The following is a 57,235-nucleotide window of genomic DNA, read 5'->3' on the forward strand; positions in this document are numbered from 1 at the left end:
CGAGGCGCTCGGCCGCTCGGTGGCCGTGGTCGGTGCGCGGGCCGCCACGTCCTATGGCAATCACGTGGCGACCGAACTGGCGTACGGGCTCGCGAGTCGCGGCTGGGCGGTGGTCTCCGGCGGCGCCTTCGGCATCGACGCCGCGGCGCACCGTGGCGCCCTGGCCGGGGGCGGGATGACCGCCGCCGTCCTCGCCTGCGGCGTGGACCGCCCGTACCCGTCGGCAAACGCGAGCCTGTTCGAGCGGATCGCCGACGACGGCCTGCTGATTAGCGAGTGGCCGCCGGGCGCCGACCCTCACCGGCACCGGTTCCTGATCCGTAACCGGGTCATCGCGGCCCTGGCACGAGGCACGGTGATGGTCGAGGCGAACGCCCGCAGCGGGGCCCGGCAGACGCTGGGCCGGGCGGTGCTGCTGGGTCGGGGAGTCATGGCGGTCCCGGGGCCGGTCACGTCGGCGATGTCGGTCGGCTGCCACGAAGTGATCCGCGAGGGGGCCCGGCTGGTCACCTCATACCAGGAGGTGCTCGAGGAGGTGGGTCTGATCGGTGACGACCTTGCTCCACGGGTACGGGCTCCGGAGCGGGAACACGACCGGTTGGGTCCACAGCTGTCCCGGGTGCTCGACGCGGTGCCCCGGCGGGGCGGGGCGGACGCGGGGCAGATCGCCGCGACCGCGGGCCTGCCGCTGCGGGAGGTGCTCCGGGCAATGCCGGCTTTGGAGGAGTTGGGCCAGGTCGAGGCGAGAGAGGACGGCCGCTACGTGTCGGCGCGCAGGGTACGGACGCAGCGGCCCGCCGCCTCCCCTGAGGGCTCAGGGGAGGCATCGGCCGAAGCTCCGACGGGGGAACCGCCGGAGGCGGCGGCGAACGGCCGGGCGGACAGCGCGACCGAAGCCGCCTCGAACGGCCGGGCGGCGGGCGGGGCCGAAGCGGCCTCGGACGGCCCGGCAGGCGAAAGCGAGGCGGCCTCGGACGGCCGGGAGGCGGCCGGCGAGGCGATCGGCGAGACGGCGCGCCAGCGTGACGTGCCGTCCTGACGCGGCGCGCCGGCTTGACGAGGCGGCCGCCGGCCCGGGACCGTCGCGGTTGTGAGCAGCACTCGCGGTGTACACGAGGCCCTGCCGCCGCCGATGCGCGAGGCAGTGGACGGTTTCGCCCGCCACCTGGCCAGCGAGCGGGGGCGCTCGGAGCACACCGTCCGGGCGTACGTCACCGACATCGTGTCGCTGCTGGATCATGCCGGTCGGATGGGGTGTTCGCTGCCCGCCGAGCTCGACCTCGGGGTGCTGCGCAGCTGGCTGGCCAGGCTGCGAGGTACGGGGGCCGCCCGTACCTCGCTAGCCCGCCGGGCCGCCGCCGCGCGTACCTTCACCGCCTGGGCGCACCGGGAGGGACTCCTGGCCGGGGATGTCGGCGCCGCGCTGGCCAGCCCAAAGGCCCAACGGACGCTGCCCGGAGTGCTGCGAGCCGACCAGGCGACCGAACTGGTCACCAGCCCCGGCCCCGCCGGGCCTGACACGGAACCGGTGTCTCTGCGCGACCGCGCCATCCTCGAACTGCTGTACGCGACCGGAATCCGGGTCGGCGAGCTGTGCGGACTGGACGTTGACGACGTCGACCGCTCCCGCCGGGTGATCCGGGTGTTCGGTAAGGGCGCCAAGGAGCGCAGCGTCCCGTACGGCCTGCCCGCCGAGGCCGCGATCGATGTCTGGCTGCTCCGGGGGCGCCCCGCCCTGGCTGGCCCTCGCAGCGGGGCGGCGCTGCTGCTCGGCGCGAGAGGCGGTCGGCTGCAGCCGACCATGGCGCGCCAGGTGGTCTCGGCCTACGCGCGGGCCGCCGGGCTGCCGCACACCTCGCCGCACGGCCTGCGCCATTCGGCGGCCACCCACCTGCTGGAGGGCGGCGCCGACCTGCGGTCGGTGCAGGAGCTTCTGGGCCATGCCTCGCTGTCCAGCACCCAGATCTACACCCACGTGTCCATCGAACGTCTGCGCAATGCGTACCGGCAGGCCCACCCACGAGCATAGGATCTCCGCACGTGAACGCCCCTGAGTCACCCGAGCCCCTACCCGGCGCCCGCCTGTTGTTCTCCCTCGACCCGGCGCAGCGCCACCTCAACCACGGCGGGTTCGGCACAACCCCCATCTCCGTGCAGCGCGCGCAGCAACGCCTGCGGGACGAGATGGAGGCCGACCCGCACCGGTTCTTCACCCGCGGCCTGCACGACCGGATCAGGCACACCCGAAGGCACCTGGCCAGCTTCCTGGGTGCCGACCCGGACTCCTCGGCGTTGGTGACCAACACCACCGCCGGGGTCGCCCTGGTCCTCGGCTCGTTGGCCCTCGGCGCTGGCGACGAGGTCATCACGACGGATCACGGGTACGTCTCGGTCGCGCTGGCGATCGCCGCGACCGGAGCCCGAAACCGGGTGGTTCCCGTGGAACTCACGGCAGGCGACGACGAGATCGTTTCGGCCATCGCGTCGGCGGTCGACCCGGCCCGTACCCGGCTGGTGGTCGTCGATCTCACCAGCTCGCCGACCGCGCGCCGCATGCCGATCGAGCGAATCGCCGCGGCTCTGCGACCCACCGGCGTTCCCCTGCTGGTCGACGGCGCGCACGGCCCCGGCGCGCTGCCGCTTGCGGTTGACGCCATCGGCGCCGACTTCTTCGTCGGCAACCTGCACAAGTGGGCGTTCGCGCCGCGCGGAACGGCGATCCTGTCCGTGGCCCCGAAGTGGCGACGCGTCATGGCACCGAGGGTCGTGTCCCGAGCGCAGTCGGAGGGGTTTCCGCACAGCGTCGAGTTCATGGGAATCAGTGACTACACAGGCTGGCTGGCAGCGCCGGCCGGCGTCTTCATGCTGCGCACCCTGGGCCCTGAACGGGTCTGGGCGCACAACGCCGCCCTCGCCCGGTACGGGCAGCACGTCGTGGGTTCGGCCCTCGGTCTGGACATCGACCGCCTCCCGGATCCGGGCGCCGACTCGCCGATGCGGGTGCTGCCGCTGCCGCTACCCGCCGGCCGGAGGTACACGGAGGCGGACGCGGTTGCGCTGCGCGACCAGATCGCCGATCGGCTGAGCGTCAGCGTCGCGATCAACCACTGGCGCGGGGGCCTGCTGCTGCGGCTGTGCGCACAGGTCTACAACCGGGCCGACGACTACGACCAGCTCGCGGAGGCACTCCCCGGCGCGCTCCGCGACGTGCTGTCCGACTAGCGCCGCCGAGTCGTGCCCGGCTCCGGCCGCCCTTCCGGCGGCGATCGGGTACAGCCGGACCGGGGCGGAGTGCAGCAGCAGCAACGGGTCGAGGTACTCGGTATCCCGGCGCAGCCCCCAGTGCAGGCAGGCGGCGATGGGGCAGCCGGGATGGCCGCCGAGCAGGATCCCGATGGGCTGCCCGGCGGACACCGCCTCGCCCGCGTGAACGAGCGGCGACACGGGCTCGTAGGTGGTGCGCAGGCCGCCGGAATGGTCGACGCTGACCACCCCGGTGCCCGCCACGGAGCCGGCGAACGCGATTACGCCCGGCCCTGCGGAGCGGATCACCTCGTCGGGCGTTCCCGCGAGGTCCACGCCCCGGTGCCCGGCCAGCCAGGGCCTGGGCGGCGGAGAGAATCCCCGGGTCACCACGGGCCGGCCGGTCACCGGCCAGCGGTAGGTGGCCGAGGCGCCGGCCGGGTCCACCGGCCCAACGGGATCCACCGGCCCGACGGGATCCACCGGCCCGACGGGATCCACCGGCCCCACCGGGCGCGCCGGCTCGACGCGATCCGCCGGCGCGGCAGGATCGGCGAACCGAACCAGAACGGCACCGCCGCCCAGAACGGCACCGCCGCCCAGAACGGCAGTTCGCGCGGGTACGGTGGCCCGGCCGCGCGCGGGACGGGCCACGGCCGGAGCCGGCGGTAGGAGCAGGAGCACGACGGCGAGCACGAGCGCGCGGTACGTCATGCGGCCAGCCTGGGCACCCGGACCCGGCCGGGCAACCGCGATCATGGCCAGCTGTGGACGGTAGGGGTGGTTGGGGACGGCGAGGGTGCCTCTTGGCGAGAGCGTGGCTGTGGACGGCACCGATCATGGCCGAAGTGCCCTACCTCCGCCGCTCGGCCGCGTGATTCGGCGCCCGATGACCGGTTCGCCGAGCCTTTGCGCGAATCACTCTCGCGATCCGGGAAATCCCCCCTGTCCATGGTCGCCGCGCCGACGCACCATGGAGTCATGGCAAACGGGCACTTCTTGCGGAACGCAGTGCTGGCGGTCGGCGCGCTGGTCGTCATCGGCCTGCTCGCGGGGTGGTTGGTCAGCGCACTGCTGCATGTGATCTTCTACATCGTCGTAGGCGCGCTGGTCGTCGGCGGAGTGATGTACCTCTACGGCAAGGCGAAGCGGTCGGTGCGCGGCGGAGGCCGCCGCTCGATCAAGCGCGGGTGAGACGGGCCGCCCGGCGCGAGACGCGCCGGGCGTGAGCCGTCGCCGCCAAACTCGGGCGCTGCCCACCACGAGATCCGGACCGCCACGAGATCCGGACCGCCACGAGATCCGGACCGCCACGAGATCCGGACCGCCACGAGATCGGACCGCGAGGAGATCTCGGCAGCACCGGGATCAGCAGCAACAAGATCGGGCCCGCACCAAGATCGGGCCAGGACATCAGGCCCGCGATGAGATCGGGTCCGCGATCCGCACCAAGATCGGCCGCACCGCGATGTGGGCTGCCCAGGAGCGGGTCCCGCCGACATTCAAGGCCAACCGACACCCAGGGCCTACCGACGGCCAAGGCCAAACCGACGGCCAAGGCCAAACCGACGGGCCAAGGAGCAGCCGATCAACGCGCCGAGGGTCAATGAGGCACGCCGCGAACGGAAAATTGGGTCGGGATCGGGATGCCGGGACGCAATCGAGGCGTACTGCGCCAAATCAAGGCGGGACAAGTCCAATCGGGACACAACAGGCACAGCCCGGGCCAAGTTCAGGCCCGGAGCGGACCCATCAGGCGCCGAAGGTGGAGTCCGGCAGTGAGATGTCCGGCTTCTCCAACTCCTCGACGTTGACATCCTTGAACGTCATGACCCTGACATTCTTGACGAACCGGGCGGGACGGTACATGTCCCACACCCAGGCGTCGTGCATCTCAACCTCGAAGTAGACCTCGCCGTCCGAATTGCGTACGTGCAGGTCAACCTGGTTGGCGAGGTAGAAGCGGCGCTCCGTCTCGACCACGTAGGAGAACTGGCGCACGATGTCGCGGTACTCCCGGTAGAGCTGAAGCTCCATCTCGGTTTCGTACTTCTCGAGATCTTCGGCGCTCATGCCGCCCCGCCCTCCATGCCGCCATTGTTGCCCAAGGGCGCCTGTCGCGGCACGCGCTCCGGGGACGCCACGCCGACCGTACCGCGCCCGGACACCCGGCCGGCAACCGCCGCCACATTCACGTACGAGAAGCGGTGCTCGGAGCACGGCCCGTGCTCACGCAGCGCTGCCGAGTGCTCCGGCGTCACGTACCCCTTGTGCTCCGCGAAGCCGTATTCGGGGTGAACCTCGTCGAGTTCCCTCATGATCCGATCCCGGGTGACCTTGGCGATCACGCTCGCCGCGGCCACGCACGCGGCCACCTGGTCGCCCTTCCAGACCGCCAGGCCGGGGCCGCCCAGCCCGTCGACCGCGAAGCCGTCGGTCAGCACGTACGCCGGCCGCACCGACAGCCCGGCCAGCGCCCGGCGCATCGCGGCGAGGTTGCACACGTGCAGGCCGCGCCGGTCCACCTCGTCCGGCGGAATGATCACCACCGACCAGGCCACCGCCACCCTGACCACCTCGGCGTAGATCCGCTCGCGGGCCAGCGGGGTGAGCAGCTTGGAGTCGGTCAGTCCGTCGATCTCGCCACGCCGGCCCTCCGGCAGGATGACCGCGCCCGCCACCAGCGGCCCGGCGCAGGCGCCCCGACCCGCCTCGTCAGCGCCGGCCACGTGGGCGAAGCCACGCCGCTGCAGCGCCCGCTCCAGGGCGTAGATGCCACCGGAGCGGTGAACGACGGTACGGCCGGGTGGCAGCATCACACCTCCAGGTAGCCGCGCAGCAACTCGGGCAGGTTTTCCGGGTAGTACCGCTGATCCGTGGCAGCCAGCTCACCGAGCGTCCACCAGCGGTGCCCATCGACCGAGTTGCGCTCGACCTCGTCGAAGCCGCTCGTGTCGACCTGCCACGAATCGACCCGCACCACGAAGAATTCCTGATCCTGACGGTACCGGAGGCCTCCGAACGGAAACTCGGTGACTTGGCGCCAGACCGGTGCCCCGATCCGCGCCGCGTCGACCCGCAGCCCGGTCTCCTCGTACAGCTCCCGGGCCGCGGCCTCCAGCATGGTCTCGCCCTCGTCCAGCCCGCCGCCTGGGGTGAACCAGTAGGTGTGGTCGGGCCGGCCGGGATCGAACGCATGGAAGAGGAGCAGCCGTTGTTGGGCGTCAAGCAGCAGCACCCGGGCGGCGCGCCGGGGAATCGGCTCCGTCACCCCGCCAAGCCTAGGGGCTGGGCACCGTGTTGTAGGTACCCGGCACTGTCAGCCAGTCGGCCCGGTTGAACGGCCAGAACACCACGAAGGCTCGGCCGATCACCGAGTCAGTGGTGATGGTGGCCTTGTCGATGTCGTGGAAGCGCAGGTACTGCTCTCGGGAGTCGCCGGAGTGGAACCGGTTGTCGCCCATCACCCACAGCCGTCCCTTGGGCACGACGATGTCGAACGGGTCCGGGCTGGCCGCGAGGTTGTCGCCATCGTCGGAGTCCAGGTACGTCTCGTTCAGCGGCTTGCCGTTGACGGTGATCCGGTGCTGGGCGTCGCAGCAGACCACATGGTCACCGCCCACGCCGATCACGCGCTTGATGAAGTCGGTCTCGCTCGGGTCGCTGCGCCACTCCGGGGGCGAGTTGAAAACGATCACCTCGCCGCGGTGCGGGTCCCGGAAGTCGTAGACCAGCTTGTTGACGAGCACCCGGTCGTTGATGTTGAGGGTGTGCTCCATCGACTCCGACGGGATGTAGAACGTCTGCAGCACGAAGGCGCGCACCAGGATGGCCACCACGATGGCCACCCCGAGAAGGATCGGGAGCTCGCGCCAGAAGGTGTTCTTCCGCTGCGGCGGCTGGGTTTGCTGCTCGTCAATCACGGGCGAAGCCTACGTCGTCTGCTTGGTCTGAAGAGTCTGGAACGCGCAGGAAAGAGCAAAGACGCGAGTAGTGGGGTAACCAACGGTGCATCCGGCGCCTCCGGCTTCCCCCCTGACGTACCAACGGAGCGCAGGTCGGGAGTGACCGCGCGGTACGGTCCGGCAGAGGACGGTTTGGGGATGTTGCTGAACGTCGAGGGGGTGCCCAGAGTGCGCCATTGGCTCTGCGGCCACACCACGACGAACGCCTTGCCGATCAGGTTGGCGATCGGGACCGGACCCTGACATCGGGAATCCTGGGAGACCAACCGGTGGTCTCCCATCACCCACATCTGCCCGGGGGCCAGCACCACCGGCGCGAACTTGCGCGGGCCGCACCGGCCCGGCGTGGGGTCGATGTCCAGCGGAGAGTTGTCGGTGACGTACGGCTCGTTGAGCGGCTGGCCGTTGACGGTCACCCTGCCCTTGGCGTCACAGCAGGCCACCGTGTCCCCGGGCAGGCCGATCACTCGCTTGATGAAGTCCTGCTCGCTCGGCTGGCTGACACCGACGAGGTCACCCATCGCGCGACCGACCCTGCCCAGCAGTCCGCCGCCGGGCGGCGGCGCCTCGGGCGCCCAGGCCTGGGTACCCCGGAACACGACGATGTCGCCCCGGCGCGGCTGGCGGACGTCGTAGACGACCTTGTTGACCAGCACCCGGTCGCCGATCAGGAGGGTGTTCTCCATCGACCCGGAGGGGATGTAGAACGCCTGGAACAGGAAGGTCCGGATCAGTACAGCCAGGCAGAACGCGACGATCAGCAGCAGCGGCACTTCCTGCCACAGCGGCATGTTCTTGCGTGCGCGATAGACCCGACGGCGCCACGACAAATCCTCGTCGTCGACCACGGCCTCCGCGCGACCCTGCACCCGCTACTCCCCGCAATGCGCGACAACCGCCCAGGGCGGCGTGCTCCGAGCGGTAGCGACAATATAGCCGGCCGACCTCAAAGTTTCGTGGTCGTCTTTTCTACCGTTCCCGGAGCCCGCTGTGGAGGGGTGGGGTCCGGACGAGCCTCAGCTCGCCGGACGCTCGCGGAGCTCCTTGATCTTGGCGGCCTTACCGCGCAGCCCACGCAGGTAGTAGAGCTTCGCCCGGCGCACGTCGCCACGCGTGACGACCTCGATCCGGTCCAGCGAGGGGCTGTTGATCGGGTAGGTGCGCTCGACACCAACGCCGAAGCTGACCTTCCGGATGGTGAAGGTCTCGCGCAGTCCAGCTCCCTGGCGGCGGATAACCACGCCCTGGAAGATCTGAATTCGGGACCGGTTGCCCTCGACCACCCGGGCGTGCACCTTGAGCGTGTCGCCGGCACGGAAGTCCGGGATATCGGTCCGCTGCGACTGGGCGTCCAGAGCGTCCAGCGTGTTCATCGCTGCTGCTTCCTTGGGCTCAAGGCGCGCCGGATCACGGATGTGATCGCGGACGCGCGGGTGGGTTCTGACATCGTGAGGCCGCAAACTGACGCGGCAACCCCACTACTCTGCCACATCGGGGCTGGAGAACTGAAATCCGGCCCCCTCCAGGGCGGCCCGATCATGCCTATCCAGGGCCTGCGGCGGCAGGGCCGGCAACAGATCGGGGCGCCGCCGCGCGGTACGCAGCAGGGACTGGTCGCGCCTCCAGCGGGCGATCCGGCCGTGATCGCCCGAGCGCAGCACCTCCGGCACGGGCAGGTCCCGCCACTGCGCCGGCTTGGTGTACACCGGCGCCTCCAGCAACCCGTCGGCGTGCGACTCCTCGATCAGGGAGTCCGCGTTGCCCAGCACCCCGGGCAGGAGCCTGACCACCGCCTCGAGGACCACCAGCACGGCGACCTCACCGCCGAACAGCACGTAGTCGCCGAGTGAGACCTCGGTCACCGGCATCCGCTCGGCCGCGTGATCGAGTACCCGCTGGTCGATGCCCTCGTACCGGCCGCAGGCGAAGATCAACCGCGGCTCTCCGGCCAGCGCGTGCGCCAGCGGCTGGGTGAACCGGACGCCGGCCGGGGAGGGCACGATGAGGTGCCCGGGGCCGAGTTCGTCCAGCGCTTCGCCCCAGGGCTCGGGGCGCATGACCATGCCGGGGCCGCCCCCGTACGGGGTGTCGTCGACCGTGCGGTGCACGTCGCTGGTCCACGTCCGCAGGTCGTGTACGGCGACATCGAGGATGCCCGTGGCGCGCGCCTTTCCGATCAGGGAAAGCTCCAGCGGCGCCAGGTACTCCGGAAAGATCGTGACGACGTCGACCCTCATCCGGCCGCGTCTCTCATATGTCGAACAGCCCCTCGGGCGGGGTCAACACCACCTGGCCGCCCTTCACGTCAACGGTGGGGACAATCGCCCGGACGAACGGGACCAGCACGTCGCGCCCCTCCGTCAGCCGCACGACGAGCAGGTCGGCGGCCGGGCCGTGCTCGATGCGGACCACCTCGCCCAGCCGCTGCCCGGCGGTGTCGACCGCGTACAGCCCGATCAGCTGGAAGTCGTTGAACTCATCCGGGTCGTCCGGTTCGGCGATGTCCGCGGAGTCCACCCAGAGCCGTACTCCGCGCAGCGCCTCGGCGGTGTTGCGGTCCAGGACGCCCTCGAACGCCACGATCAGCCGGCCCTGGTGTGGGCGCAGCGCCTCGATGAGCAGGCCGCCGGACAGGGCCCGGCCGTTGCCGTTACCGGTGACCGGGGCGGTCGGGACCGGCCCCGTCGGGTCGGCGGCAAGCACCGACCCGACGACGAACCTGTCCCCCGGCGCGTCGGTGGTCACCTCGACCACGACCTCGCCACGGATGCCGTGCGGCCGGACGATCTGCCCGACGACAAGCCGCATGGCGTCAGTACGCGTCGACGATGTCGACCCGTACCCCACGACCGCCGATCGAGGTGATCACCTGGCGCAGCGCCTTGGCGGTGCGCCCGCCCCGGCCGATGACCGTACCGAGGTCCTCCGGATGCACGCGCACCTCCAGCCGCTGTCCGCGACGGGAGTCGACCATCCGGACACGCACATCCTCCGGATGGTCCACGATGCCCTTGACCAGGTGCTCCAGCGCCGGCCGGAGCGACCCGTCAGGCTTGCGTACCGCTGTCGGCACCGGCCGACTCCTCGGTCTGCGCGGGTGCCGCGGCGGCCTCCGCCGGGGCGGTCGTCCCCTCAGCCGTGGCGGCCTTCTTCGCCGCCTTCTTGGTGGCCTTGGCCGGCTCGGCGGGCGTGAGCCCGGCCGCCGCCTGCGACTCCGCCTCGTAGCGGGCCTTGCGGTCCGCCTGCACCGCCGGGACCTTCAGCGGCTCCGGCGCGGGCAGACCCTTGAACTTCTGCCAGTCACCGGTCTTTTCCAGGATCCGCAGCACAGGCTCGCTCGGCTGGGCGCCGACGGACAGCCAGTACTGCGCTCGCTCGGAGTTGACCTCGATCAACGAGGGGTCCTCCTTGGGGTGGTAGACCCCGATGTACTCAATCGCCCGACCGTCCCGCTTGGTGCGGGAGTCGGCGACGACGATGCGGTACTGCGGGTTGCGGATCTTGCCCATCCGAAGAAGCCGGATCTTTACGGCCACTGACGCTCGCTCCTGTTGTGATCCTGATCGCCCAGCCCGCATCGTGGGGTTGATGTTGGCAGGGCTCTCGTGGACTGGCGGCGCGCCCGAGGTAGAGGGCATCGGACGCGTGCCGGATACCAGCCGACCATTGTGCCAGATAACGGCGGCTCAGCCGTAATCAGGTAGCCATGATCAGGTATAGGCCGCCGCGCCACGCACTCGGAGGGGCGGCCGGGGCAGCACCGGCGGCCGGTCCCAGCCGGGCGGCAGTTCGGTCGGCGTGATCCAACTGGGGTCCGGGACGAAGTCGCACCAGGTGCCGTCGAACGGGAACCGGGCCGCCTCGATGTCCCGGATCACCCGCTCCCCCTCGGCCCGGACCGCGGCGGCGTCGGGCACCCAGTAGTGGTCGGGGAAGCCCAGCCGCTCGGTGAACTCCCCCTCGTCCTTCCACCGCCAGTTCAGGTTGGGCTCCACCCAGACGTCCAGGTCCTGGTCGACGATGTCCACGCCGGCCAGGTCGCCGTCCTCCCACCGGATGGCGGGCTCCTCAAGGTTCACGTACCAGCCGGAGAAGCGGCCGGCCTCGTCGCGGAACCACCACACCGAATGGGCCGCGTCCGGGCGCACCAGCTTGAGTACGCCCGGACCGTTCCAGGACAGCTGCGCCAACTGGTAGCTCTGCCGGATCCAATCCCCGAACGGCATGTCCCGCAGGGTCAGTCCGTCCTGATCGACCTCGTGCGCTACCCGGCTACCCGGCGCGACCCACAGCAACAGCCCGCGCTCATCGTCACTGATCACTCGCGCTGGTCGGACCCAACCGATCCGATCGTGGCGGGTGTTGCGGTGCAAGATTATCTTGCCCGACCGAAAAGACATGAATTTTAGTATGCCCTGGCGAGGTACGCGACGAGGTCCGTTTCCTCCTCAGAGTCCGGCACGCCGCCATCCGCGCGGGTCAGGCAGCGCACGGTAACGCCCGAGGCATTGGCCTGCGCCTCCCCGTGCGCACCGACGGCCGACCACGGCACCTTGGCCCAGCCGGTGGCGGACGCCTCGATCGCTTCCTCCACAGTGGACACCTCGACCGTGCGCTCCAGGCGGCTGGCCAGCGCGGAGTCGTACAGCGCCTGCTGGTCTTCCTCCATCGCGGCGGTCACCGCGCGGGTGAGGTCGGCGATCGGGATCGGGGTCTTGGTGCCCGGAATCCGCCGCACCAGCACCACGTTGCCGGCCGCGAGGTCGCGGGGGCCGATCTCCACGCGTACCGGATAGCCCTTGAGCTCGGCGTCCACGGCCCGGCGGCCGAAGGCGGTGTCCACCCGGTCGTCGAGGGCCACCCGGACCCCGGCCTGCGCCAGCTCGTCACGCAGCTTCGCGGCGGTGGCGGCCACGCCGTCGCCGTCCTTGACCACCATCAGGTCGACCTGCACCGGCGCCAGGGCGGGCGGCACGCGCAGCCCGTTGTCGTCGCCGTGGCACATGATCAGCCCGCCGAGCATCCGGGTCGAGGTGCCCCAGGAGGTGGTCCAGGCCAGCTCCCGCGCACCGGAGACGCCCGTGAAGGCGATGTCGAAGGCCCGGGCGAAGTTCTGGCCCAGCTCGTGGCTGGTGCCCATCTGCAGCGCCTTGCCGTCGCGCATCATGCCCTCGAGGGTGTACGTGCTGGTGGCGCCGGCGAACCGCTCACGAGCGGTCTTGCGCCCGACCAGCACCGGCATGGCCAGCAATTTGACCATGAGGTCCTCGTAGACCTCGTGCAGGATGCGCCGCGCGTAGTCGTGGGCGTCGGCCTCGTCGACGTGCGCGGTGTGTCCCTCCTGCCAGAGGAACTCGGTGGTCCGCAGGAGGATCCGCGGGCGCAGCTCCCAACGCACCACGTTGGCCCACTGGTTGAGCAGCAGCGGCAGGTCCCGGTACGAGTCGACCCACTTGGCCATGAACTCGCCGATCACCGTCTCGCTGGTCGGCCGGACCACCACGGGCTCGGCCAGCTCCTTACCGCCGCCGTGGGTGACCACCGCGAGTTCGGGAGCGAAGCCCTCGACATGCTGCGCCTCGCGCCGCAGGTAGGACTCGGGGATGAACAGCGGGAAATAGGCGTTCTGGGCGCCGGCGGCCTTGATCCGCGCGTCCATGCCGGCCTGCATACGCTCCCAGATGGCATAGCCAGCCGGCCTGATCACCATGGTGCCGCGCACCGGCCCGTTGTCGGCCAGTTCGGCCTTGGCTACCAGATCCTGGTACCACCGCGGGAAGTCGTCCGCCTGAGAAGTCAGCACTCGTGCCATAACCCGCACATCCTAGTCAGCCCCCGGCCGCGCCGGGTGCACCACCCGGCTCCGCGGCTCGGCGGGTGCCGCCGGCGGGCGGGTCCGGGCCGGCGATCCCGGCGACGACCCGGGCCGCGACGGTCTCGCCAGACGCCTCCGGCCCGGCCCGGCCGAGCCCGTCCCCGCCGGCCAACGGCCCAGTCGTGCCCTCGGCCGATCCCGCGCCGACCGCCCCCGCGAGCCCGTCCCCGGCCGCCGTCGTCGTCGTCGCGCGGCTGGCCTCCTCGTCCGGCGGCACCGGGGATGCCACGACCGCCGTGGTCATCGCTGGCATCCTGATCCTCGCCGGCGGCGTGGGCGGCGGGCTGCTGGTGCGCCGCCGTCGAGGGTCCCGGTCCGGCCCGGCGTGAGCCGCCGCCCGGGCCGGGGCGGGCTCAGTCGCCGGGCCGTCCGGGGCTGACAACCCGGCCGCGAAGGATGATCCGGCGCGGGTGCAGCAGCGCCCGAAGGTCGGCGCGCGGGTCCTCGTCGTACACGACCAGGTCGGCCAGGCCGCCCTCGACCAGGCCCGGGAAGCCCAACCACTGCCGGGCTCCCCAGGAGCCGGCCCGTAGCACGTCCAGCGGCGGCATCCCGGCCTGCTCGTGCAGCAGCAGCATCTCCCGGGCGGCCAGGCCGTGGTCGATGCCGCCGCCCGCGTCCGAGCCCACGTAAATCGGCACGCCGGCCTCCGCCGCCGCCCGCACCACGGCCGGGAACCCGGCGCCGAGGGCGCGCATGTGCCCGGCGTACCCGGGGAACTTGGCGTCCGCCCGGGCCGCGATGTCGCCGAAGGTCTGGATGTTGATCATCGTGGGTACCAGCGCGGTGCCCTGCGCCGCCATGAGATCAATCAGGTCCGGCGACAGCCCGGTGCCGTGCTCGACCGAGTCGATCCCGGCGCGGACCAGCGTGGCCACCGCCTCCTCGCCGAACACGTGCGCGGCGATCCGGGCCCCGGCGTCGTGCGCGGCGGCGACCGCCGAACGCAGGGTCCGCTCGTCCCAGGCCGGCGCGAGGTCGCCGACGTTCCGGTCGATCCAGTCGCCGACCAGCTTCACCCAGCCGTTGCCGGCCTTGGCCTGCGCGGCGACCGTGGTCGCGACCTCGTCCGCGCCCACCTCGACGCCGATGTCCCGTAGGTATCGGCGGGGCGGGGCGACGTGACGGCCGGCGCGGGCCAGCCGTGGCACGTCGGGGTCGTCGTCCAATTCCGGGTACGGGTATGGCGAGCCGGCGTCCCGGATCGCCAGCACGCCGGCGTCCCGGTCGATGGCGGCCAGCCGCCTGGCCTCGGCCGGGCCGCCCACCGGCAGGCTGCCGGAGGCGATGCCGATGTGACAGTGGGCGTCGACGAGCCCGGGCAGGATGAAGCCCCCGGACGAGACGGTCTCGGCACCCGGTACCGGTTCGGTGGTGACCCGATCGCCGACCAGCCACAGGTCGCGTACCTCGTCGTCGGGCAGGAGCACTCCGCGCACGTGTAACGCCATCGGCCCAGTCAACCCGATCACGTACCGGCGTCACCGTGCGGGTGCCGCCGCGCCGGCGCCATCGCGCCGGGGCGGTCAGCCGTCCTTGCGCTTGGTCAGCTTGTTGAAGTCCAGCTTCGGCGCCTTGAAGCCCGCGCTCGGGTCCAGCGCGCTCGGGTCCAGTCCCGGAGGCAGGGCCGGCATCCCGCCCGGGAAGCCCCCCGGCAGGCCGCCGGACATCCTGGGCCGGCCGCCGCCCTTGGTGCCCTTGCGCTTGTTCTTCGGCGACTTGGTCGCCTTGCGGCGCCCGGGCAGGCCCATCATCCCGCCCATCTGCTTCATCATCTTCTGCGCCTCGGCGAACCGGTTGAGTAGCTGGTTCACGTCCATCACGGTCACCCCGGAGCCGCGAGCGATGCGGGCTCGGCGGGAGCCATTAATGATCTTGGGGTTGACCCGCTCGCCGGGGGTCATCGACCGGATGATCGCCGTGATCCGGTCGAAGTGGCTGTCGTCGAGCTCGGCCAGCTGGTCCTTGACCTGGCCCATGCCGGGCATCATGCCGAGGATGTTGGCGATCGGGCCCATCCGGCGCAGCGCGGTCATCTGCTCCAGGAAGTCCTCGAGCGTGAACGCCTCGCCGCCGGTGACCTTGGCGGCCATCCGCTGCTTCTGGTCCTCGTCGAAGGCCTGCTCGGCATGCTCGATGAGGGTCATCACGTCGCCCATGCCGAGGATGCGCGAGGCCATCCGGTCGGGGTGGAAGACGTCGAAATCCTCGAGCTTCTCGCCGGTGGACGCGAAGAGGATCGCCTGGCCGGTCACGTACCGCACGGACAGGGCGGCACCACCCCGGGCGTCACCGTCCAGCTTGGACAGCACGACACCGGTGATGCCCACCCCGTCGCGGAACGCCTCCGCGGTCGCCACCGCGTCCTGGCCGACCATCGCGTCGATCACGAAGATCGTCTCGTCCGGGCTGACCGCGTCACGGATGGCGGCGGCCTGCGCCATCATCTCGGCGTCGATGCCCAGCCGGCCGGCGGTGTCCACGATGACGATGTCGCGCATGGACCGCCGGGCGTGGTCGATCGAGTCGTTGGCCACCCGCACCGGGTCGCCGACGCCGTTGCCCGGCTCGGGCGCGTACACCTCGACCCCGGCCCGCTGCCCGAGCACCTGCAGCTGGTTGACCGCGTTGGGCCGCTGAAGGTCGGCGGCGACCAGCAGCGGCTGGTGCCCCTGAGCCTTGAGCCAGCGCGCGAGCTTGCCGGCCAGCGTGGTCTTGCCGGAGCCCTGGAGGCCGGCCAGCATGATCACGGTGGGTGGCTGCTTGGCGAACTGCAGCCGGCGGGTCTCGCCGCCCAGGACCGCCACCAGTTCCTCGTGCACGATCTTGATGACCTGCTGGGCCGGGTTGAGCGCCCCGTGCACCTCGGCCCCGCGTGCCCGCTCCTTGATCGAGGCGATGAATGCCTTCACCACCGGCAGCGCCACGTCGGCCTCGAGCAGGGCAAGCCGGATCTCCCGCGCGGTGGCGTCAATGTCGGCGTCGGTCAGCCGGCCTTTGCCACGCAGCTTGGTGAAGATCCCGTTGAGCCGGTCGCTCAGCGTGTCAAACACGGTGCTTCATCCTTGATGTCGGATCCGGTGGGCGGGACCTGCGGCCCCCGACAAGGGTAACCGGCCCGGGCTGGTGGCTTCTGCCGTGGACGTGGCCGGCCCGCGTGCGACGACGCCTCGGCGGGCTCCCGTGGCCACCAATAATGACAAATAGTACCAAAATTCCCAATGCCCGTTAGGTCGCTTCCCCCGAAAGGCGGGACAGGAGGTCGCGGGGCCGGACGAGCCCGCGCGGCACGGTCATTCGGCGGCGGCCAGGACCGCCCTCTCCACCTCGGACCGCGCCGCCGGATCGGACCACTGGCCGAGCAGGTAGAAGGCGTCCACGACGTCCCCGCCGAGCGTGGAGATGCGGGCCGCGCGCACCTCCGCGCCCGCCCCCTCCAGGGCGCGGGCGATCCGGTACAGCAGCCCGGACGCGTCCGCCGCGCGCAGTTCCAGCACCGCGGCGTCGGTCGCCGCGTCCCGGTGCCAGACCACCCTCGCCGCCGCCCCGTCGGCCCGGACCGGTTTCCGCCGGTTCAGCCGCTCGGGCAGCTGCCCCAGCGCCGCCCGGCGCAGATCCGCCTGCAGCGCCTCGGCATCGGGCAGGGCGCCGAACCGGGCCTGCACCGCGCACTGCACCAGCGTCCGGCCCTCGACCGAGGACACGTCGGCGGTGACCACGTCGAGCCGGTGCAGATCGAGGCACCCGGCCACCGCCGCGAGCAGTCCTCGCCGGTCGGTGGCGGCCACCGCGACCCGCTCCCCGTCGATGTGTACCGCCGGCAGCGGCCCGGCGACCAGCCCGCGGTCCGGGCTCGGCGCGGGCGGCACCTCGCCGGTGTCCAGAGTGGACCTGACCCGGTCCACGAGGGACGCGACCAGCCGGCCCTTCCACCGTGACCACGCACCCGGCCCGGTCGCGGCGGCGTCGGCCCGGGTCAACCCGTACAACAGGTCCAGGGTGGTGACGTCGCCGACCGCCTCGGCGACCCGCCGGATGGTGACCGGGTCGGCCAGATCCCGGCGGGTGGCCACATCGGGCAGCAGCAGGTGCAGCCGGACCAGCTTCTCCACCATGGCGGCGTCCCCGGGCGGCAGCCCGAGTTCGGCGGTGATCCGGGCCGCCACGGGCGCGCCCAGCACGCTGTGGTCGGGCGGCGTTCCGGGCCGTGGGGAGGGCAGACCCTTGCCGATGTCGTGCAGGAACGCGGCCAGTACCAGAAGATCCGGCCGGGCCACCTCGCGGGCGAACGCCGTCGCCTCGGCCGCGGCCTGCACCAGGTGGCGATCCACCGTGTACAGGTGCACCGGGTTGTGCTGCGGCAGGCCGCGCAGCCGGCTCCACTCCGGTAGCCAGCCCACCACCAGCCCGTACCGGTCGCACGCCTCCCAGGTGGGCACCAGGCCGGCGCCCGAGCCGAGCAGCGTCAGCAGCGCCTCCCGGGCGGTCGCCGGCCACGGGGTGGGTGGCGGCGGGCAGAACGCGGCCAGCCACTCCAGCGTGGCGCGTGCGATCGGCAGCCGTGCGTTCGCCGCCGCGGCGGCCACCCGCAGCGCCAGGCCGGGCTCCGGGCGGGGCCCGACCGCGGTCCGGGCGAGCACCGCCTCGCCGTCCTGCTCCACAACGTCCCGGCCGATCGGCCGGCGGCTCGGCGACCGGGAGGGCCGGTTCCACCGGTCCATCGCGCGCCACGCGTCGTCGACCGCGTACGCGACGGCCCGCGCGTCCTGCGCGACGCGGCGCAGCAGCGCGTCCCCGTCGGCCAGGTCGAGCAGGTGCGCGACCGCCTCGCGGTCCTGGGCGAGCAGCCGGTCGACCCGGCGCCCGGCGGTCACGTGCAGGGCGTCGCGGACGTCGAGCAGCCGGGTGTGCGCCGCCCGGACCGCGGGCCGGGCCGCGTCCGCCACCCCGGCCATGCCCACGCCGCGCAGGATCGACACGTCACGCAGGCCGCCCCGGGCCTCCTTGACGTCGCCCTCCAGCAGGAAGGCCAGCTCGCCGTGGGTCTGCCAGCGGCCGGTGGTCACCTCGCGCAGCGCCGGCAGTACCTGCGCCGCGGTGCGCCGCCACTGCTGGGCCGCCTGGCCGCGCAGGGCGAGCGCCAGCTCCCGGTCGCCGGCGAGGTAGCGCAGGTCGAGCAGGCCGAGCGCGACCTTGACGTCCTGCCGGGCCACGGCCAGGGCCTCGGGCACGGTACGCACCGAATGGTCGAGGCCGACCCGGGCGTCCCAGATCGGGTACCACAGCGCGTCGGCCAGCTCCCGGATCTCCGGCCCGCCCCGGTGCAGCAGCATCAGGTCGACGTCCCCGTGCGGTGCGCACTCCCGCCGGCCCAGGCCACCGACCGCCACCAGCGCCACCTGGGGGCTGGTCTCCGGCAGCAGGGCGGCCAGCCAAGAGTCGAGCGCCGCCGCACGCGCCTCGCGTGCGGCGGCGCCCACCGTCGTGCGATCGATCACCCGCGCCGGCTCAGAGCGCGTCGAGACCACGCTCACCGGTCCGCACCCGGATCACCTCTTCGACCGGGGTGACCCAGACCTTGCCGTCGCCGATCTTGCCGGTACGGGCGGCGGCGACGATAGCGTCGACCACCTTGTCCAGGTCGATCTCGTCGGTCACCACCTCGACCCGGATCTTGGGCAGGAACTCCACGGTGTACTCGGCGCCCCGGTACACCTCGGTGTGCCCCTTCTGCCGGCCATAGCCCTGCACCTCGCTGACGGTCAAGCCGGCCACGCCCAGGGCGTGCAGCGCCTCCTTGACCGCGTCGAGCTGGTACGGCTTGATGACCGCGGTCACCAGCTTCATGCTCAGTCCCTCCATCACCAAGACGTTAACCGGCTACCTTTTCGGACTCCGGATCCGGCTCCGCCGCCGGGCCGGGCACCGCGGGCTTCGGCGCGCCGGACTTCGGCGCCTCGGACTTCGGCGCGCCGACCCCGGCCAGGGCGAACGCGCCGGCGCCGCCGCCGCCGGCCGCCGGCGAGAACTCGTACGCGCTCTCCGCGTGCTCGGCCACGTCGATGCCCTCCACCTCGACCTCACGGCTGGTACGCAGCCCGATGGTCTTATTGATCAAGGTGCCGAGCAGGTACGCGACGCCGAACGAGAACACCGAGACGATGGCGCTCGCCAGGGCCTGGCGCCACAGGGCACCCACGCCGCCACCGTAGAACAGGCCGTTGTGCTTAACGTAGCTGCTGATCGCGCCGCTGCCGAACAGGCCGATCCAGAGGGAACCGATCCACCCGCCGGTGAAGTGCACGCCGACGACGTCGAGCGAGTCGTCGAAGCCCAGCTTGTACTTGACGCTCACGGCCATCGCGCAGACCCCGCCGGCGACCAGCCCGAGCAGGACCGCGGCGTACGGGGCGATGTAGGCACAGGCCGGGGTGATCGCGACCAGGCCGGCCACCGCGCCCGAGGAGCCACCGACCATGGTGGGCCGGCCGTTCTTGCGTACCCACTCCACGATGATCCAGCCGAGGAACCCGGCGGCGGTCGCCACCTGGGTGTTCACGAACGCCAGCGCGGTCAGGTTGTCGGCGGTCAGCTCGGAGCCCGCGTTGAATCCGAACCAGCCGAACCACAGCAACCCCGCGCCCAGCGCCACGAACGGGACGTTGTGCGGCTTGAAGCTCTCCTTCGGCCAGCCGACCCGCCTGCCGAGCACCAGCGCGAGGCCGAGCGCCGCCGAGCCGGCGTTGATGTGCACCGCGGTTCCACCGGCGAAGTCCAGTGCGCCGATCTTGGTGGCGATGAAGCCGCCGCCCCAGACCCAGTGCGCCACGGGGACGTAGACGATGGTGAACCAGCCGAACGCGAACACCAGCCAACCGCTGAACTTCGTCCGGTCGGAGATCGAGCCGCTGATCAGGGCGACCGTGATGACCGCGAACATCATCTGGAACGCCAGCACGACGTAGGTGGGAATGCCCGTGGACAGCCACATCTCGCCAACGAACGTCTTGTTGCCGAGGTACTGGGTGAAGCTACCGATGATTTCGTTGGCACCGGAGCTGGAGTTGGTGCCGAATGCGAACGAGAAGCCGTAAATAAGCCACAGGACGGAGACGAGCCCGATGCACGAGAAGCTCATCATCATCATGTTGAGCACGCTCTTGGAGCGGTTCAGGCCGCCGTAGAAGAACGCCAGACCCGGAGTCATAAGCAGTACGAGCGCGGACGAGACCAGCAACCACGTGGTGTTGCCGGTATCGAGCGCCGATGGATCAGCGAGCAGCACGCCGCCCTCCTCGGTGTGAGTTCCTCCCTCCGGCGGTGGCAGCGTCGCCCGATCGCCGGTTGCGCGGAACTCTCGCGCCCCGCTGTTTCGCGCGAGGTCGCTGCCCGGTTACCGACGCGTGACGTGATGTTTCGTACGTGTGAAGAAACGCTCACGAGGCGCCGAACCCGCGCTCGACCGGCCGAACGGACTAACGGAGGGCGTACTCCAGGGCATTGCGCTCGTAGTCGATCAGCCGAAGATCCCGCATCGGGCGGCGGAGGTGCCCCTTGTGCACGATCCGCACGAAGGCCGGGTCGCCGGCGGCGGCCATCCGCCGGATGCCCTCGACGTGATCCACGATCCGCTTACGGATCGTGCGCACCAGGCGGTGACGGTCCCGGTCGCTCAGCCCGTACGCGTCGGCGAACAGCCTCAACCGGCGCGGCCGGTCCGGGCGCCGCCAGCCCAGCGTGTAGGAGTCCCGGTCGGAGAACAGCGGTACCCACGTCCACGCCGCGTACGCCACATCGTAGATGCGCGCGCCGGGCGAGCAGAGGTCGAAGTCGATCATCGCGAGGGTGCCGTCCGGGCGCCAGACCACGTTGTGCGGCGCCACGTCGTGGTGACAGATCACCTCGGTGTCCGGCGGGGGCGGCCCAAACGAGCGCCACACCGCACCCGGCTGCGGACGGAATCCGTACTGCGCGTCGTGGAACATGCGCAGCATCCGGGCCACGGCCACCAGCGCCTCGTCGGTCACCCAGTCGGGGCCCAGCGGGTACGACCCGCACTCCCCCTCCAGGTACGACAGCACCTCACGGCCGCGCTCGTCGATGCCGAGGACACGCGGGGAACCGGTGAACCCGACGTACTCCAGATGCCGCAGCAGCGCGTGTACCGCCGGGGTCCACGGACCGCAGCCTCTCCGTACCGTGTCTCCCACCCGCACCACCGTGCTGGTATTGCCACCCAGCAGCGGGATCTCCTGTTGCGTCACTCCCCACCCATCGCCGACGGCACTGATTACTCCGGCACCGTGACCGTTCCCCGAGGCTACGCGTTAACGCCGAGCAACGCGTCGACGAACGCCTCCGGTTCGAACGGCGCCAGATCGTCCGGTCCCTCGCCCAGTCCGACCAACTTCACGGGAATGCCCAGGTTGCGCTGTACCGCGATGACGATCCCGCCCTTCGCGGTCCCGTCGAGCTTGGTCAGCACCACCCCGGTGACGTCCACCACTTCGGTGAAGACGCGGGCCTGGGTCAGCCCGTTTTGCCCGGTGGTGGCGTCGAGTACCAGCAGCGTCTCGTCGACCGGCCCGTGCCGCTCCACCACGCGCTTGACCTTGCCCAGTTCGTCCATCAAACCGACCTTGTTCTGCAGCCGCCCCGCGGTGTCGATCAGCACCGTATCGGTGCCCGCCTCGATCCCCCGGCGTACCGCGTCGAACGCGACCGCCGCCGGGTCCCCGGCCTCCCGACCCCGGACCACCTCGGCCCCGACCCGCCCGGCCCAGGTGGCCAGTTGGTCGGCGGCGGCGGCGCGGAAGGTGTCCGCGGCGCCGAGCACCACGGTGTGACCGTCCGCGACCAGTACTCGCGCGATCTTTCCGCAGGTGGTCGTCTTGCCGGAGCCGTTGACCCCGACCACCAGCAGGACGGCGGGCCGGCCGTCGTGCGGGGTGGCCGCGAGGCTGCGGTCCGCCTTCGGGTCCAGCGCGCCGACGAGCTCCTCGCGCAGCAGCGACCGCAACTCGTCCGGGGTACGGGTGCCCAGCACCCGGGTGCGCTCGCGCAGCCGCTCCACGATCTCCCGGGTCGGCTCCACGCCGACGTCGGCGGTGATCAGGCTGTCCTCCAGGTCCTCCCACGCCTCGTCGTCCAGCCGGTCCCTGGACAGCACCGCGAGCAGGCCACGGCCCAGCGCGTTCTGCGAGCGGGACAGCCGGGAGCGCAGCCGCACCAGCCGGCCGGCGGTCGGCGCGGGCGCCTCGACGGTGGGCGGCGCCTCCACCTCGATCTCCGGCTGCACGGCCACCGGCGGCACGACCTCGACCGTCGGCGGCACGACCTCGACCGTCGGCGGCGCGGCCTCGACCGTCGGCGGCGCGGCGGCGCTCGGCGGCGGGGCGGTCTGTACCGGAGGCGCCTGCGGCGCGCCCGCGGTCGGCTCCTCCGGCGGAGCCGGGGGCCGCCGTGACGACTGCCGAACCACGAGGCCAAGGCCGACGACGAGGAACACGCCGAGCACGATGAGGACGTAGACGTACCACTGCATGACAGAATCCTGGCAGACATCGCGCCCGGAGGCGCGGCGGCCCGCCCACCCGGCCGTGGATGCCGTCTATCGCGAGCTCAGGAGTGGAGTCGCCCCGGACGAGCCAGCCGGGCGCGCAGCCCCTGGACGATCGTCTCCAGCCCGGACTCGAAGGCCGCGTCGCCCTGTCGCTCGATCGAGGTGAACTAGTTCCCGTTCTCGCGACTCGCCGGGCTTTCCGCTACTCGGGCGAGGACGTTGCCGTGGCCAGGCCCAGCGCCGCCCGCACGTACGGCAGGTCGACGGGGCCGGACCAGCGCAGCGCCGAGAGGCCGGCAGCCCGGGCACCGTTGACGTACCGCTCCGAGTCGTCCACGAACAGGCACTGGCGCGGCGGTATCCCGAGCTGGGCGCAGGCCGCCTGAAAGTAGCCGGGCGCGGGCTTGGCCACCCGGATCACCGAGGAATTGATCACCACGTCCAGCTCGTCGACCAGGTCGAGCAGGGCCAGGTCGGCGTCGAGCCGGTCGGTGGCGTTGGTGGCCAGGCCGGTGCGGATACCGGCCGCCCGGGCCTCCCGGACGAGCCCGAGCACGTCCGGGTCCACCTCACCCCGGTACAGCTCCCACTCGACGACCGCCTCCGGCTCACCGAGCGCCTCGGCGACGCTGCTCATCCAGTCGGCGTGGCTGGCCTCACCGGTGATCGCCGGTATCACCCGGGACGGCGTGAACGCGGTGCGCGCCAAGGTACCGGGCGGCAGCTCGTACCGCTGCTCGACGGTGAGGGACACCTGGGGGTCCCAGCGGCGCAGCACGCCGTCCATGTCGACCAGCAGGCCGGTGGCGATGGGCCTCGAGGTCACCCGAGCACCGCCCCGTCGATCGCGTCCTCGTCGCGGCCGAGGCGCTGGCTGATCACCTGGGTGACGCCGTTGCGCATGGTCACGCCGTACAGCGCGTCGGCGATCTCCATGGTGCGCTTCTGGTGCGTGATGATGATCAATTGGCTGCGGTCCCGTAGCTGCTGAAGCAGCGTGAGCAGCCGGCCGAGGTTGACGTCGTCGAGCGCGGCCTCGACCTCGTCCATGATGTAGAACGGGCTGGGCCGCGCGCGGAAGATCGCGCACAGCAACGCGACGGCGGTCAGCGAGCGCTCGCCTCCGGACAGCAGCGACAGGCGCTTGATCTTCTTGCCCGGCGGCCTGGCCTCGACCTCGATGCCGGTGGTGAGCATGTCGTCCGGCTCGGTGAGCACCAGCCGGCCCTCGCCGCCGGGGAACAGCACCCGGAACACCTCTTCGAACTCGCGTGCGGTGTCGTGGTAGGCGGAGGTGAAGACCTCCAGGATCCGGTCGTCCACGTCCTTGACCACGGTGAGCAGGTCGCGACGGGTGTTCTTGAGGTCCTCCAGCTGGTCGGAGAGGAACTTGTAGCGCTCCTCCAGCGCCGCGAACTCCTCCAGGGCCAGCGGGTTCACCTTGCCCAGCAGGGTCAGCTCGCGCTCGGCCTTGGCCGCACGCTTCTCCTGGGTCGCGCGGTCGAACGGCACCGGCGAGGGCTCGGGCTTGCCGGCCGCCTCGGCGGCCAACAGGTCGGCCGCGGTCGGCGGCACATCGATGGACGGCCCGTACTCGGCGAGCAGCGTCTCCACGTCGATGCCGAAGTCCTCGCCGGCCTTGGCCTCCAGCTGCTCGATGCGCAGCCGCTGCTCGGCGCGGGCCACCTCGTCCCGGTGCACCTCCGAGGTCAGCCGCTCCAGGTCGCCGGCCAGCCGGCCGGCGCTGCCACGCACCTCGGACAGTTCGGCCTCGCGTGCCGAACGGGCCGCGGCGATCTCGTCGCGCTGCTGCGCGGCGGCGGCCAGTGATCCGGCGATGCGCTCCAGCGCGATCCGGGCGCCCGCGGCCACCGCCTCGGAGATCCGGGCGCCCCGGGCCCGGGCGGCCCGGCGGGCCGCGGCACGCTCCCGTGCGGCACGCTCCGCAGCGGCCTGCCGCGCCAGCGCGTCCGCCCGGCCGGACAGGGCACCGACCCGCTCCTCGGCGGTACGCACGGCCAGGCGTACCTCCATCTCGTTCTGCCGGGCCTGCGGCACCAGCGCGCCGAGCTGGTCGCGCTCCGCGCTGGACGGATCGTCCTCGATCGGTGTGGACTCGGCCAGCCGCAGCCGCTCCTCCAGCTCGGCCAGCGCGGACAGGCCCTGCTCCCGGGCCGCCTCGGCCTTGGTCCGCGCGGCGCCGAGCCGGTCGGCCTCGGCCCGGGCGGACCTGGCCGCGGCGCCCAGCTCGGCCAGTCGGCGGGAGAACGCGTTGCGCTGGCCCTCCGCCTCCCGGCGCAAAGCCGCCGCCGCGGTCTCCGCCTCCTTGCGCTCGGCGACCTCGGCCCTGGCCCCGTCGAGCTGCGCGCGTAGCAGCTCCAGCCCGGCATTCGCCTCGGAGCGGCGCTGCCGCGCCTCGTCGACCGCCGCCTGCACCTCGATGTAGCTCTGCGCCTTGGCCGAGCCGCCGGCCGCGACCCAGGCCCCGACCACGTCACCGTCCGGGGTAACCCCGCGCAGATTCGGGTGGGCCGCCACCAGATCACGAGCCGCGTCGAGATTCGGCACCAGCACCACGTCGCCCAGCGCGTGCGTCAGCGCGGGGCGTAGCTCTTCGGCGCAGCGCACGACGTCCAGTGCCCAGACCGAGCCGTCCGGCAGGGCCGGTCGGCCGGCGGTGGGATCGGCGCCCGCAGGTCCGGGCGAGCCGACGAACAGCGTCGCGCGGCCGGCGTCCTGCTCCTTGAGCAGCCCCATGGCGGCGGTCACGTCGTCCACGCCGGAAACCGCCACCGCGTCGGCCAGCGCACCGAGCGCCGCGGCGAGCGCGGCCTCGTGGCCGGGTTCGACCGCGAGTAGCGCCGCCACGCTGCCCAGCACTCCCGGAATCCGATCGGTCGCGGCGAGCAGCGCGCCAGCGCCATCCTTGCGCCGCAGTCCCAGGGCGAGAGCCTCCTCGCGGGCCTTCCACTCGGACGCCTCGCGCTCGGCCTTGCGCTCCGCCTCGCCCAGCTCGCGGGCCCGGGCCCGGGCCGTCTCGTGCGCCTGGGTCACCGCGGCGTGCCTGGCCACCAGGTCGGCGTCCTCGTCCTCCAGGCCGTCGGACTCCTCCTGGGCGGCGCCGAGCTGCCCCTCGGCCAGTTCGGCCCGCTCGCGCGCCTCGGCCCAGGCGGTCGCGTGCCGGGCCATCTCCTCCTCGGCGGCGGTGGTCCGGGTCCGGGCGGCGTCGACCTGGCCGGTCAGCTTGGCCAGCCCCTCGCGCCGGTCGGCGATCGCCTTCACCGCCGCCACCAGCGCCCGCTCGGCCTCGGCCAGCTGCCGCTCCAGCCCCTGCCGGCGCTCCACCGCCTCGGACAGCCGGTCCTCGTCCGCTTCCAGGGCGGCGCGCAGCTCGCTCTCCTGGGCGCGCACCTTCTCCGCCTCGGCCGCCAACTGGTCGGGGTCGCGGCCGGGACGCTCGTCCTCGGGGGTGGCCGACAGGTGGCGCAGCCGCTCGGTGGCCAGCTGCTCGGACGACCTGAACCGCTCCTGAAGCGCGGAGAGCTGATACCAGGTCTCCTGGGCACGGGCGAGAATCGGGGCATCCGCGGCGTGTTCAGTCTCCAATGCCGCCAATCGGGCCTGTACCGAGCTCAGCCCGGCCTCGGTCTCCTCCCGCCGCTGGCGCAGCGCCGACTCGTCGGCGATCTCCTTCTCCAGCGTCTCGCGCAGCGTGGCCAGGTCATCGGCGAGTAGCCGCAGCCGCGCGTCGCGCAGGTCGGTCTGGATTCCCACCGCCCGCCGGGCGATCTCGGCCTGCTTGCCCAACGGCTTGAGCTGGCGGCGCAGTTCGGCGGTCAGGTCGGTCAGCCGGTTCAGGTTGGCCTGCATCGCGTCCAGCTTGCGCAGCGCCTTCTCCTTGCGCTTGCGATGCTTCAGGACGCCGGCCGCCTCCTCGATGAACGCCCGCCGGTCCTCCGGCTTGGCGTGCAGCACCGCGTCGAGCTGCCCCTGCCCGACGATGACGTGCATCTCCCGGCCGATGCCGGAGTCGGACAATAGCTCCTGAATGTCCAGCAACCGGCACGAGTCGCCGTTGATCTCGTACTCGCTCTCGCCCGAGCGGTACATCCGGCGAGTGATCGACACCTCTGTGTAGTCGATTGGTAGCGCGTTGTCGGCGTTGTCGATGGTCAGGGTGACCTCGGCGCGACCCAACGGCGCCCGGCCGGTGGTACCGGCGAAGATCACGTCTTCCATCTTGCCGCCGCGCAGCGCCTTGGCGCCCTGTTCGCCGAGGACCCAGGCGATCGCATCGACCACGTTGGACTTGCCGGAGCCGTTGGGGCCCACCACGCAGGTGATCCCAGGTTCCAACTTCATCGCCGTGGCCGAAGCGAAGGATTTAAATCCCTTGACCGTCAGGCTCTTGAGGTGCACGTGTCTCCGGGTCTCTACAGATCAGAAGCTCGCCATTCCTGGCGAGGGTACCCCGGACAGGGTCCTGGTACGCGGAGCATGCCGCGCCGGTAACAAAGTGATGCGCGCCGAACCCTGCAGGAGGGTATCGGCGCGCCAGATGTGCGGTTGTCCGCGGGCGGATGGGTCGAAAGATGCCGATTCGGGGGGAACCGGCACCCCGGTGTTCAGGTCAGCGCCGGCTCGGACAGGCGCAGCAGTTCGGCGGCTTCGGCTGCCGCCAAACGATCATTCTCGGCACGCAGCCGAGTAACCTCGAACTCCAGGGCCCGAACCTTGGCACGCAGTTGGGTGACCTCGTCGAGCAGACGCCGGTCAGGCGCGCTGCCCACGTGGCCGAAGAGGGCCTTCGCCATATCGTCTCCTTGTAATGCGCCGCCGGATAGGCCGGCCAACGCGCGCCCAGCTGTCACTGCCACAGCACATGCGCACAGGCAGGGCAGGGCGCGACTGGCGACATCCACATATTCCGCCGTCCACTCAAGAACGTCAAGTTCCGCCTTGAGCCCTGGCGACTCAAGTCGAGACCCTGCGCACCGAAGCGCCCGATTTTCCGTTGATCCTGGCCAGGCCGTCTCCGGCCGGGCCGTTCCCTGGCCGGGCTGGCTCTGGCAGGGCTCCTCGCGGCCGGGCGAGGGGCGGATCAGCCGCTTCCGATGGCTCGCGTACCGTCATGCCGGAATGTGAAGGCGTGGCCAGATCCGGCGACCCGCCAAGCCGACCGGCGCCCCCGCGCCGGCCGGGGCATCGCGCGGATGGCCCACCCGGGTGGGGGCGACCCGCCGATGGCCGACCGCGGCCCCGCCCGCCGGGCGCCGTCCAGCGCTTCGGACCCACCCGGAACGAGACGGAGCGACACGGAGGCCCAGCCGGTGACCCAGCCGCGCGAGACCCCACCGACCGCCGGAGGCGGACCGATCGGTACCCGGCGCGCCGGGCATCACCGCACCGGTTGGCGCGACCGCATCGGTTGGCGCAGGCCGGGGCCGCTCGGCCTGGCCGCGATCGCCTCCGGGGCGCTGTGCGTCCTGGGCCTCGCGTTCGCGCTGATCCCGCCTCTGACCAGCCATCCGCACGCCGACGCGCTGCCGATCAGCAGCGACGCGCCGAACCTGCCCGCCGCGCCGCCGGACGCCTTCCCGAGCGCCTCGCCCTCACCGAGCCTGCCGGCGCCGCAGCCCTCGACCGTGGCCGTGCCCACGGTGAATCCCGCGAGCCTGGAGAGCGAGCTGATAAAGCTCACCAACCAGGCCCGTACCAAGGCCGGATGCCACACCGTGAAGACCGACTCCCACCTGCGCAGCGCGGCCCGCGGCCACAGCGCCGACATGGCGGCGAAGGGCTTCCTCAGCCATGCCGGCAGCGACAAGAGCACCTTCGCGGACCGGATCCGCAAGGCCGGGTACCGCCACCCGCTCAGCGAGAACATCGGCAAGGGGTACGTGACGGCCCAGCAGGCGATCACGGCCTGGCTCGCCAACAAGGGCGAGGCTGCCAACATCCGCAACTGCCACGCCAAGGCGGTGGGCGTCGGCGTCGCCGTGGCCACCAACGGCATCGGGTACTGGACCGAGGACTTCGGGGACTGACCGGGACGGCCCGCCACGAGTCGGGCAAAAGTTCCCCGGCTGCTGACCGGTGCGCGTAAGGCCAGCGACTCGTTGCCCCTCCTGGGGGTGAACAGCGTGCGGGTGGCGTTGATCAGTGGGGGCACGTACCCGTACCGGGACGGTGCCGTGGAGACCTGGTGCGAGCTGCTCACCGCCGGCCTCGACGAGTACCGGTTCCACCGGGTCGCCGCGCTCGACGCGGCCCCGGGCCGGCCGGTCGGCGCGCGCCGCGGCCGGTGGGGCCGGCAGACCCGGCCGGAGCCGCCTGGCACCTTCGTGGCCACCGCGCTCCGGCTGGCGAGCGGGCCGGTACGCCCGGGCCGCGGCCGCGGCCCCGCCCTGCGCCAGCACCGGCGCACCGCCACCCACGCCGCCGTGCTGCTCTGCCGCGGAATGCTGGAGGAGGGCCCGCACAGCGCCGAAATGTTCCGCTCCGCCCTGCGCCGGCTGGCCGCGATCTCCACCGACGGCACCCACCCGCTGGTCGGGGTGCCGCTGGTCGAGGTGCTGCTGGACGCGTGGCGGGCCGCCGGCGGCCCATCCACGGCCGTGGCGCGCCTGACCGGCCGGTCCCCCGGCACCGGGCTGCCCTGGCCGGTGCTGCGCGATGCGCAGGTCACCGCGCGGGCACTGGAACACGCGGTACGGGCGCTGTGCGTCCCGGTACCCGAGGTCGAGCTGTGCCACGCCGTGGACGGCGGCCTGGCCACCCTGGTCGCGCTCGGCGCGAAGTGGCGCCGGGGCGTCCCGTACGTGCTCACCGAACACGGCCTTTACCTGCGCTCACCGCTGATCGAGGACGTCGGCGACCGGCCGGCGGCACGCGCCATCCTGCTGCGGTTCCTGCGCTCGCTGACCCGGCTCGGGTACGCGGAGGCCGGCGCCATCGCCCTGCCCACCGAGCGGATGCGGCGCTGGGCGACGCGGCAGGGAGCCGAGCGCGAACTGCTGCGCGTGGTGCCGCCCGGCGTCGAGCCGCGGGACTACCCGCACCTGCGCGAGGAGCCGCCCGAGCCGGTGGTGGTCTGGCTCGGCCCCGACGACGAACTGCCACTGATCCTGCAGGCATTCGCCACCCTGCTGCGGGCGGTACCGGACGCCCGGCTGATCGTGGCCGGCTCGGCGCCGCCGTACCCGACGCCGGAGCGGATCACCTTCGCCGGGCCGGTGGCGGACCGCCGGGAGGCGTACGCGACGGCCCGCCTGGTGGTGGTGTCCGGAGGGCACGCGTCGATGCCGTACCCGCTGATCGAATCGATGCTGTGCGGCCGGGCGACGGTCTGCACGGACAACGGTGGCCTGGCCGCGATGGCCGGCATGGGTGCGCTGGTCACGCCGCCGGGCGACCCGGACCGGCTGGCGGCGGCCTGCGCCAGCCTGCTGACCGACGCCCGGCTGCGTCGCGAGCTGAGCAGCGCCGCCCGCCGCCGGGCCCGCACCCTGTTCACCCGGAACGCCATGCTGGACGGGTTCCGTGAGGAGTACGCGCGGGCCCTGTCCGGCCGGCCCGGGCTCGTGCCGGCAGACGGACTCGCCGTACCGGGCGGGCTCGCGACGGCGGACGGGCTCGCGGTGGCGGACGGGATCCCGGCGTGACGATGCACATGGCGCGCCCACCGCGGCCCGGCGGCCCGGGCGAGGGCGCACTCACCGGGGCTCCCGGACCCGGGTGGCGGCCCGGGCCGCCGACCCCGGACCGGCCGGTACTGCCCGGCCAGCGTGGTGAGGCGGGACCGGCGGGTGAGGCGGGGCCGGCGGGTGAGGCGGGACCGGCGGGTGAGGCGGGGCCGGCGGGTGAGGCGGGCCCGCGGGAGCGGCCGGGCGGGGCCGGCGGGTCGGACCACCGCAACGGCGACAGCGACGGCCGCGACGGCCGCGATCGCAACGGCGACCGCGACGGCCGCGCCGACCGGATCGAGGCCCTGGCCCGGCGGCTGCGCGCGTCCGGCGTGATCGACCGCGCGTCCGGCGTGCTCGACAGGGACGAGGTCGCCGCGTGCCTGGAGGAGTCCGGGATCACCGATCAGGCGGCCCGGGGCGAGTACGGCGAGCCCGACGTGTTCGCCCTGGCCGAACGGGTGCGCGCCAGGCTGTGGGTACGCCGGGTCGCGCACCGGCACGCCGCGACGCGGGCGCGCTGGGACTGGGCCGGCCTGCGCCGGCCACGGCTGCTGGCCGTCCGGCTGGTGGCCGCCGCGGCCCTGGCCGCAGCCGCCTGGTGGCTGGGCACCACCGCGCTGCTGCCGGCGCTGGTCGGCGTTCCGCTGGCCGAGCTGCTGGCGGCCTGGCACCGGGGCCGGGCGGGCTGGGGTCTGGTCACCTACGACACGGTGCCGACCTGGCGCCGGCACCTGCGCGGCCTGGGCGCCGCGACGCTGGCGATCCTGGTGCCGCCCCTGCTGGCGGGTGCCGCGCTGGCCGCGACCGACCTGCTGGCGCCCGCCGCCTGCGTGCTAATGGCCGGCGGGTACGCGGTGCTGCTCGTGCTCGCCGCGAGGCGGCGAGCGGTCGCGGGTGCGGCCGTGTTCGCCGCGTGCAGCGCGGCCGTGGCGCTGGCTCACACCGAGCCGGTACGGGTCGGGCTGGTCGCGGCCGGCTACCTCGCCGGCCTGGTACTGGCCGCGGACGCGGTGTTCGACCCGGACTCGGTGGACCCCGGCGGTGCCGGTGACCGGTCCGGCCTCGGGAGCTGGGCCGGACCACGGGGCTGGCTCGGCTTCTGCGGCTGGGTCGGGCTCGGCTGCTGGGGCTGGCTCGGGCTCGGCGGCCGGCTGGGCGTCGAGGGCCGGCTGGGCGTCGAGGGCCGGCTGGGCGTCGAGGGCCGGCTCGGGGTCGAGGGCCGGTCGGCCGCCCTGGTCAGGCCGCCGGGCGGCGGGGCCTCGGCCGGGGCTGGCAGTGCGGGCAGGAGTACGACGATCGGTTCATGAACGGTTCGCGCCGGATCGGCGTACCGCACCGGAAGCAGGGCTCCCCCTCCCGCCCGTAGACGTTCAGCGACCGGTCGAAGTAGCCGCTCTCCCCGTTGACGTTGACGTACAGCGCGTCGAAGCTGGTGCCGCCGTCCTTGAGCGACTCGGTGAGCACGTCACGCACGTGCCCGAGCAGCCGGGCCACGGCCGGACGGGTCAGCGCGTCGGTAGGCCGGGTCCCGTGCAGTTTGGCCCGCCACAGCGCCTCGTCGGCGTAGATGTTGCCGACGCCGGAGATCAGCGTCTGGTCCAGCAGCGCCCGCTTGACCTCGGTGTGCCTGCGCCGCAACGCCTGAATGAAGTCATCGTCGGAGAACAGCGGGTCCAGCGGATCCCGGGCGATGTGGGCGATCTCGGCCGGCAGCTCGGCGCCGTCCTCGGAGACCGCGAGGCCACCGAACGTGCGCTGGTCCACGAAGCGCAGCTCGGGGTCGCCGTCGGCGAATCGCAGCCGCACCCGCAGGTGCGTCTCGTCGGGCGCGGCGGCCGGCTGGAAGAGCAGCTGGCCGGACATGCCCAGGTGCGCGACGAGGGCGTCACCGGAGTCCAGCGGGATCCACAGGTACTTGCCACGCCGGCGCACGTTCACGATGGTGCGCCCGATCAGGACGGCGGCGAAGTGCTCGGCGCCCGGCAGGTGCCGCCGGATGGCACGCGGGTGGTGCACCTCGACCGCGACGATGCGCCGGCCGTCGGCCCACCGGGCCAGTCCCTGCCGGACCGTCTCCACCTCGGGAAGCTCGGGCATCCGCCGCCGCCTTGCTCAGATCGTGAACTGCCAGACAGTGATCATGTACGCGCCGTACCAGAGCCCGAATGCCGCGTACCCGGTCAGCGCCAGGGTAGCCACCACCGGGCGGGCGCGGGCCGCCGCGTACCCGGCCGGGAGCAGGGTCAACAGCACCGGGATCAGGAGCCGGGGCTTGGAGTGGTAGTAGCCGGCCTGCCCGACCACGGAGGCGAACGAGAGCAGCCCGTACACGGTCAGCGGCAGCCAGGTCCGGCGCACCACCGCCAGTACCACCGCCACCACGGCGGCCACCAGGATGAACGCCACGCTCATCTGCACCCAGCTGTTGCCCTGGTGGAAGGCGGTTTCCAGGAAGGTCCAGGTCGAGGAGCCCCAGTCGAACGTGGTGCCCCAGCCGGCCGTCTGGATGGTGAACCAGGCTCTCAGGTCTCCCACCCGCAGTCCGACCCAGACCAGGTACGCGGGCACTCCGACCACCGCGAGCACCGCCCCGGTCACGGCCCGCCAGCCGCCGCGCCCGGCGCGCAGCGCCACCACGGCCGCCACCACGACGGCGAGCCCCACCGCCAGTCCGGTGGGCCGGCACAGCCCCGCCGCCAGGCCGAGCACGCCGGCGACCAGGAACCGTTCCCGGTAGGCGGCGTAGAGCGCCCCAAGCACCAGGGCGCTGAACAGCGCCTCGCTGTACGCCATGGACAGCACCACCGACATGGGCTGCGCGCAGAACAGCACCACCAGCGCGTACCCGAGCCGGGGACTGTGCAGCACCGCGCCGAACCGGTACAGCAGGACGCTCGCCACCCCGGCGGCGGCCCAGGAGATGCCGATCGCCGAGTAGTCGTAGCTGGTTCCCAGCCAGTGCACGGCGTGGATCAGCCCGGGGTACAGCGGAAAGAAGGCCAGGCCGTTGCCGACCATGACCCCCTTGTCGTCGTACGTGTAGGTGTGCGGGTACCCCTCCGTGGCCACCCGGATGAACCACCCGCCGTCCCAGGCGAGCAGCCGATCCTTGATGGACGGCCCCCCGCCCGGCGCGAGCCAGGTGATGAAGACCAACTGCACGACCCGGGTGGTCGCGTAGAGCAGCAGCGCGATGGCCGCCCCGTCGAGCAGGGTGGGTCGGCTGGTGGCCGGTGCTGCCGGCGCGCCGGTCTGATCGACTGAGTCGATCATCCCAGCCGGTCTTCCTTTTCGTCCTTCCCGCCGTGCACCCGGCTGTTGCCGGAGCCGCCGCGGTCGGGCTCCTCAGTCAGTTCCCGCCAGGCCATCTCGGCGGCCCGCTGCTCCGCCTCCTTCTTGCTGCGGCCCTCGGAGCCCCCGTACCGGCCTCCCGCGACGACCGCCCAGGCGGTGAACACCTTCGCGTGGTCCGGGCCGGCCTCGTCCACCCGGTACTCCGGGACGCCCAGGCCGCGACTCGCGGTCAGCTCCTGCAGGCTGGTCTTCCAGTCCAGGGCGGCACCCCGGCCGGCGGCGTCGATCATCAGCGAGTCGAACAGCTTGTGCACCACGGTGTCGGCCCGATCCAGCCCGTGCTGCAGGTAGATCGCGCCGAGCAGTGCCTCGAGGGTGTCGGCGAGGATGCTCGCCTTGTCCCGCCCGCCCGTGGTCTCCTCGCCCTTGCCCAGCAGCAGGTACGGGCCCAGCCCATACGGCCCCAGGCCACGGGCCACCTCGGCGAGCGCTCGCATGTTGACCACGCTGGCCCGCAGCTTGGCCAACTGCCCCTCGGGCAGGTCCGGATGGTCGTTGAACAGCGCGGTAGTGATGATCACTCCGAGCACGGAGTCGCCGAGGAACTCGAGCCGCTCGTTGGTCGGCAGGCCGCCGTTCTCGTAGGCGTACGAGCGGTGCGTCAACGCCCGCTCCAGCAGTTGGGGGTCGAGGCTCACCCCGAAGGCGGCCTCCAGGAAGGCAACCGGTGGACGGCCCTTCATCGACTTACCCTCTCTTCCAGGTCAGAGCCGCCCGGCTGCGGGCCGAGCCCGGGGACGGTGCGGTGTCGGTGGACAGCCGGGGAACCCAGGCGAACTCGGCCGGCACACGGGTCCGGTGCAGGCGTGCGGCGAACGCGATGCCGGAGGCGATGTCCTCGCCGGTGGCCGCGCCGTGGCAGACCACCACCAGCCCGCGCACCCCGAGCAGCGCGGCCGCCCGGGGCGCGGCGCTGCCCAATGCCGCCCCTCCGGCCAGCGCGTACGCGCCTTCTATGCCCTTGAGCAGCACATTTCCGGTGAACCCGTCGGTCACCACGACATCGGCGCGACCGCCGAGCGGCACGTCGTTGCCCTCCACGTTGCCGATGTACTCGGGCAGGGCAACGCGCAACGCGTCGTCGGCGATGCGCCGAAGCCGGTCGCCCTTGCCCTGCTCGGCACCGATGGACAGCAGCCCCACCCGGGGCTGGGCCAGGTCGAGCACTGCCGCCGCGTACCGGCAGCCCAGGATCGCGTGCTGCACGAGCACGCCGGCGGAGGCCTCGGGTGAGGCGCCGACATCGAGCAACATCAACGGACCGGTACGGCTCGGCACGATGGCGGCGAGCGCCGGTTTGCGTACCCCCGGCACCCGACCCAACCCCAGCACCGCGGCCGTCACCGTGGCCCCGCTGGCACCCGCCGAGACCACGGCGTCGACGAACCCGCCGGCTACCGCCGCCACCGAGGCGGCCACGGTGGTGTCCGGCCGCGCGGCGCGGGCGGGCGCGTCGGCCTCACCCACTGCCGCGGCGACCTGCGACACCGTCAACCGCCGCCGGACCTCCGGCGTGGACGCGCCGATGACCTCGTCCGCCACCTCCGGTGGTCCGACAAGGTGAAGGCGTAGCTCGGGGTCGGCCTCACAAGCCTGCAGAGCGCCGTCAACCACGACGGCGGGGGCGCGATCCCCGCCGAGGAGGTCGACGGCGATCCGCGCGGTGCCCGACCGCTCGGATCGCGTCACCCCTGATCGCCAGGGTTAGACCTCAAGGACCTGGCGACCGTTGTACGTGCCGCAGACGCTGCACGCCGCGTGCGGCAGCTTCGGCGACCGGCACTGCGGGCATGCGACGGTGGCGACCGCGGTGGTCTTCCACTGCGCCCGGCGGGACCGGGTGTTGCTGCGCGACATCCTGCGCTTCGGAACGGCCACGGCTAGTTCTCCTCGTGATCCGGGCCGCGAGCGGCCCGAGCTTGCTCGGTCGGTGCTTGGTCAATCGGGTCGTTCAGGTTGCTGAGCGCCGCCCACCGGGGGTCGACCTGCCGGTGGCTGTGATCCGCCGGCAACTCATCCCAGTGCACCCCGCACTCGGGGCACAGCCCCGGGCAGTCCTCGCGGCACAGCGGGTTCGCGGGCAATGCGAGCACCACTCCGTCGCGCAGGGCCGGCTCCAGGTCGAACAGGTCGCCCTGCAATCGGCCGACCTCGTCCTCCTCGGTCGTCTCATCCGTGGTGCTGTGCTCGTAGGCATACAGCTCCTGGATGGGAACGGTCAAGGTGTCGCCGATCGGACGCAGGCAGCGACCGCACTCACCCTTCACCGGTGCGGTGATGGTCCCGGAGACAAGCACGCCCTCCGAGACCGACTCTAGCCTCAGGTCGAGGTCGAGGTCGGCGCCCTGCGGCACCCCGATCAGCTCCAGGCCGAGATCCTCCGGTGCCGGGACCGAACGCCGGACGGCACGCAGAGCCCCCGGACGGCGAGGCAGGTCTCTCGTGTCGAGGACCAGCGGTGCCCGGGGGTCGAGGTGATGGTTCGGCGAATAATCATGCATCGTTTGTCTCCGGCCGGGAGAGGCCGTCGAAGAAGGTTACCCGAGCGGCCGGCGGACCGTCGAATCGCCCCTGCCGAGCCCGGAGCGCCCCTGCCTGCCCCGGAGAACCCGCCCGCCTCACAGCGGTATTGGCCCGGTCTCCTGATCCGGGATGAACGAGCCGATCTCGCGCAGAGCGTGCATTTTGTCCCGCCCCCGCTCGATCGAGGCCAGCGAACGGGTCAGCAGCTGCTCGAAGTTGGCCAGCGCGGTGTCCACGTAGTCGTCGACCTCCTCGCGCAGCCGCTGCGCCTCGGCCCGGGCCTCGCTGATCAGCCGGGCCGCCTCGTGCTCGGCCGAGACCGAGACCTCGTTCACCGATACCAGCCGGGAGTGCTCGGCCTCGCCCTCCCCGATGATCCGCTCCGCCTCGTTGCGGCCCGCCTCAAGGATCTTGTCGCGCTCCTCCAGCAAGGCGGTGGCGCGGCGCAGCTCGGCGGGCAGCTCCTCGCGCAGCTGGTCCAAGATGTTGATCATTTCGGTCCGGTCGAGCATGCAGTTGCGCGACATCGGCACCGAACGAGCCGTCTCCACGAGCGCCATGATCTCGTCGATGCGGTCCAGCGGCTCCACGGCGGTCTCCTGTCAGCTATGCGGGCACCGCACCGGCCGTACGGTGGCGGACCGGCGCTGGTGCCGGACCGGCAACGCGGCATCGATTGCGGTCAGACCCCATCATGACGGTCGCGGCAATTGCGCGCCGGCCAATCCGGGCCTGCTCTATGATGCGTGTCCGCCGTGCCGGACGGGTACCGGGTGGGGATCAGCCGCCCGGGGCACCGTGTGCGAGCCGCTCCGCCAGCCGCCGCGCGACGACCTCGGGTACGTGCGGGGAGACGTCACCGCCCCACTTCGCCACGTCCTTGATCAGGCTCGACGACAGGAACGAGTACAGCGGGTTGGTCGGCATGAACAGCGTCTCCACCCCGGCCAGCCCGACGTTCATCTGGGCCATCTGCAGCTCGTAGTCGAAGTCGCTGACCGCGCGAAGGCCCTTGACCACGACCGCGGCGCCCTGCGCCCGGCAGAAGTCCACCAGGAGCCCGTGGAAGGACTCCACCCGGACATTCGGGTACGGGCGGGTCACCTCACGCAGCATGTCCAGCCGTTCCTCCAAGGTGAACAGGCCACTCTTGGAGGTATTGATCAGCACGGCCACGATCACCTCGTCGTACAGACGCGACGATCGGTCGATGATGTCCAGGTGCCCATTGGTGACCGGGTCGAACGAGCCGGGGCTCACCGCACGCTTCACGATCCGCGACCGTACCAAAGAGTCGTGTCACCATAGCGCCGAGATCGGTCTCCAGTGATGCACGGCACCCAGGCCGGCTCGGGCGAGCGGCGCGATCGTTCGATCACCACCGTCGCCTCCGGCGTCAGCCAGGAGTGCTCCACCAGCGAGGTGAGCAGCTCGGCGATCTCCTCCTCGGCCACCGCGTACGGCGGGTCGGCGAACACCACGTCGTACGGCGCCCCGGGCGGCCCGCCCGCGAGCGTCGGGGCCACCCGGGCGACCGCCATGGTGACCTGACGGACCGCGCCCAGCAGCGCCACGTTCTCCCGGGCCACCCGGGCGGCCTTCGGATCGCTCTCCACGAGCAGCACGTGCGCCGCCCCCCGGGAGGCCGCTTCCAGCCCGATCGCGCCGGAGCCGGCGTAGAGGTCGAGGAAGCGGACCCCGTCCAGCGGTCCCAGCGACCCGAACAGTGCCTCGCGCACCCGGTCGGAGGTGGGGCGGGTGTCCCGGCCCGGCGGCGCGGCGATGCGCCGGCCGCCGTAGCGCCCCGCGACGATGCGGGTCACCCCTTCTCCAGGAATTCCGCGCGTTCCTCGTCCACCAGGGACGCGATCCAGTCGCGCAGCGCGGGCTGCTGGTCCAGCTCGGGGTCCGCTTCCAGCAGCGCGAGCGCCTCGCCGCGCGCCTCGCCGATCAGGTCGCGGTCCCGCAGCAGGGACAGCAGCCGCAGATGCGAGCGGCGGCCGGACTGCGCGGCACCCAGCACGTCGCCCTCCCGCCGCTGCTCCAGGTCGAGCTCGGCGAGGGAGAACCCGTCGAGCGTGGACGCCACCGCGGTCAGCCGTTCGCGGGCCGGGCTGTCCTCGGACGCCTCGGTCACCAGCAGGCACAGGCCGGGCGCCGCGCCCCGGCCGACCCGGCCGCGCAGCTGGTGCAGTTGGGATACGCCGAACCGATCGGCGTCCAGCACGATCATCACCGTCGCGTTGGGCACGTCGACGCCTACCTCCACGACCGTCGTAGCGACCAGGACATCCAGCTCCCCGGCCGCGAAGGAGCGCATCACGGCGTCCTTCTCGTCGGCGGGCAGCCGGCCGTGCAGCACCCCGATGCGCAGCCCGTGCAGCGGCCCGTCGGCCAGCAGCGGTGCCACCTCCAGGACCGCCAGCGGCGCGCGCCGCGCTTCGCCATCCTCGTCGCCGCTGGCACCCGGGTCGCCGCCCTCGCCAGGGTCGCCGCCTGGGTCCGACCAGTCCGGCTCGGCGCGTCCGGCGCCGCGCGACGCCCCGGAGCGGTCGTCGCTCCCCTCGTCCTCGCCGATGCGCGGGCACACCACGTACGCCTGGTGACCGGCCTCGACCTCCTCGCGCAGCCGCTGCCAGGCACGGTCCAGAAACGCCGGCTTGTCGGCGGCGGGAACCAGGTGGGAGGCGATCGGCGAGCGCCCCCGCGGCAGCTGGGTCAGGGTGGAGACCTCCAGGTCGCCGTAGACCGTCATGGCGACCGTGCGCGGGATCGGTGTGGCGGTCATGACCAGCACGTGCGGGGGCTGGTCGGCCTTGGCGCGCAGGGCGTCGCGCTGCTCGACGCCGAACCGGTGCTGCTCGTCGACCACGACCAGCCCGAGGTCGGCGAAGTCCACCCCCTCGTAGAGCAGGGCGTGGGTGCCGATGACGATGCCCGCCTCGCCGGAAGCGATCTCGGCGAGCGCCCGCCGCCGGGCAGCCGCTCCCAACGAGCCGGTGACCAGCGAGATCCGGGTGGCTTCGTCACCCCGAGCGGGCACTTGGGCCGGATCGTCGGAGCGGTCTTCGTCAAAGTCCAGCTCCCCGGCGCGGCCCATCGGGCCGAGCAGGCCGGCGATGCCCCGGTAGTGCTGGGCCGCCAGTACCTCGGTCGGGGCCAACATCGCGGCCTGCCCACCGGCGTCCACCACCTGCAGCATCGCCCGCAGCGCGCAGACCGTCTTGCCGGAGCCGACCTCGCCCTGCAGCAGCCGGTGCATCGGGTGCGGCCGTTCGAGGTCGGCCGCGATGTCGGCGCCCACCGCCCGCTGGCCCTCGGTCAGCTCGTACGGCAGCTGCCGGTCGAACTCGGCGAGCAGGCCGTCCTCGCTCCGCGGCCGCGGCCGGGCCGGCCAGTCCAGGGCACGCAGCTTGCGCTGGACGAGCGTCACCTGCACGGCGAACGCCTCGTCCCACTTGAGCCGCTTGCGCGCCGCTTCCAGGGCGCCCCGGCTTTCCGGACGGTGGATCTGGCGCAGCGCGGTGCCCAAATCCATCAGTCCGCGCTCGGCGCGCAGGGTGGCGGGCAGCGGATCGGGGGGCGGCTCGAAGGTGTCCAGCGCGACCCGCACGCAGCGGGCGATCACCCAGGTCGGTACCGCCGCCGCGGCCGGGTACACCGGGATCAGCGCGCCGGCGAACTCCTCGATCTCCTCGCCGCCGTCCTGATCGTCGAGCAGCAGGTAGTCGGGGCTGTTGAGCTGTCGCCTGCCACGGAACTCGGTCACCTTGCCGGCGAACATGCCCCACCGGCCGGGCTTGAGGTCGCGCTCCCGCCACGCCTGGTTGAAGAAGGTCAAGGTCAGCAGCCCGCCGCTGTCGTCGCCGACGGTGGCCTCCAGCAGCTGGCCGCGCCGGGCCCGCATCGGGCGGATGCTGGCACGCTTCACCTGGGCCAGCACGGTGACCTGCTCGCCGGGGCGCAGCGAGCCGATGTCGGTGTGCTCGCCGCGCTCGTCGTACCGGCGAGGGAAGTGGTAGAGCAGGTCGCCGACGGTCGAGAGCTCCAGGTGGGAGGCCAGTGCCTTGGCGGTCTTGTCCCCGACGATCTTGCGCAGGGGCGCGTCGAATCCGGTCACTCCACTCCCACCATCAGCGGGTACAGCGGCTGGCCGCCATCGAAGACCTGCGCCTCGACGAAGGGCCAGCGCCGGCCCAGGTGCTCCCGCAGCGCCGCGCCCAACCCGGGCGGCGCGTCGGCGCCGGTCAGCAGCGTGACCAGCTCGCCGCCGCCGGCGAGCAGGCGGTCCAGCAGGTCGCGACACGTCCGACGCAGGTCGTGCCCGATCAGATTGACCTCGCCCTCCACCAGGCCCAGTATGTCCCCCGGCCGGCACACTCCGGCCACAGTCACCGCTTCCTTGCCTGCGGTGCACACCTCCGCGTACCGGCAGGTGCCGGCCGCCTCGGCCATCGCGATCAGGTCGTCCTCGAACCGCCGCCCCTCGTCCCGCACGGCGAGCGCCGCCAGCGTCTGGACCGGCGATCGGGTCGGCACCACGCCGACCCTGGCCCCCTGTGCCCGGGCCTGCTCGGCGGCCAGCGCGGCGACGGCCTGGGTGGCCCGGCTGCCCGGCAGCACGACGACCTGCCGCGCGCCGGCGGCCCGGATGGCGGCCAGGATCTCGCCGGTGGACGGCGTGGGCCCGGCGACGATCAGCGCCCCCTCGCCCCGGAACAGCTCGATCAGGCCGTCGCCGGTCGCCACCACCACCGCGCACCGGTCCTGCGGCTCGGGCGGCGCGATCCGGTCCGCGAACCGGGTGACCGAGATCCGGTGCGGCCGGCCGGCCCGGACCCCGGCCTCGATCGCGGCCCCGACGTCGTCGACGTGCACGTGGACGTTCCAGGTGCCCTCGCCGTCACCGACCACCACCAGCGAATCGCCCAGCGGGGCCAGCTGCTTCCTCAGCGCCTCGACCGCCGGCTCCGGCGCGTCGACCAGGTACTGCACCTCGTATCCGAACTCGACCGGACCGGCCTCGCAGGCCGAGACCGCGGGCGGCCGGCGGGAGCGCGAGCGCGGACCGGGCCCGGCCGAGCCGGACGATCCGGCGGCGCCCGGGCCATCCCACGGGTCGCCCGGGCCATCCCCGGCGGCGGGCGGGCTTACCGGGGCCGGCGACGGGTCGTCGGCGGCGGGCGGTGAGGCCTCGGCGGCGGGCGGTGGGTCGGGTGCGGCGTCCGGCGGGTCCGACCGGCCGGCGATCGGCTGGGCGACCACGTCGACCAGCGCGTTCAGCAGAATCACCAGGCCCCGCCCGCCGGCGTCCACCACGCCCGCCCGGGCGAGCGTCGGCAGCTGCTTCGGGGTGCGGTCCAGCGCCTCGGCCGCGCCCCGGGCCGCCGCGCGGGCGACCCCCTCCAGCTCGTCCGACCCGGCCTCGGCGGCGGCCCTGGCCGCGCCGCCGGCCACCGACAGCAGGGTGCCCTCCACCGGCGTGGCGACCGCCGCCCGGGCCGCGGTGGCCGCCCGGTCGAGGGCGGTGGCCAGGGCCCGGCCCCGGGCAGCGGGCGTGGTGGCCAGCGCGTCGGCGATCGCCCGGAGCATCTGCGACATGATCACGCCCGAGTTGCCCCGCGCCCCGAGCACGGCGCCGCGCGCCATGCGCCGCAGGGTCCACCCCAGCCTGGTGATCTCCCCGACCTCTTCCGGGCCGCCGTCGTCCGGCTCCTGGTCGAGCGCCTGGTGCGCGGAGGTGACCGTGAGCACCAGGTTGGTGCCCGTGTCGCCGTCCGGGATCGGGAACACGTTGAGCTTGTCGATCTCGTCCTGGTGCCGGCGCAGCGCGGCCAGGCCCTCGGTGCACCATCGGCGCACGGCGGCGGCGTCCAGGCTGTCCAGCACGTCCCAAAGGTTAATTGGGGCCGGCGACATTCCTCCGGGGAGGATCGGCGACATTCCTTCGGGAGGACTGCGGTGCGGCGCCGTCCAGGTCGGCGGCGCGAGCCTGGAGCGGGCGGACGGCGCCGGCCGATTGGCTCGACGCGCCGGCCATCAGTTACCCTGGTCAGGTTGCCCAGCGGTTGCCTGGCAACAGAAGACAACAACCCAGGAGATTCCCGTGGCTAGCGTGTGCGACGTGTGTGGCAAGAAGCCGGGCTTTGGCCACAACGTTTCCCACTCCCAACGGCGGACCAACCGGCGCTGGAACCCCAACATCCAGACCGTGCGTACCCCGGCCGGTGGCGGCAACACCAAGCGCCTGCAGGTGTGCACCTCGTGCCTGAAGGCCGGCAAGGTCGTTCGCGGCTGACGCCTCCCTGAGGCTTGATCGCCGCCGGTCCGTGGACCGGCGGCGATTCGTGTCGGGCGGCTTCCGAACGAGGAGCCGAGCTCAGAGGTCCCTGCCGTACGAGCGGACGTCCGGTTCGTCCTTGTAGTGGCCGAAATTCGGGATCAGCTGGTACCCGACTCGCTCGTACAGGGCTATCGCTTCCGGCTGACGGCTGCCGGTCTCCAGAATCGCTCGACCGCGCCCGGCCGCCCTGGCCGACTCCTCGATCGCCCGCAGCACCGCCAGCCCGACTCCCCTGCGGCGCGCCGAATCCAGCGTGAACACGCGCTTGATCTCCGCGACCCCGGGGTCCTGATGGTGAGTGCGCCAGCCGCCGCAGGCGACCGGCTCGCCGTCCAGCCACGCGACCAGGAACGAGCCCGTCGGGGGATCGAACTCCGCCGGATCCACCGGGGTGTCGTCGCCGTTGCCGCCGTACCGACCGGAGAGGTCGGCCATCGCGGCGGCGACGATCTCACGCGCGACGGGATCGAGGTAGTCGGTCCGGACGATCTCCAGGTCACTCATTGGATCAAGGGTACGGCGGCCGCTCCCGCTCACCGGAAATGGTCCCAGCCCACCTGCCCGTCCCCGTACGACTTGCCGTTGACGGTGACCCCGGCGCCGCCGGTCACGGTACCGATGATCCGGAACGGTTCGGGCAGCTGCGCGCCCTCCGGGAAGGTGGCCAGCAACGCGTGATCGTCGCCGCCGGCCAGGATCCAGGTGTACGGGTCGACCCCGAGCGCGCTGGCCGTGTCGCGCATCTGGTCGGGCAGCGGGAAGGCGTCCCGGTCGATGTCGATGCCCACCCGGCTGGCGGTCGCCACGTGGCCGGCGTCGGCCAGCAGCCCGTCCGACACATCGATCATGCTGGTCGCGCCGAGCTTGGCCGCGGCCGGACCCGCCGGGTACGGCACCACCGGCCGGCGGTGCGCCTCGACCAGCATCTTCGGGGTCCGGAAGCCCCGGGACAGCACGGTGTAGCCGGCCGCCGCGTACCCGATCCGGCCGGCCAGCGCCACCACGTCGCCGGCTCGCGCGCCCGAGCGCAGCACGGCCTCCCGCCCCTGCAGGTCACCGAGGGCGGTGACCGCGACGGTGAGCACCGAACTGGCCGACACGTCGCCGCCCACGATCGCGGCGCCGGCCCGGTCGGCCTCGGCCACCAGTCCGTCGGTCAGCTCCTCGGCCCAGCGCACGTCCAGGTCGGGCGGCCCGCAGAAGGCCACCAGCAGCGCGGTGGGTACGGCACCCATGGCCGCGATGTCGGCCAGGTTCGCCGCCGCGGCGCGATGTCCGATGTCCACGGCGGACGACCAGTCTCGACGGAAATGCCGCCCTTCGACCAGTACGTCGGTGGAGGCGACCACCCGGCCGTCCGGCGCGGACACGATGGCCGCGTCGTCACCGGGCCCCAACAACGTGCTGGGCTGCACCCCCAGCCGGGCGGTGATCCGGGCGATCAGCCCGAATTCGCCGGTTTCAGTGACGCTCATCGACGCCGCCACCCAGGTCCGTTCATGGGATAAACCACCCCAACCCTCGGCCGACCTGCGGCCGCTCGACGCTCTCCACCAAAAATCTCCTCTGCACGCGCTTCGACTCTTGCGGTAGTTTCACGGCAACCCGCGAGTCTGCCGTGAAGAGGGGGCATGACGTGGTCCAGGCGTACATCCTCATCCAGACGGAGGTAGGAAGGGCACGCGACGTGGCCGCGACCATCGCGGATATTGCCGGGGTCGTCCGGGTGGACGCTGTGACCGGGCCGTACGATGTCGTGGTGCTGACCGAGGCACACACCGTCGATGAGCTGGGCAACATGATCGTGAGCAAGGTACAACTGGTGTCTGGGATCACCCGCACTCTCACCTGTTCCGTGGTGCGACTGTAGATGGCTGATTCGGCAACTCGCGGCGCCGCGCGCACAGCCGCCTTCATAGCGGTGCCGATCGCGCTGGTGGCTGGGCTGGTGGCGTTTCGGGTGATCGACGGCCGGATCGCCTCCGCCAACACCGCCACGCGGCCGTCCGCCTCGGCCACCCCCGGACCGCAGTCCACGAGTCCCGTGCAGATGGCCGCGCCCCAACTGGCCGACGGGCCGGCGACGGTGTGCCGGGCCCTGCTGTCCAAGCTGCCCGATCAGATCCAGGGCAAGCAGCGCCGCGCGGTCACGGCCGGCCCCGAGCAGAACGCGGCCTACGGCGATCCGGCCCTCACGCTGGGCTGCGGCGCCGCCCAGGCGAAGGTTCCGCTGACGGCCGAGGTGTGGGCGCTGTCGAACGTCTGCTGGTACGAGCAGGACGGCAAGAGTTCGTCGACCTGGACCACGGTGGACCGCACGGTCCCGATCCAGGTCACCGTGCCCAATTCTTACGGCTCACCGGGCCAGCTGGTCATCGAGTTCTCCGCCCCGGTGGCATCGTCCGTGCAGGCGCTGACGACGGGCGTGCCCTCCGGCTGCAGCCAGCAGACGACCGGCTGACCCGACCGAGCGACCCGGCCGACCCGACCCGGCCGGACCAACGCGGCACGGCCGGGGCGGCGCGGACTCCGTCAGTGCAGGCCGGTGCCCCGGCGCAGGGCGGTGCGGATCAGGCGGGAGACCAGCTTCGGGTACTCCAGGCCGGAAGCGGCCCACATCCTCGGGAACATGGACGTGCTGGTGAAGCCGGGCATCGTGTTGATTTCGTTGAGGTAGATGTCCATTTCCGGCGTGACGAAGAAGTCCACCCGGGCCAGGCCGGCGCAGTCCAGCGCGGAGAAGGTGCGGCAGGCGTACTCCTGGACCTTCCGGCTCACCTCGGGCGGCAGGTTGGCCGGGATGTCGTACTCGCTCGAGCCGTCCAGGTACTTCGCCTCGAAGTCGTAGAAGTCGTGGCCGTCCACGATCCGGATCTCGGCGAGCACGGACGCCTCCGGGGTGCCGTCGTACTCCCCCTCCAGCACTCCGCACTCCACCTCGCTGCCGACGATGCCCTGCTCGATCAGCACCTTGGGGTCGATGGCGCGGGCGACGGCGACCGCGTCGTCCAGGTCGGCCCAGTCCTCAATCTTGGTGATGCCGCACGACGAGCCGGCCCGCGCCGGCTTCACGAACACCGGAAGCTTCAGGCGATCGCGGTCCTCGGCCGAAAGGGACTGACCGGCCCGCAGGACCGCGTACGGCCCGATCGGGATGCCTTCGGACACCGCGAGCTTCTTGGTGAACTCCTTGTCCATCGCCGCGGCCGAGGCGAAGACGTTCGAGCCGACGTACGGCACGGCGGCCATCTCCAGCAGCCCCTGGATGGTGCCGTCCTCGCCGTACGCGCCGTGCAGCGCGGGAAACACGACGTCGACATCGCCGAGCGCCCCGACACCCTCGGCGGTGTCGAGCACCATCAGCCCGTGCGTCGTCGGATCGCCGGGAAGCACGACGGCGGAGCCCGATCCCGAGGTGATCTCCGGCAGCTCGGCGCCGGAGATCATCAAGTCGTCCTGGTTACCGTCCGTAAGGACCCACTGACCCTCGCGAGTGATCCCGACCGGGACTGTCTCGAACTCGTCCTCATCCAGGGCGGCGAGGATGCTTCCCGCGCTAACACAGGAGATGGCGTGCTCGGGGCTGCGGCCACCGAAGACAACGGCGACGCGGATCTTTCGTGGGCTCGTCACCCCGGTGACCCTACTCTCCGTGGCGAACCGGCGCGGGACGCATCAGTCTAACCGCGCACCGCGTGAGTTTCCGCCCTGGTCAGCGCGGGTGCGACGCGACCCGGGCCGAGTGCGTCGCCCGGTTCACGCGCCGCACGCACGCGCCCGGCTCGCGGCGTATCCGCCCACTCCACACCCGGATCATCCGGTTCATGCCCGCCCGCGAAGACCGTCGCGACCGGGGGTCGCGCGTGCGAGAGGGGCGTGCGCCCGCTCAGCCGGCCGTGGCGGCCCGCGCCGCGTTCAGCGCGGCGTCCAGATCCAGCAGCAGATCATCGGTGTCCTCGATGCCGCAGGACAGCCGCACCATCCCCTCGGGCACCGGGTCGCCCCACTGCGCCCGGCGGTCCGCCGTGGTGTGCGTGCCGCCGAACGACGTCGCGGCGTACACCAGCTTCGAGGCGGAGAGGAACCGGCCCACGTGCGCCGCGTCGGGCAACGTGAAGGCGACCACGCCGGGGATCCGGCGCATCTGCCGGCTGGCGACCTCGTGCGCCGGATCGCCGGGCAGGCCGGGCCAGCGCACCGAGGAGACCTCCGGCCGACCGGCCAGCATCCGCGCCAGCGCGGCCGCGTTGGCCGACTGGCGGGCCAACCGCAGGTCCAGTGTGGACAGTGACCGGTGCGCGAGCCACGCCTCGAACGGGCCCGGTACCGCCCCGGTGTCGTCCCGCCAGGTGCGCAGCCGGGCGGTCAGCTCCGGCCCGGCGACGGTGTACCCGAGAAGGACGTCGGAGTGCCCGGTCAGCGCCTTGGTACCGCTGGCCACCACCAGGTCGGCACCCAGTCTCAGCGGCTGCTGCCCGAGTGGCGTGGCGGTGGTCGAGTCGACCGCCACCAGCGCCCCGGCCGCGTGCGCCGCGGCGGACAGCTCGGCGATGTCGCACACGTCCAGCCCGGGGTTGGCGGGCGTTTCCAGCAGCACCAGCCGCACCCCGTCGAAGGACGGGTACGGGCCGGCGGTGGGCACCTCGCGAACCGTCACGCCGGGCAGGCTCGCGGCGAAGGCGCGCGTCTTGTAGTAGCCATCCGAGGGCAGCACGACCGTGTCACCGGGGCCCACCAGGGTCAGCAGGGCGGCGGAGATCGCGGCCATTCCGGAGGAGAAGACGACGCACTCGCCACCCTCCAGGCCACCGATCGCGGCCTCCAGGCCGCGCCAGGTCGGGTTGTCCACCCGCCCGTAGCCGTTGGCCGCCGCGGCGGGCCCGTTCTCGGGATCGAGGTGGTAGGGCGCGGCGAGCACGGGGCCGGGCAGGAACGGGGTACCGGGCACCGGTTCGGGCAGGCCGGCGTGCACGCAGGCGGTCCCGTCGCCGTACCCGGCGGGGTCGGTCGAGGTCATCCGCCCATCATTCCCTGCCGGATCACGGCCGGGCACGGACCCCGACCCCGCCGCCCGTAACCGGACGACCGGTGGGTCGGCGGCACGAACTACTCGGACTTGGTCTCCCGGCTCATCAGGGCGGTCACCGCCACGCGCGGGTCGGCGCCCTCGTGGCAGACCAGCTCGACCTGCTCGGTGATCGGCATTTCAACGTCGTGGCGGCGGGCCAGATCCCGGATCGCCAGGCAGCTCTTGACCCCCTCGGCGGTCTGCCTGGTGGCCGCCTGCGCCTGCTCCAGCGACTCGCCGCGGCCCAGATGCTCGCCGAAGGTGCGGTTGCGCGACAGCGTCGACGCGCAGGTGGCGACCAGGTCGCCCAGGCCGGCCAGGCCGGCGAAGGTGAGCGGGTCGGCGCCCAGCCGTACCCCGAGCCGCGCCGTCTCCGCCAGGCCCCGCGTGATCAGCGTCGCCTTGGTGTTGTCGCCGAAGCCGAGCGCGGTCGCCATCCCGTACGCGAGCGCGATCACGTTCTTCACCGCGCCGCCGAGTTCGCAGCCGACCACGTCGTCGTTGGTGTACGGCCGGAAATACGGTGTCGCCACCGCCTTCTGCACCGCCGCCGCGCGTGCCGGGTCCACGCACGCGATCACCGAAGCGGTCGGCTGTTCGGCGGCGATCTCGGGGGCCAGGTTGGGTCCGGACAGCACGGCCACCCGCCGCGGATCGACGCCCGTCACCTCCACGACGACCTCGCTCATCCGCTTCGAGGTGCCCAGCTCGATGCCCTTCATGAGGCTCACCAGGGTGGCGTCCGGCTCGATGAGGTCGGCCCACCCGGCCAGGTTGCCGCGCAGCGTCTGGGACGGCACGGCGAGCACCACCAGGTCGGCTCCGGCCAGCGCCGCCGCCACGTCGCTGGTGGCGGTGACCAGCCCCGGCAGCCGCAGGTCCGGGAAGTAGTCGGGGTTGGTCCCGGTCGAGGTGATGGCCTCGGCCACCTCGGGTCGCCTGGACCACAGCGTCACCTCGGTACCGGCGTCCGCGAGCACCTTGGCGAAGGGGGTGCCCCACGATCCGGCACCAAGGACCGCGGCTCGCTTCACGCCCTGCTCCCGCCCTCGCCGCCACCGTCGATGCCACCGCGGCCATCGCCGCCGGCGCCGCCGCCGAGCGCACCCGAAGGGGCGTTGCCGGGTCGGACGGGAACCGACTCGCCGCGAATCTGCGAGAGCATATCGCGCAGCACGGTCATGATCTCATCGGTGATCGCGTACAGGTTGGCCGCCGTCGGCTCGGCGCCCTCCCATTTGGACAGGTCGATCGGCGGGCCGGCGATCACGGTCACCGGGGTGCGCGGACGCAGCGTGAACTTGCGGGTACGCGGGTCTAGCAGCCGTTGGGGCCCCCAGGAGACCACGGGCACCACGGGCGCGCCGGTGCGCAGGAACAGCCGGGCCACCCCGGTCTTGCCGCGCTCCGGCCACAGGTCCCCGGACTTCGGCGTCGTACCCTCGGGGTAGATGATCACGCCCTCGCCCGCCAGGATCGCGGCGGCCGCCGCGTCGAGCGACTTCGCCGCGTCGGCGGTGCCCCGATGCACCGGGATCTGCTTGCACCAGCGCAGGAAGGACCCGAGCCCGGGAACGCTGAACAGGCTCGACTTGGCCAGGAACTGCGGCCACCGGCCGGCGTCGTTGACGAAGTGCGAGATGATCAACGGGTCGAATTCGGACAGGTGGTTGGCGGCGATGATCAGGCCGCCCTCGGCCGGTATGTGCTCCATGCCTGACCAACTGCGCTTCGTCAGCAGGAACAGGGGCGGTTTGACCACGGCAATCGCGAACCGCGGCCAAAATCCGAGCCTGCGCCCCACGGCTCCTCCTCGTTGTGCCTGCTGCGGGCCCCGGTCGGCGCCGCCATCAGCGCATCATGCCTGGCGGAGGTAGCGGCTGGCCAGCGCGGGGTCCACCTGGGCCAAGAGGCACAATGCCACGGTGAGTACGGTGTGGACCGCGGTGGTACCGGTGAAGCGGCTGGATGCGGCGAAGACCCGACTGCGGGGTGCGCTGCCGGGCATCGCCCACGAGCGGTTGGTGCTCGCCCTGGTGCAGGACACCGTCGCCGCGGTGCTGGCCTGCCCGGACATCGCGGAGCTCATGGTGGTCACCAGCGAGCCGGCCGTGGCCGGGGCGGTGGCCGCGCTCGGGGCCCGCGCGGTGCCCGACTCCCCTGAGGCCGGGCTGAACCCGGCATTCGCCCATGGCGGCCGGCTGGCCGGCGACCTGCCGGTCGTGGCGCTCGCCGGAGACCTGCCCGCGCTGCGGCCGGAGGAGCTGAGCGCCGCGCTGTCGGCCACCGGCCGGCGGCGCTCCTTCGTACCCGACGCCGCCGGTACCGGCACCACACTGCTGGCCTCTCCGGCCGGTACCGCCCTCGATCCACGGTTCGGGCCGGGTTCGGCGGCGGCGCACGCCGGCTCGGGCGCCACCGCGCTGGACGGGCCCTGGCCCAGCCTCCGCCACGATGTGGACACCGGGGCGGACCTGGCCGCGGCCGCGGCCCTCGGCCTCGGTACCCGCACGGACGCACTGTTCCGCGCCCACGCGTCGACAAGCACCGAAAGGCGGTACCGTTCTGGCATGCAGGGCACGGTTGCCAGCTACGACCCGGACGGGCGCTCCGGCACGGTGCTGCTCGACGACGGCACCGAGGTGGCCTTCCCCGCGAACGCGTTCGACGCGTCGGGCCTTCGGCTGCTGCGCCCTGGTCAGCGGGTGCGCCTGGAGCACCGGGACGGGGAGATCAGCGGACTCGCCCTCATCACGATGCCGCGGGAGGGCGCGGACCGGTGAGACCTCGGCGCCGCCCCCGCGGCGCCACCGGGCATTTCCACGAAGACCGTTTCACGTTCACGCGGATCGGGTCATGATTGCCACGTGAAGGCCTCTCCCGTTCCGCCGACCCCACCACGCCAGCGCCGGACCACCTCCCCCGTGCCACCCGACAGTCCGGCCGGAGAGATCGAGGCCGGGAATGTCGAAGCCGGAGGCACCGATCCCGGTCGCGGCGCCGAACCCACCGCGGAACCCACCGACGTCGCATCGCGACGGCCGCGCGCATCCACGCGCGGCACCGCCTCGCGCGCGGTCGGCGGGAGCGGCTCCGGCGCCACCCGCCGGGCCGGATCGCGCGGCACGGCCGCGTCCGGCAACCCGGCCACGGGGGGCGATGTGGGGTCCGGGCCGGCGGACCCGGCGCGAGCGGCCGCGGCGAAATCCGCGAGGCCGGTGAGGAAGGCGACCGCCGCGAGAAAGGCCACCACCGCGCGCAACACGGCAGCCCCGAGCAAGACGGCGGCCCCGAGCAAGACGGCGGCCCCAAGCAAGACGGCGGCCCCGAGGAAGGCCGGCGCCCCGAGGGCGGCCGCGGCTCGCGAGAGCGCGACGGCGGATCGCACCGCCACCGAGCCGGCGGTTACCGGGTCGGCGGTGAGCAGGTCGGCGGTGGCCAAGACAATCGCGGCCGGCAACGCCGCCGCCAGAGCCACGGCGACCGCGAGGGCCGCGGCCACGAGTACCGCGACGAAGACCACACCCGCACAAAGAAGGGCGCCCGGGCGCCCGGCGGAGGAGCGCGGGGCGGAGGAGCGCGAGGCGATCAACTCCGGCGCCGCCACCAACCCGCACGGCCCGCCCGACGCACGGCGCGCACCGATCGCCCAGGCCGCCCACAGCCACGAGACCGCTCAGGATCGCGAGCGCGAGACCGCTCAGAATCGCGAGACAGCCCACAATCCCGGGGCCCGTCTGAACGGCGGGGTCGACCCGAACCCTGGGAACGGCGCGGTCTCCGGGGTGGACACCAGCCTCGCGGCACCGCGACCCACGACCCCGACCGGGTCCGGCGCCACTGAGCCCTCGAGCACCGTCCCCGCGAGCACTGTCCCCGCAACAACCGGCCCCGCGACAACCGGCCCCGCGACAACCGGGCCCGCGACAACCGGGCCCGCGACAACCGGGCCCGCGACAACCGGGCCTTCGGCGACCGGGCCCTCGACCGACCCCCCTTCGACCGCCCACCCCGAGGCGACCGTGGCCTCGGGCAGCGACACCGTTACGCCTGGCCACGAAGCCGTCAACCCGGCCGCGACCGAAGCCCTCGGGACCCCGGAAGGCGAGACGCCCGAAGCCGGGACGGCCGGAGCCGAGGCACTGGAGGGTGTGACGCTCGGCACCGGGGTGGACGCTCCCGTCGTCGGCGGCGTCGAGGAGCCGCAGGCCGTGGAGATCCAGCGGGAGCTGGCCGTGGGAGGGCCTGAACTGGAGATACCCGAGCACCGCGCGCCCGAGCCCTTGATCGACGCCGAGCCGTCCTGGGAGGACGCCGGTCCGCCCGGAGCGCCCCGCCGCATCGACGTGAGCCCGCCACGGCTGGACGACGTCCCGTCACCGTTGTCCGAACCGCTGCCCGATGACCGTTTCCTCAACCGGGAGCTGTCCTGGCTCGACTTCAACGCCCGGGTCCTGTCGCTGGCCGAGAATCCCACCACCCCGTTGCTGGAGCGGGCCAAGTATCTGGCCATCTTCGCCGGCAACCTCGACGAGTTCTACATGGTCCGCGTCGCCGGTCTCAAGCGCCGGCTGCAGACCGGCCTGCCCATCCACAGCGCGGACGGACTGTCCACCCGGGAACAGCTCGAGGTGATCGCCGAGCGCAGCGCCGACCTCGTCGCCCGGCACTCGCGCTGCTTCACCAGAGAGGTCCAGCCGGCCCTGGCGGCCGAGCAGATCCACCTGGTCCGGTGGTCCGACCTCGCCCCCGGCGAGCGGGATCGGATGCGCGACTACTTCCGCGACCAGGTCTTCCCGGTGCTCACCCCGCTGGGCGTCGATCCGGCGCACCCGTTCCCGTACATCTCCGGGCTGTCGCTGAACCTGGCGGTGGTGGTGCGCGACCCGGGCGGCGGCCCGGAGCTGTTCGCCAGGGTCAAGGTGCCCAACAACGTGCCCCGGCTGGTTGCCGTCGAGTCCGGGCGGCAGTACCGCTTCCTGCCCGTCGAGGACCTGATCGCCGCGCACCTGGGGCAGCTGTTCCCGGGGATGCAGATCCTCGAACACCACCTGTTCCGGGTCACCCGCAACGCGGAGCTGGAGGTGGAGGACGACCGCGACGAGGACCTGCTGCAGGCGCTGGAGCGCGAGCTGGCCCGGCGCCGGTTCGGGCCGCCCGTTCGCCTGGAGGTCGCCTCGACGGTCTCGGACCACGTCCTGGAGCTGCTCGTACGGGAGCTGGACATGGACGGCCACGACGTGCTGCGGGTACCGGGGCTGCTCGACCTGTCCGCGCTGTGGCAGGTGTACGAGGGGGTGGACCGCCCGGACCTGAAGGACCGCCCCTTCGTGCCGGCGACCCACCCGCGCTTCGTGGAGGGCGAGACGCCGCGCAGCGTGTTCGCGACCCTGCGGGACGGCGACATCCTCGTCCACCACCCGTATCACTCGTTCTCCACGAGCGTGCAGCGTTTCATCGAGCAGGCGGCGGCCGACCCCAACGTGCTGGCCATCAAGCAGACGCTGTACCGGACCAGCGGCGACTCCCCGGTGGTCGACGCGTTGATCGACGCCGCCGAGGCCGGCAAGCAGGTGGTGGTGCTCGTCGAGATCCAGGCGCGCTTCGACGAGGTGGCCAACATCGGCTGGGCGCGCAAGCTGGAGCGGGCCGGCTGCCACGTGGCGTACGGCCTGGTGGGGCTCAAGACGCACTGCAAGACGGCGCTGGTGGTGCGGCAGGAGGGCAACCACATCCGGCGGTACGCCCACATCGGGACGGGCAACTACCACCCGAAGACGGCTCGGCTCTACGAGGACTTCGGGCTGCTGACCGCCGATCCGGAGGTCGGCGCCGACCTGACCGACCTGTTCAACGTGCTGACCGGGTACAGCCGGCAGACCGCGTACCGGCGCCTGCTGGTGGCGCCGCACGGAGTCCGCGGCGGGATCATCGAGCGGATCGAGCGGGAGACCAAGCTGGCCGCCGAGGGGCGCCCGGCGCTGGTGCAGATCAAGGTGAACTCGCTCGTCGACGAGGAGGTCGTCGACGCGCTGTACCGGGCCAGCCAGGCCGGGGTGCGCATCGACCTCGTGGTACGCGGAATCTGCACGCTGCGGCCGGGGGTGCCCGGGCTGTCGGAGACCATCCGGGTGCGCTCGATCCTGGGCCGGTTCCTGGAGCACTCGCGGGTGTTCCGGTTCGGCAACGACGGCGAGCCCGAGGTGTGGCTCGGCTCATCGGACCTGATGCACCGCAACCTCGAACGGCGGGTGGAGGCGCTGGTCCGGGTCACCGACCCGGCGATCCAGGCCGAGCTGATCGGGGTACTGGACCTGTCGATGAGCGGCGAGATATCGGCGTTCGAACTGGGGCCTGACGGCACCTGGTGGCTGCGCGACGGCGAGCCCCGGGAGGGCGCGCCGCCGCTGCACCTGCAGAGCGCCCTGCTGCGCCGCATCGTCGGCCGCTCACCCGACTGAGCGCAGCCGGAGCCGATCTGTGGCGAAGGCTGAGCGCAGCCTGGCGTGCTCGGCTGACCCGCGTCGGTCGGGGTCGGTGGGGACCGCCGGTCAAACGTTTCAGGACCGGCGGCCTCCTTTCGATCCCGCCCGTCGCCGTGATCGGACGCTAGGCTTCGGGGATGTTGGAGGAGGAGCGCAAGTACGACGTGGATCCCGGCTTCACCCTCCCGGACCTGGCCGGGGCGCTCCCGGCGCGGGCCCGGGTGGTACCGCTCCCGGCGGTCTCGCTGCGCGCGACCTACTACGACACGGCGGACCTGCGGCTCGCCCGGGCCGGTGCGTCGCTGCGCTTCCGGCGCGGCGACGAGCAACCGTGGACGGTGAAGCTGCCGACCCAGGTGCCCGGGGTGCGGCACGAGATCTCCGATGCCGGGCGGCCGGGCCGCATCCCGGCCGAACTGTCCCGCCTGGTGACCGTGTACACCAGGGGCGCCCCGCTGGCGCCGGCGGTCGTGCTACGCACCACGAGACGGGTCTACGAGCTGCGCGACCACGCCGGAGCGTTGCTGGCCGAGCTGGATGACGACCTGGTGGCGGTGCTGGAGGAGAAAGTCATCCGCAGCCGGTTCCGGGAGATCGAGGTGGAACGCCACGAGGGCGGCCGCAAGCTGCTGGACCGGATCGGCGGCGCCCTGAGCGAGGCCGGCGCGGTGGCCGGGGAGTTCCGGCCCAAGCATGTTCGGGCGCTGGGCGCCGACGGGCCCGGCGACCTGACGCCGCCGGCCGGGAGCCTGCCGCGCAAGGCCGAGGCGGGCGACGTGGTGAGCGAGGCGATCCGGTCCGACATCGGCCGGATGCTCGCCCACGATCCGCTGGTGCGGCTGCGCGCGGAGCTTCCCGGCGGGGACACGGCGGTGCACCAGATGCGGGTGGGCTGCCGGCGGCTGCGCACCGATCTGCGCACCTTCCGGCCGCTGCTGGAGCCGGCCTGGGCCGACGAGCTGCGCGCCGAGCTGTCCTGGATCGCCGACGCGCTGGGCGCCGCCCGCGACGCCGAGGTGCTGCGCGCCCGGCTGCGCCGCACCGCCGAGCTGGATCCGTTGGCGCCGCTTCCCGGCGGCGCGATCGCCCGGCTGGATGCCGAGCTCTCGGCCAGGCACGCGGCGGCGCTGGACGCGCTCGACGAGGCGATGGACGGACCGCGCTATCTGGGGCTGCTCGACCGGCTGGTGGCCGCGGCGGCCTCGCCACGGCTGGCCGCCGCGCGGGCGGCCCGGCCGGCCCGGGATCTGCTGCCCCGGCTGGCCGACAAGTCGTGGCTGCGGCTGGCGCAGGGCTCGCCCGACCTCACCGCCGCCGGATCGCTCGACCCGCTCGGGCCGGATCACGAGTGGCACGAGGTGCGGATCCGGGCCAAGCGGGCCCGCTACGCGACCGAGGCGGTGGCCGGGGTGCTGGGCGGGGACGCGGCCGGCCTGGCCCGGCGGATCGGCGGGGTCCAGGAGCTGCTGGGTGAGCACCAGGACGCGGTCGTCGCGGCCGACACCTGGCTGGCCATCGCCCGGTCGGATCCCGGCGACTTCGACCTCGCGGTGACGGCGGGGCGGCTGGTGGAGCGGGAGCGCGGCGCGGTCCGCGAGGTGCGGGCCCGGTTCCCCGAGGCGTGGGCGGCGGCCAGCCGCCGGGAGCCCCGCCGGTGAGCGGCGTGGCGCGCGGGCGAGTCACACCCGCCGGCGAGCGAAGCGAGGCGGGCGCGTGACGACGGTACGGGCGGCCGGCGGTGTGGTGTGGCGCCAGGCCGAATCGGGCGAGGTCGAGATCGTCATCGTGCACCGGCCCCGGTACGACGACTGGACGCTGCCCAAGGGCAAGCTGGAGCCGGACGAGCACGCGATCGTCGCCGCCGTGCGCGAGGTCTTCGAGGAGACCGGGGTCGAGGGCGTGCCGCAGGTGCGACTGCCCACGATCGAGTACCTGACCGGGGAGCCGGGCGTCGACAAGCGCGTGGACTTCTGGTCCATGCGGGTACGCGTTGACCACGGCCGGGGACCGGATCACGAGGTCTCCGAGGTCCGCTGGGTGCCGCTGGCCCGGGCGCAGTCGGTGCTGACCTACGCGCACGACCGGGGCGTGGTGGCCGCCTTCACCGAGCTGCCCGGGGTCACCGCCGAGCTGGTACTCGTGCGGCACGCCCACGCCGGTTCCCGGCACGCGTGGCACGGCCCGGACGAGCTGCGGCCGCTGGACTCGCTCGGCGTGCGGCAGGCAGCAGCCCTCACGCGGCTGCTGGCGGCCTTTGGGCCCGCCCGAGTGGTCTCGGCCACCCCCCGCCGCTGCCGGGACACTGTGGACCGGCTGGGCCGGCCGATCCGGGTGTACCCGACCCTGGACGAGGTGTCGCCGGACGGCGTACCGGGGGCGGTGGCGGCGCTGCGCGCCCTGGCGCTCGAGGCGACGCCGACCGTGGCGTGCAGCCAGGGAAAGGTGATCCCGCCCGCCCTGTCGGCGCTGCGGCCCGCGAACACCACCGCCGTCGAGGCGTACCGGACGCCAAAGGGCACCGGATGGCTGCTGGCATTCGCGGGTACCGCCGTGGTGGCCGCGGACCCGCTCATTCCCTGAGCCGGATTCGCCGGGCGGGAATTCGGCGAACGGCCGGAGGCGCGACAAGGCCGGCTGTGACAGAGAAAACAGAACGCGGAAGGCGCCCGTCACGTGACGGGCGCCTTCAACTGGGGCTCAATTGCGCGGTTTCAGCGAGCCTTGCGAGCGGGGGCCTTGCGGGCCGTGGTCGTCTTGGTCGCCGCGGTCGCCGTCTTGCGAGCGGTGGTCGACGCGGCCCGAGTGGTCTTCGCTGCCGTCTTCTTGGCGGCCGCCGTCTTCGCCGGCGCCTTGGTAGCGGTCTTGGTAGCGGTCGCCCGACTCGTGGTCGCCTTGGTGGCGGCGGCCTTCTTCGCCGGACCAGCGGTCTTCTTCGCCGCGGTGGCCCTCGGCACCTTGCCGCTCGCCACCTGGTCCTTGAAGCTCGCACCGGCGCGGAAGGCCGGTACGGAGGTCTTCTTCACCTTGACGCTTTCGCCGGTCCGCGGATTGCGGGCGGTTCGCGCAGCGCGCACCCGCTTTTCGAAGACGCCGAAGCCGGTGATCGCCACCTTGTCGCCCTTGGTGACC

General features: G+C 72.7%; 55 protein-coding genes and 2 pseudogenes (2 of these 57 cut by a window edge). 14 read left to right on the forward strand and 43 right to left on the reverse strand.

Annotation, left to right across the window (positions count from 1 at the left end; genetic code table 11):
- From dprA to ABEA87_RS08985, 3 genes are all read left to right on the forward strand, one after another.
- Nucleotides 1-1,039 carry the 3' portion of a DNA-processing protein DprA gene (gene dprA, locus ABEA87_RS08975; protein WP_345627825.1) on the forward strand. Its footprint begins 380 nt before the window's first position, so only the last 1,039 of its 1,419 coding nucleotides appear in the window; the start codon falls outside the window, past its left edge; its stop codon occupies nt 1,037-1,039.
- A 93-nt stretch (nt 1,040-1,132) separates the two neighbouring features.
- Nucleotides 1,133-2,029 carry a tyrosine recombinase XerC gene (locus tag ABEA87_RS08980; protein WP_345628189.1) on the forward strand — a complete coding sequence of 299 codons (897 nt, stop codon included), beginning with the start codon at nt 1,133-1,135 and terminating at the stop codon, nt 2,027-2,029.
- Nucleotides 2,030-2,040: 11 nt separating this feature from the next.
- On the forward strand, nt 2,041-3,222 hold the full coding sequence (locus ABEA87_RS08985; RefSeq protein ID WP_345627827.1) for an aminotransferase class V-fold PLP-dependent enzyme: 1,182 nt from the start codon (nt 2,041-2,043) through the stop codon (nt 3,220-3,222).
- 144 nt (nt 3,223-3,366) lie between these two features.
- Here the strand turns inward: ABEA87_RS08985 and ABEA87_RS08990 are convergent.
- Nucleotides 3,367-4,002: pseudogene (locus ABEA87_RS08990) on the reverse strand (murein hydrolase activator EnvC family protein); the annotation flags it as partial.
- A gap of 222 nt (nt 4,003-4,224) precedes the next feature.
- Between ABEA87_RS08990 and ABEA87_RS08995 the strand changes: the two are divergent.
- Nucleotides 4,225-4,437 carry a hypothetical protein gene (locus tag ABEA87_RS08995; RefSeq protein ID WP_345627829.1) on the forward strand — a complete coding sequence of 71 codons (213 nt, stop codon included), beginning with the start codon at nt 4,225-4,227 and terminating at the stop codon, nt 4,435-4,437.
- A 558-nt stretch (nt 4,438-4,995) separates the two neighbouring features.
- Here the strand turns inward: ABEA87_RS08995 and ABEA87_RS09000 are convergent.
- The 23 genes from ABEA87_RS09000 to ABEA87_RS09110 form a co-directional block, all read right to left on the reverse strand.
- Complete coding sequence (locus ABEA87_RS09000) at nt 4,996-5,316, reverse strand: DUF2469 domain-containing protein (protein ID WP_203917288.1); 321 nt, start codon at nt 5,314-5,316, stop codon at nt 4,996-4,998.
- Nucleotides 5,313-6,059, reverse strand: coding sequence for a ribonuclease HII (locus ABEA87_RS09005; protein WP_345627833.1), 747 nt, complete (start codon nt 6,057-6,059; stop codon nt 5,313-5,315). Before ABEA87_RS09005 ends, ABEA87_RS09000 begins: the two co-directional genes overlap by 4 nt.
- Complete coding sequence (locus ABEA87_RS09010; protein WP_345627835.1) at nt 6,059-6,514, reverse strand: NUDIX hydrolase; 456 nt, start codon at nt 6,512-6,514, stop codon at nt 6,059-6,061. Before ABEA87_RS09010 ends, ABEA87_RS09005 begins: the two co-directional genes overlap by 1 nt.
- 10 nt (nt 6,515-6,524) lie before the next feature.
- Complete coding sequence (gene lepB, locus ABEA87_RS09015) at nt 6,525-7,166, reverse strand: signal peptidase I (RefSeq protein ID WP_345627837.1); 642 nt, start codon at nt 7,164-7,166, stop codon at nt 6,525-6,527.
- The gene (lepB, locus tag ABEA87_RS09020; protein WP_345628191.1) at nt 7,163-7,999 is read right to left on the reverse strand and encodes a signal peptidase I; all 837 of its coding nucleotides are present in this window, start codon (nt 7,997-7,999) and stop codon (nt 7,163-7,165) included. The genes lepB (ABEA87_RS09015) and lepB (ABEA87_RS09020) overlap by 4 nt, the downstream gene beginning before the upstream one ends.
- A gap of 225 nt (nt 8,000-8,224) precedes the next feature.
- Nucleotides 8,225-8,581: a 50S ribosomal protein L19 gene (rplS, locus tag ABEA87_RS09025; protein WP_345627839.1), complete on the reverse strand. Its 357-nt coding sequence runs from the start codon at nt 8,579-8,581 to the stop codon at nt 8,225-8,227.
- Nucleotides 8,582-8,686: 105 nt separating this feature from the next.
- Complete coding sequence (trmD, locus tag ABEA87_RS09030; protein ID WP_345627841.1) at nt 8,687-9,445, reverse strand: tRNA (guanosine(37)-N1)-methyltransferase TrmD; 759 nt, start codon at nt 9,443-9,445, stop codon at nt 8,687-8,689.
- Between the two features lie 13 nt (nt 9,446-9,458).
- The gene (gene rimM / locus ABEA87_RS09035; protein WP_345627843.1) at nt 9,459-10,016 is read right to left on the reverse strand and encodes a ribosome maturation factor RimM; all 558 of its coding nucleotides are present in this window, start codon (nt 10,014-10,016) and stop codon (nt 9,459-9,461) included.
- Nucleotides 10,017-10,020: 4 nt separating this feature from the next.
- Nucleotides 10,021-10,281 (reverse strand): RNA-binding protein, encoded by a 261-nt coding sequence (locus ABEA87_RS09040; RefSeq protein WP_345627845.1) that lies wholly within the window; start codon nt 10,279-10,281, stop codon nt 10,021-10,023.
- Nucleotides 10,256-10,744: a 30S ribosomal protein S16 gene (gene rpsP / locus ABEA87_RS09045; protein ID WP_345627847.1), complete on the reverse strand. Its 489-nt coding sequence runs from the start codon at nt 10,742-10,744 to the stop codon at nt 10,256-10,258. The genes ABEA87_RS09040 and rpsP overlap by 26 nt, the downstream gene beginning before the upstream one ends.
- A gap of 174 nt (nt 10,745-10,918) precedes the next feature.
- On the reverse strand, nt 10,919-11,608 hold the full coding sequence (locus ABEA87_RS09050) for a ribonuclease FAU-1 family protein (protein WP_345627848.1): 690 nt from the start codon (nt 11,606-11,608) through the stop codon (nt 10,919-10,921).
- A gap of 5 nt (nt 11,609-11,613) precedes the next feature.
- Nucleotides 11,614-13,020, reverse strand: coding sequence for a proline--tRNA ligase (gene proS / locus ABEA87_RS09055; protein ID WP_345627849.1), 1,407 nt, complete (start codon nt 13,018-13,020; stop codon nt 11,614-11,616).
- 16 nt (nt 13,021-13,036) lie between these two features.
- Entirely contained in the window at nt 13,037-13,327 is a 291-nt protein-coding gene (locus ABEA87_RS09060; protein WP_345627851.1) for a hypothetical protein, read from the reverse strand.
- Nucleotides 13,328-13,436: 109 nt separating this feature from the next.
- Complete coding sequence (locus ABEA87_RS09065) at nt 13,437-14,534, reverse strand: amidohydrolase family protein (RefSeq protein ID WP_345628193.1); 1,098 nt, start codon at nt 14,532-14,534, stop codon at nt 13,437-13,439.
- Nucleotides 14,535-14,609: 75 nt separating this feature from the next.
- Nucleotides 14,610-16,136, reverse strand: coding sequence for a signal recognition particle protein (ffh, locus tag ABEA87_RS09070; RefSeq protein ID WP_345627853.1), 1,527 nt, complete (start codon nt 16,134-16,136; stop codon nt 14,610-14,612).
- 240 nt (nt 16,137-16,376) lie between these two features.
- Nucleotides 16,377-18,617: a [protein-PII] uridylyltransferase gene (locus ABEA87_RS09075; RefSeq protein ID WP_425570802.1), complete on the reverse strand. Its 2,241-nt coding sequence runs from the start codon at nt 18,615-18,617 to the stop codon at nt 16,377-16,379.
- A complete protein-coding gene (locus ABEA87_RS09080; protein WP_345628195.1) occupies nt 18,592-18,930 on the reverse strand; it encodes a P-II family nitrogen regulator in 339 nt (112 codons plus the stop codon). The genes ABEA87_RS09075 and ABEA87_RS09080 overlap by 26 nt, the downstream gene beginning before the upstream one ends.
- Nucleotides 18,931-18,955: 25 nt before the next feature.
- Nucleotides 18,956-20,365, reverse strand: coding sequence for an ammonium transporter (locus ABEA87_RS09085; protein WP_345628197.1), 1,410 nt, complete (start codon nt 20,363-20,365; stop codon nt 18,956-18,958).
- Between the two features lie 193 nt (nt 20,366-20,558).
- Nucleotides 20,559-21,347 (reverse strand): aminoglycoside phosphotransferase family protein, encoded by a 789-nt coding sequence (locus tag ABEA87_RS09090; protein WP_345627858.1) that lies wholly within the window; start codon nt 21,345-21,347, stop codon nt 20,559-20,561.
- Nucleotides 21,348-21,403: 56 nt separating this feature from the next.
- On the reverse strand, nt 21,404-22,627 hold the full coding sequence (gene ftsY / locus ABEA87_RS09095) for a signal recognition particle-docking protein FtsY (protein ID WP_345627860.1): 1,224 nt from the start codon (nt 22,625-22,627) through the stop codon (nt 21,404-21,406).
- Nucleotides 22,628-22,847: 220 nt separating this feature from the next.
- Complete coding sequence (locus tag ABEA87_RS09100) at nt 22,848-23,432, reverse strand: HAD-IA family hydrolase (protein WP_345628199.1); 585 nt, start codon at nt 23,430-23,432, stop codon at nt 22,848-22,850.
- A 35-nt stretch (nt 23,433-23,467) separates the two neighbouring features.
- Nucleotides 23,468-27,064, reverse strand: a complete 3,597-nt coding sequence (smc, locus tag ABEA87_RS09105) for a chromosome segregation protein SMC (protein WP_345627861.1) — start codon at nt 27,062-27,064, stop codon at nt 23,468-23,470.
- Nucleotides 27,065-27,270: 206 nt separating this feature from the next.
- Complete coding sequence (locus ABEA87_RS09110; RefSeq protein ID WP_345627863.1) at nt 27,271-27,459, reverse strand: hypothetical protein; 189 nt, start codon at nt 27,457-27,459, stop codon at nt 27,271-27,273.
- A 516-nt stretch (nt 27,460-27,975) separates the two neighbouring features.
- Here ABEA87_RS09110 and ABEA87_RS09115 point away from each other — a divergent pair.
- From ABEA87_RS09115 to ABEA87_RS09125, 3 genes are all read left to right on the forward strand, one after another.
- Nucleotides 27,976-28,692 carry a CAP domain-containing protein gene (locus ABEA87_RS09115; protein WP_345627865.1) on the forward strand — a complete coding sequence of 239 codons (717 nt, stop codon included), beginning with the start codon at nt 27,976-27,978 and terminating at the stop codon, nt 28,690-28,692.
- Between the two features lie 96 nt (nt 28,693-28,788).
- A complete protein-coding gene (locus ABEA87_RS09120) occupies nt 28,789-30,309 on the forward strand; it encodes a DUF3492 domain-containing protein (RefSeq protein WP_345627867.1) in 1,521 nt (506 codons plus the stop codon).
- A complete protein-coding gene (locus tag ABEA87_RS09125) occupies nt 30,306-31,640 on the forward strand; it encodes a hypothetical protein (protein ID WP_345627869.1) in 1,335 nt (444 codons plus the stop codon). Before ABEA87_RS09120 ends, ABEA87_RS09125 begins: the two co-directional genes overlap by 4 nt.
- Here ABEA87_RS09125 and mutM read toward each other — a convergent pair.
- The 11 genes from mutM to ABEA87_RS09180 all read right to left on the reverse strand — a co-directional run bounded on the left by mutM (nt 31,570) and on the right by ABEA87_RS09180 (nt 42,099).
- On the reverse strand, nt 31,570-32,430 hold the full coding sequence (gene mutM / locus ABEA87_RS09130; RefSeq protein WP_345627871.1) for a bifunctional DNA-formamidopyrimidine glycosylase/DNA-(apurinic or apyrimidinic site) lyase: 861 nt from the start codon (nt 32,428-32,430) through the stop codon (nt 31,570-31,572). The genes ABEA87_RS09125 and mutM overlap by 71 nt on opposite strands.
- A 15-nt stretch (nt 32,431-32,445) precedes the next feature.
- Nucleotides 32,446-33,606: a mannosyltransferase family protein gene (locus ABEA87_RS09135; RefSeq protein ID WP_345627872.1), complete on the reverse strand. Its 1,161-nt coding sequence runs from the start codon at nt 33,604-33,606 to the stop codon at nt 32,446-32,448.
- Nucleotides 33,603-34,370 (reverse strand): ribonuclease III, encoded by a 768-nt coding sequence (gene rnc / locus ABEA87_RS09140; protein WP_345627873.1) that lies wholly within the window; start codon nt 34,368-34,370, stop codon nt 33,603-33,605. The genes ABEA87_RS09135 and rnc overlap by 4 nt, the downstream gene beginning before the upstream one ends.
- 4 nt (nt 34,371-34,374) lie before the next feature.
- Nucleotides 34,375-35,376: a phosphate acyltransferase PlsX gene (locus tag ABEA87_RS09145; RefSeq protein ID WP_345627875.1), complete on the reverse strand. Its 1,002-nt coding sequence runs from the start codon at nt 35,374-35,376 to the stop codon at nt 34,375-34,377.
- A gap of 15 nt (nt 35,377-35,391) precedes the next feature.
- Nucleotides 35,392-35,565 (reverse strand): 50S ribosomal protein L32, encoded by a 174-nt coding sequence (gene rpmF, locus ABEA87_RS09150; RefSeq protein WP_345627877.1) that lies wholly within the window; start codon nt 35,563-35,565, stop codon nt 35,392-35,394.
- Nucleotides 35,566-35,567: 2 nt separating this feature from the next.
- On the reverse strand, nt 35,568-36,188 hold the full coding sequence (locus tag ABEA87_RS09155) for a YceD family protein (protein WP_345627879.1): 621 nt from the start codon (nt 36,186-36,188) through the stop codon (nt 35,568-35,570).
- A 117-nt stretch (nt 36,189-36,305) separates the two neighbouring features.
- Nucleotides 36,306-36,800, reverse strand: a complete 495-nt coding sequence (locus tag ABEA87_RS09160) for an ATP synthase subunit B family protein (protein WP_345627881.1) — start codon at nt 36,798-36,800, stop codon at nt 36,306-36,308.
- 190 nt (nt 36,801-36,990) lie between these two features.
- On the reverse strand, nt 36,991-37,482 hold the full coding sequence (coaD, locus tag ABEA87_RS09165) for a pantetheine-phosphate adenylyltransferase (protein WP_345627882.1): 492 nt from the start codon (nt 37,480-37,482) through the stop codon (nt 36,991-36,993).
- On the reverse strand, nt 37,479-38,033 hold the full coding sequence (gene rsmD, locus ABEA87_RS09170; protein ID WP_345627884.1) for a 16S rRNA (guanine(966)-N(2))-methyltransferase RsmD: 555 nt from the start codon (nt 38,031-38,033) through the stop codon (nt 37,479-37,481). The genes coaD and rsmD overlap by 4 nt, the downstream gene beginning before the upstream one ends.
- Complete coding sequence (gene recG, locus ABEA87_RS09175; RefSeq protein WP_345627886.1) at nt 38,030-40,330, reverse strand: ATP-dependent DNA helicase RecG; 2,301 nt, start codon at nt 40,328-40,330, stop codon at nt 38,030-38,032. Before recG ends, rsmD begins: the two co-directional genes overlap by 4 nt.
- The gene (locus ABEA87_RS09180) at nt 40,327-42,099 is read right to left on the reverse strand and encodes a DAK2 domain-containing protein (RefSeq protein ID WP_345627888.1); all 1,773 of its coding nucleotides are present in this window, start codon (nt 42,097-42,099) and stop codon (nt 40,327-40,329) included. The genes recG and ABEA87_RS09180 overlap by 4 nt, the downstream gene beginning before the upstream one ends.
- Before the next feature lie 217 nt (nt 42,100-42,316).
- Between ABEA87_RS09180 and rpmB the strand changes: the two genes are divergently transcribed.
- Nucleotides 42,317-42,508, forward strand: a complete 192-nt coding sequence (rpmB, locus tag ABEA87_RS09185) for a 50S ribosomal protein L28 (RefSeq protein ID WP_345627890.1) — start codon at nt 42,317-42,319, stop codon at nt 42,506-42,508.
- An 81-nt stretch (nt 42,509-42,589) separates the two neighbouring features.
- Here rpmB and ABEA87_RS09190 read toward each other — a convergent pair whose 3' ends face one another.
- The gene (locus ABEA87_RS09190) at nt 42,590-43,057 is read right to left on the reverse strand and encodes a GNAT family N-acetyltransferase (RefSeq protein ID WP_345627892.1); all 468 of its coding nucleotides are present in this window, start codon (nt 43,055-43,057) and stop codon (nt 42,590-42,592) included.
- A 29-nt stretch (nt 43,058-43,086) separates the two neighbouring features.
- Complete coding sequence (locus ABEA87_RS09195) at nt 43,087-44,028, reverse strand: thiamine-phosphate kinase (RefSeq protein WP_345627894.1); 942 nt, start codon at nt 44,026-44,028, stop codon at nt 43,087-43,089.
- Nucleotides 44,029-44,189: 161 nt separating this feature from the next.
- Between ABEA87_RS09195 and ABEA87_RS09200 the strand changes: the two genes are divergently transcribed.
- Together ABEA87_RS09200 and ABEA87_RS09205 are read left to right on the forward strand one after the other, a co-directional pair.
- The gene (locus ABEA87_RS09200) at nt 44,190-44,423 is read left to right on the forward strand and encodes an Lrp/AsnC ligand binding domain-containing protein (RefSeq protein WP_345628201.1); all 234 of its coding nucleotides are present in this window, start codon (nt 44,190-44,192) and stop codon (nt 44,421-44,423) included.
- Nucleotides 44,424-45,014, forward strand: coding sequence for a DUF3515 domain-containing protein (locus ABEA87_RS09205; RefSeq protein WP_345627896.1), 591 nt, complete (start codon nt 44,424-44,426; stop codon nt 45,012-45,014).
- Nucleotides 45,015-45,085: 71 nt separating this feature from the next.
- Here ABEA87_RS09205 and ABEA87_RS09210 read toward each other — a convergent pair whose 3' ends face one another.
- The 4 genes from ABEA87_RS09210 to ABEA87_RS09225 all read right to left on the reverse strand — a co-directional run bounded on the left by ABEA87_RS09210 (nt 45,086) and on the right by ABEA87_RS09225 (nt 49,389).
- Complete coding sequence (locus ABEA87_RS09210) at nt 45,086-46,186, reverse strand: D-alanine--D-alanine ligase family protein (RefSeq protein ID WP_345627898.1); 1,101 nt, start codon at nt 46,184-46,186, stop codon at nt 45,086-45,088.
- A gap of 253 nt (nt 46,187-46,439) precedes the next feature.
- A complete protein-coding gene (locus ABEA87_RS09215; protein WP_345627900.1) occupies nt 46,440-47,570 on the reverse strand; it encodes a cystathionine gamma-lyase in 1,131 nt (376 codons plus the stop codon).
- 89 nt (nt 47,571-47,659) lie between these two features.
- Nucleotides 47,660-48,655, reverse strand: a complete 996-nt coding sequence (locus ABEA87_RS09220; protein ID WP_345627902.1) for an NAD(P)H-dependent glycerol-3-phosphate dehydrogenase — start codon at nt 48,653-48,655, stop codon at nt 47,660-47,662.
- A complete protein-coding gene (locus tag ABEA87_RS09225) occupies nt 48,652-49,389 on the reverse strand; it encodes a lysophospholipid acyltransferase family protein (protein WP_425570815.1) in 738 nt (245 codons plus the stop codon). The genes ABEA87_RS09220 and ABEA87_RS09225 overlap by 4 nt, the downstream gene beginning before the upstream one ends.
- 157 nt (nt 49,390-49,546) lie before the next feature.
- Between ABEA87_RS09225 and cofC the strand changes: the two are divergent.
- A pseudogene (cofC, locus tag ABEA87_RS09230) lies at nt 49,547-50,167 on the forward strand (2-phospho-L-lactate guanylyltransferase); the annotation flags it as partial.
- 308 nt (nt 50,168-50,475) lie between these two features.
- Here the strand turns inward: cofC and ABEA87_RS09240 are convergent.
- Entirely contained in the window at nt 50,476-51,144 is a 669-nt protein-coding gene (locus tag ABEA87_RS09240; RefSeq protein WP_345627906.1) for a hypothetical protein, read from the reverse strand.
- Between the two features lie 733 nt (nt 51,145-51,877).
- Between ABEA87_RS09240 and ABEA87_RS09245 the strand changes: the two genes are divergently transcribed.
- The 3 genes from ABEA87_RS09245 to ABEA87_RS09255 all read left to right on the forward strand — a co-directional run bounded on the left by ABEA87_RS09245 (nt 51,878) and on the right by ABEA87_RS09255 (nt 56,686).
- Nucleotides 51,878-54,082, forward strand: coding sequence for an RNA degradosome polyphosphate kinase (locus ABEA87_RS09245; RefSeq protein ID WP_425570816.1), 2,205 nt, complete (start codon nt 51,878-51,880; stop codon nt 54,080-54,082).
- Between the two features lie 161 nt (nt 54,083-54,243).
- Complete coding sequence (locus tag ABEA87_RS09250) at nt 54,244-55,764, forward strand: CYTH and CHAD domain-containing protein (protein ID WP_345627907.1); 1,521 nt, start codon at nt 54,244-54,246, stop codon at nt 55,762-55,764.
- 55 nt (nt 55,765-55,819) lie between these two features.
- Entirely contained in the window at nt 55,820-56,686 is an 867-nt protein-coding gene (locus tag ABEA87_RS09255; protein WP_345627909.1) for an NUDIX hydrolase, read from the forward strand.
- Nucleotides 56,687-56,817: 131 nt separating this feature from the next.
- Here the strand turns inward: ABEA87_RS09255 and ABEA87_RS09260 are convergent, their stop codons facing one another.
- Nucleotides 56,818-57,235 carry the 3' portion of an HU family DNA-binding protein gene (locus ABEA87_RS09260; protein WP_345627911.1) on the reverse strand. The gene runs 101 nt beyond the window's last position, so the window shows 418 of its 519 coding nt (coding positions 102-519); the start codon falls outside the window, past its right edge — the gene reads right to left on this strand; its stop codon occupies nt 56,818-56,820.

The organism is Rugosimonospora acidiphila (assembly GCF_039543385.1).
GTDB lineage: Bacteria > Actinomycetota > Actinomycetes > Mycobacteriales > Micromonosporaceae > Rugosimonospora > Rugosimonospora acidiphila.

Coding starts and splice junctions, on each gene's coding strand:
- ftsY (WP_345627860.1), bottom strand. CDS start 22,627: ATGCAGTGGTACGTCTACGTCCTCATCGTGCTCGGCGTGTTCCTCGTC.
- ABEA87_RS09100 (WP_345628199.1), bottom strand. CDS start 23,432: ATGGACGGCGTGCTGCGCCGCTGGGACCCCCAGGTGTCCCTCACCGTC.
- ABEA87_RS09065 (WP_345628193.1), bottom strand. CDS start 14,534: ATGGCGTTACACGTGCGCGGAGTGCTCCTGCCCGACGACGAGGTACGC.
- proS (WP_345627849.1), bottom strand. CDS start 13,020: ATGGCACGAGTGCTGACTTCTCAGGCGGACGACTTCCCGCGGTGGTAC.
- ABEA87_RS08995 (WP_345627829.1), top strand. CDS start 4,225: ATGGCAAACGGGCACTTCTTGCGGAACGCAGTGCTGGCGGTCGGCGCG.
- ABEA87_RS09215 (WP_345627900.1), bottom strand. CDS start 47,570: ATGACCTCGACCGACCCCGCCGGGTACGGCGACGGGACCGCCTGCGTG.
- ABEA87_RS09080 (WP_345628195.1), bottom strand. CDS start 18,930: ATGAAGCTGGTGACCGCGGTCATCAAGCCGTACCAGCTCGACGCGGTC.
- ABEA87_RS09050 (WP_345627848.1), bottom strand. CDS start 11,608: ATGTCTTTTCGGTCGGGCAAGATAATCTTGCACCGCAACACCCGCCAC.
- ABEA87_RS09205 (WP_345627896.1), top strand. CDS start 44,424: ATGGCTGATTCGGCAACTCGCGGCGCCGCGCGCACAGCCGCCTTCATA.
- ABEA87_RS09005 (WP_345627833.1), bottom strand. CDS start 6,059: ATGCTGCCACCCGGCCGTACCGTCGTTCACCGCTCCGGTGGCATCTAC.
- rplS (WP_345627839.1), bottom strand. CDS start 8,581: ATGAACACGCTGGACGCTCTGGACGCCCAGTCGCAGCGGACCGATATC.
- mutM (WP_345627871.1), bottom strand. CDS start 32,430: ATGCCCGAGCTTCCCGAGGTGGAGACGGTCCGGCAGGGACTGGCCCGG.
- rimM (WP_345627843.1), bottom strand. CDS start 10,016: ATGCGGCTTGTCGTCGGGCAGATCGTCCGGCCGCACGGCATCCGTGGC.
- ABEA87_RS09155 (WP_345627879.1), bottom strand. CDS start 36,188: ATGCATGATTATTCGCCGAACCATCACCTCGACCCCCGGGCACCGCTG.
- lepB (WP_345628191.1), bottom strand. CDS start 7,999: ATGCCGCTGTGGCAGGAAGTGCCGCTGCTGCTGATCGTCGCGTTCTGC.
- ABEA87_RS09135 (WP_345627872.1), bottom strand. CDS start 33,606: ATGATCGACTCAGTCGATCAGACCGGCGCGCCGGCAGCACCGGCCACC.
- trmD (WP_345627841.1), bottom strand. CDS start 9,445: ATGAGGGTCGACGTCGTCACGATCTTTCCGGAGTACCTGGCGCCGCTG.
- ABEA87_RS09110 (WP_345627863.1), bottom strand. CDS start 27,459: ATGGCGAAGGCCCTCTTCGGCCACGTGGGCAGCGCGCCTGACCGGCGT.
- ABEA87_RS09250 (WP_345627907.1), top strand. CDS start 54,244: ATGTTGGAGGAGGAGCGCAAGTACGACGTGGATCCCGGCTTCACCCTC.
- ABEA87_RS09195 (WP_345627894.1), bottom strand. CDS start 44,028: ATGAGCGTCACTGAAACCGGCGAATTCGGGCTGATCGCCCGGATCACC.
- ABEA87_RS09190 (WP_345627892.1), bottom strand. CDS start 43,057: ATGAGTGACCTGGAGATCGTCCGGACCGACTACCTCGATCCCGTCGCG.
- rnc (WP_345627873.1), bottom strand. CDS start 34,370: ATGAAGGGCCGTCCACCGGTTGCCTTCCTGGAGGCCGCCTTCGGGGTG.
- ABEA87_RS09060 (WP_345627851.1), bottom strand. CDS start 13,327: ATGACCACGGCGGTCGTGGCATCCCCGGTGCCGCCGGACGAGGAGGCC.
- ABEA87_RS09000 (WP_203917288.1), bottom strand. CDS start 5,316: ATGAGCGCCGAAGATCTCGAGAAGTACGAAACCGAGATGGAGCTTCAG.
- ABEA87_RS08980 (WP_345628189.1), top strand. CDS start 1,133: ATGCGCGAGGCAGTGGACGGTTTCGCCCGCCACCTGGCCAGCGAGCGG.